The organism is Klebsiella variicola, from assembly GCF_000828055.2.
Taxonomy (GTDB): Bacteria; Pseudomonadota; Gammaproteobacteria; order Enterobacterales; family Enterobacteriaceae; genus Klebsiella; species Klebsiella variicola.
Window position 1 is genome coordinate 5,424,740 of the sequence record NZ_CP010523.2, and the last position, 57,671, is coordinate 5,482,410.

Sequence of the window (57,671 nt, forward strand, 5' to 3'; positions counted from 1 at the left end):
GTCATCCAGAGTATGGGCCACGATTAAAGCGTCGACGCGACGGCCCTGCACCATGCGCATATAGCCATGTTTATCCGCCTGTTCATCATCGGCGATCAGCAACAAATCAATGTCATGGCGCGCCAGCTCATGGCTGATCTCCCCAACCATCTCGAGAAAAACGTTATTGTTGAGCGGCGCGGGGCGGACAGGGAAGACAAGACCAACGGCATCAATGGTGCCCATTTTCAGACGGCGGGCGAAAGTGTTGGGGCGATAGCCCCGGCGCTGCGCTTCAGCCTCAACCCGGGCGCGGGTCTCCTGTGACACATCGTCATAGCCGTTCAACGCCCGGCTGACGGTCGTGACGGAGATCCCAAGTTGTTTGGCAATGGCTTTCAGCGACATAAAAATCCCTGTTTTCGCATAGGAAAGCTAGTTTCCCGCAATATGGCTATGACGTCCAGCAACAGAGACAAAGCGCCGTTCGGCGCTTTGTTCTGAGGAAAAACTACTGCGTCAGCGGTTTACGCACAAAGAAGCCATAGAGACAGGCGCCAAGGAACAGCAGGCAGCCGCCGAGAATAAAGACATTGGTGAACTGACCGGTAGCATCAAGGATAATCCCGGTGATCACCGGTGCCAGCGCGGCGCCCAGAAAACCGCCAAAGTTCTGGATCGCACCGAGAGAAGCGACCTGCTCTTTGGGCGCCATATCCGCCGCCAGCGCCCAAATAACCCCGGACGGCATTTGCGAGCAGAAATAACCCAGCGTCAGTAGCGTAATCGCGGTACCGCTGTTGCTGACAAACGGAATTGGCATCACAAAACAGGCCGCCATTGCCGCCCCCACCACAATAGGCACCTTCCGCGCCGTTACCGCATTAATCCCTCTGCGCACCAGACGGTCAGAGAGCATCCCGCCGCAAAGGACGCCAAGAATACCGGCAAAGAATGGAATCGAGGCAATAAAGCCCGTCTGCTTCAGGCTGAATCCCATCGATGTTTCCAGATAACCCGGCAACCACGTCAGATAAACCCAGATAGTAAACATGATGCAGAAGTTGCCGGAGATCATGAACCAGGTCGTTTTATTGCGAAACAGCTCGCCCCAGCTAACTTGTGGCTTATCGGCCTCAGCCATCACCACCTTACCAGTGTGGATCAGCATCGCTTCCCGCGCATCCGGATCGCGATAGAACTTCAGCCACGCCAGAATCAACGGTATACCCAGCAGACCCACGGCGATAAACATCCCGCGCCAGCCAACCCACAACAGCAGAAGCGTCAGCAGCGGCGGCGCGATGGCGTTAGCGATTTGCGAACCCGTATTGATAATCGATGTCGGCAGGCCGCGCTCTTTATCCGAAAACCAGCTTTGGGTGATCTTGATACCAGAGGTAAAGAACGGCGACTCAGCCACCCCCAGCAGCACCCGCAGGCCATAGAAGAAACTATAGGTATTCACAAATCCCATCAGAAAGGTCACGGCAGACCATAGCGTCAGCGCGCCGGTGAACATTTTCTTCGAGCCGAAACGGTCGACCAGCCAGCCGGCCGGCAGGTTCGCCAGCGCATAAGGCCAGAGAAACGCCGATAGCAGCAGACCCATTTCGGTTCCGGAGAAACCAAACTCCTTCGAAATGGTGGTATTAGCAATACTCAGGTTGGCGCGATCAAGGTAGTTCACCACCGCAGCCAGCAGCAGAATTAAAATGATCCCCCAGCGCCGGCGTGAGAGTTTCGGCGCCGCGATAGCCGCTGCAGTAGTGTGATTTAGCGAACTCATAAACCGTCCTCCAGCAAGGCGCGATCGATTTTCATCACCGCTTTCCGAAGATGTTTCTGTTCGCCCTCTCGCGGGTGGCAGCAGGGGCGGTGGATGTCCTGTGGAAAGAAAATGGCAAACATGCCGGGCGTCAGCCTTATTTGCGTTTCCTCGTCTTCGACCTGCCAGAACAGAATGTCCTGCTGCGGCGTCAGATCCTCGGTAACGTGATGGCAACGGCTTTCAGCACGGCTGACCCCCATGCGCTCCTCGCCGGAGATCAGATACTGAATATCAATAAACTGGCGGTGCGATTCAGGACGCGCCTGCGCAAAAGGCATGCTGTCCATCTCCTGCAACAGGCAGAAGAGTTTCCCCGGGATCAGGTCGATTTTACCCGGCGCAAAGTGCTGAAAATCCTGGCTGGCGATAAACGCCAGCGCCTGACGAATCACCGGATGAAACGCGGCCTGTTGTGCAGGCCACGCGTGCAGACTTGATACGATCATAATGACCCCTCCCTTAGCCTGCGATCCGCTGCTGCCACAGTTCAGTGCCCACGCGGATCTGATCGAGGATCACCGTCAGCCCCCAGAACTTGCTCAGTACATCGTCTTTGTTAACCCGGCAGGCAACACTGTCGAAGGTCCCCAGCCGCTGATGGTAAATTTTGGCGTTCTTCGGGTAGCCCAGTGTTTCGGTGACCGCTCCCAGCGACAGGAATACCGCCAGCTCGTCGGCCAGCGCCCGCTGGTTTTTGCCTTCTCGCCACATCCAGCTATACAGCTCCGGGTGGAAGTTGGTAAACACACCGCTAAAGCCCTCGGCACCCGCCAGCATCGCAGGCCAGGCGATAGCAGCATTGGCGTTGATCACTTTCAACGGGGTTCCCTGAGCCAGGCGCACGCGGCGCTCAACGGTCGGCAGATCACAGCTCACATCTTTCAAAACCACAAAGCGGCCGCTGTTGGCGCACCAGGCGAACTCGTCGTCGCTAAGCAGACGGCGATACGGCGCCGGACACTCATACAGCCCCAGCGGCATCGAAACCGGCAGCACCGCCAGCAGCGATTGCAGGGTAGCGAAAAAGAACTCACTGCCTTCATTGCGCGGATCGAGATGATTGGTAACCAGCACCAGCGCATCAATGCCGGTCTGCGACATTGCCAGCAGCTCTTCCTTTTGCGCCGCCAGATCGTCACTAATATGGCCCGAGGCAATCACGGGGATGCGCCCCGCCACGTGATGCACCACGAAACGCGCCAGCTCGACACGCTCCTGCAGACTGAGATATTGCATTTCACTGGACTGGCAGACGGCAAAAAGCGCATCCACGCCTTTTGCCAGGTACCAGTCGATCAGCTTCGCCAGAGCCGGATAATCAATCTGGTCGTCAGTGGTAAATGGGGTCAGCATGACGGGAACAACACCGTTAATCGTTTTCATCTTATTTTTCCTGGATTAGAGGGTACGGAGTCGAGCGTTTGCCTGTGCAAAGTCAGGCATGTTGGAAGCCCCCTCCAGCTCGACGGCCAGAGAGGCGAATGCGGAGGCCCAGGTCGCGGCCTGAACCAGGGTGTTGCCAGCAGCTAGCGAGGCGGCGAGCGCGCCATTAAAGGCATCGCCAGCGCCGGTGGTATCGACAGTGACCGCCGGGAAAGCGCGAATATGGCTAAACTGGCGATTATCCAGCAGCAGCGCGCCGCGCGATCCCATGGTAATAAGGACTTTCTTAGCCCCTAATTCAGCGATGCGCAGTGCAGCCTCTTTGGCGGTATCAACATCGTTAATCTCGATACCAGATAACAATGAAGCCTCGGTTTCATTCGGTGTAATCACATCAACATAAGGAATACTGGGAATGATTTCTGCTGAGTACGGAGCAGGGTTTAGAATGACGGTCTTTCCTAGCTCCCTGGCTATTTTTATTAACGCATGGGTAGCGTCAAAATTATTCTCAAGCTGAACTAATAAAACATCAGAAGAGGTGAGCTCAGGAATAATCGCCTCAATTTCATTATGCGTTATCGTCGTATTCGCGCCGGAGTAAATAGCGATCATATTTTCGCCATTTTCCTGCGAGACATAAATAATGGCATTGCCGGTTGGTTCGCTCTCAGATTGATAAAGCGTAAAGGAGTGTATGTCAGAACGGGTCAGATGATCGGCCGCTAAATGGCTAAACTGATCTTTGCCAACCTTAGCGACAAAATGTACCTGCGCACCGGCTTTACTGGCAGCCGTTGCCTGATTTGCCCCCTTTCCACCGGGCCCAAGGCTGCTGGCGAGCGCCAGTAGCGATTCGCCACCGCGCGGAAAACGTTCCACTCGGGCCACAATATCCACATTAAATGAGCCGAATACACACACTTTGCCGTTCATCGATTTTCCTTTCTGCTGACCACTCACCGTAGGTTTTCTGTGATTAATAGGCTGCAACAGCACCCCGAAACTATCACCGGTTTCAGAAATAAGCTCAGCCTGTAAATTGCGCCGTGAAATAATCGCCCCGCCATAACAACGTTGCACGACACCCATTTCTGAAAGAGTATTTAAATCACTACGAATGGTTTCTTTTGAAACACCAAAATAGGCAGCAAAATAATTAACAAAACCACGTTCATGATCGTTTAAATATTTCAGGATATGCCGTCTGCGTTCTTCTAAAAACATAATAAACCCCAATGTCACGAATTAAGTATACGAACCCCTTCCGGCAGGAAGAGTGACATCAATCCCATGTTTTTAGGCAAAACGGAAGGAAACAAAAATGGAAAAACGATGAAGATATTGAGCAGATAAATAGCTCACTCAATCATTAATGAGAAATGAAAGAATCTTCTGCGCATCAAAATAAAATGCGCAGATTATGACTAATTTTGCTCAGCGATCAGCAGAGCCTGCGTATCCGGCTCCAGCGCCTGAAAAACATGCTCCTGATCCGCCGGGTAGCAGATATAGTCGCCCTCGCCGAGCTCTTCCGGCGCCGACGTCAGCCCTACCCGCGCCCGCCCCTGGGTGACGATAATATGTTCCACCGAGCCTGGCGGATGCGGATGCGAAATACGATCGGCGCCGGGCTGGGTTAACAGTAAATAGATGTCCCGACGCGCGCCTGGCGGACAAGCGGCCAGCAAAATGGCCTGATAGTTCGCCTGCTCCGCCACCACCTTTGTCCCCTCTCCGCGGCGGATCACCTGCGTTTTGTTCACCTGCGGCTCAAGCAGGCGGGCAAACGGGATATCCAGCGCCACGCAGAGCGACCACAGCGTTTCCAGACTCGGATTGCCGTTGCCGGACTCCAGTTGCGATAGCGTGGATTTTGCGATACCCGCCCGACGCGCGACTTCCGCCAGCGAGAGACCGGTCCGCGCCCGCTCCCGCACCAGGCTTTTGGCAATAACGCTGATTGGCTGTGTCATACCCGCCCCTTTGTTTTTTATATCGAACGATTCGTTCGTCTTGAAAAACGTTCATTATGTGTTCATTATAATGGGAAATCGTTCGATATGGCTAAGTGATATGAAACAAACTCTCTCCAGTCTCAGCGGAGACACGATAAAAGCGATCGTTTTGGTCTGCCTTGCCGTCGGGGTGGTGGGTATGTCCTATGGGTCGCTGGCGGTGGCTTACGGCTTCCCCTTATGGGTGCCGCTCTTGCTTTCGGTGTCCGTGCTGGCAGGCGCTTCTGAATTCATGTTTATCGGCATTATCGCCAGCGGCGGTAGCCCACTGGCCGCCGCTGCCGCTGGCCTGTTAGTCAACGCGCGCCATATCCCGTTCGGAGTGACCGTGCGCGAACTGGTTGGTCGGCGCGCCTTAAGCTTTATCGGGTGCCACATTATGAACGACGAGAGCGTGGTCTTTGGCTTGTCGCAGCCCACCCCTGCGCAGCGCAAAGCGGCCTACTGGCTGTGCGGCGCCGGCGTCGCGCTGATCTGGCCCCTCGGCACGCTAACCGGCGCGGCCGTCGGCAAACTGCTGCCAGCGCCGGAAACCATCGGGCTTGATGCGGTCTTCCCGGCGATCCTGCTGGCGCTGGTGATCCCGGCCTTTAAAAACCGCACTACGCTGATCCGCGCCGCCAGCGGCGCCGCACTGGCGCTTGCCGCCGTACCGTTTGTACCCACCGGGCTGCCGGTGCTGCTTTCGCTGTTTGGTTTACTGTCGAGGAAAAAATAATGGGCAATATGACGCTGTTTATCGCCGGTATCGCCATCCTGTCGCTGGGAACCTATCTGATGCGCCTCGGCGGCGCGAAGCTCGGCAATCGGCTGGCATTTTCCGAGCGCTCGCAGGCGCTGCTTTCCGATGCGGCGACGGTGCTGCTTTTTTCCGTCGCCCTGGCCACCACCTTCTATGAAGGGGCGCATTTCGCCGGCATGGCGCGCGTTCTGGGTGTGGCTGTCGCCGTGTTCCTCGCCTGGCGCAAGGTCCCGCTGATCGGCGTGATTATCGCCGCCGCCGTGGTGACCGCGCTGCTGCGCCTGGCGGGTATGCCTTAGGGCGGGTAAGCGTAATCCGCCAAACCGGCGTGCTTTCCAGCGATCGTGCCTTCAAGCCAGTGAATAATCGGTTTTATCTCCAGCGGATACCGCTGGTCTATCGTCAATACGGGCCCTAAAGACATGGGCTGCGCCCGCCCGGCCAGCTGGGCCAGCTCCGGCAGATACTCCTCGCCGGGGTGGCCCGGCGGCCGCGTCGCCAGCCGCGAGGCATAGCGTGCGACGGCCAGCTCCGGGGTAATATGGTTCCAGATCTCAATTACCTGCTCCACGCCCGCCTGCTGTAGCAGTCTCTGCAAGGTCTCCCGCGGCTGAAAACCGAACCAGGCGTCGATCAACCAAACCATGCTGGCAGGCGACGCGCCGACAATCGACCAAATCACCTCATACGCCGCACAGCCCAGCTGGCGATTCATCGGCCGGTCGACAGGGGCCAGGCGCGCCATAAACGGCTCTTTGATGCCGTCGATCGTCAACACTGGTAGACTAAAGGTCTCCGCCAGCAAACGGGTGATGGTGCTCTTCCCCGACGCCGGAATGCCGTTGATTAATATGGCCGTTTTGCAGCCTGGGGTCAGATGTCTGTTCATAGTAATGCGACGACCTCCTCCCGGCTGCGGGCCGTCCGCAGTTTGGCCATGGTGTCATTGTTATCCAGCAGCGCGACGATGGAACGGATGCCCTCCTCGATATGCGCATTGCTGTCCCGGGCACCAAACATAATAACAATGTCCGCCTTTTCACTGTCCGCAAACGGGATGGGCTTTTTCAGCACCACCAGGCTAAAGCAGTTGCGTCTGACGCCGCACTCGGGGCGGGCATGGGGGATGGCAATCCCTTCATCAAAAACGTAATAAGCGCCATGATTCAAGGTATTATCGATCACCGCCTGGCTATATTCCGCCGAAATAAAGCCTTTCGCCTCCAGCGGGCGGGCAGCCAACTTTATTACCCGCTGCCAGTCGGATTCCACAACGCCAACCTGAATGGCATCGGCCTCAATAAGCAGTTCTTTTATGGTCATTCTCTGTTCCTAGATATTGCGACGAATAATATTGCGTAAATTATCAATCTGCAGAAACAGCGCATCGATATCCTGCCGGTGGCTCTTACTCTTGGCATATACCGATAATGCCCGGTTGTAAGTCAACATCAATGTTTTTTGCGCGTCGCTATTATCGGGCTGGCGCTGTAATTCGCCTTCCAGTCTGGCGATCTCTTCCGCCAGCTGACGGGACTGTTGATCATAATCCTGCAGCGGGTTTTGCTCTTTTTTCCACAGCGTTTTCAATGATTCAAACATAGCAAGCTCCCTCCCTGGCGGAAGACAGGGCAACAAAAGATATGTGTCGGTAAAACGCTATTTAAATAGCGCCATTTTTTCCATTAATACGGCAGTCACTGCCTGGTTGGCGGGAATTAAAAATTTCCGTACGCTGTCATTTACTTTTCCTTTCTCGAACGTTGATTTACAGCGGTCGACCCACTGCACGTTCATTTCCGTTCCGACGTTCACTTTATTAATCCCTTCAGTGACGGCCAGCCGCATATCGTCGTCACTAACGCCTGTGCCGCCATGCAGCACCAGCGGCACGCCAGTCGCTTCGCTTATCGCCTTCAGCCGCGCATGCTGTATCTGCGCTTTACCGGTGTACAGGCCATGCACAGTGCCCACCGAGACGGCCAGCATATCGACCTGCGTCTCCTCCACAAAACGTTTCGCGTCGTCGACGGTAGTAAAACAGATATCTTCGGCAGCCACCGCTTTTCCATCCTCTGACCCGCCGATCGCCCCCAGCTCACCTTCTACCGTAATATTCCGCGGCCGGGCCATTTCCACCACAATCCGCGTGTTACCGATATTTTCCTCGAGGCTTAAGTGAGACCCGTCGTACATCACCGAAGAAAAGCCCGCATTCATTGCCGTCTCGATGGCTTTAATATCGGAGCAGTGATCGAGGTGCAGGCAGGTCGGGATATTTTCACTGTCTGCTAATGAACGCACGGCATCGACCAGTAACCGATACCCCAGATACTCTGCGGTACCGGTTGATATTTGGATCATTAATGGGCTGTGGCTGTTTTGCGCGGCTTTGAAAAAAGCCGGTAACATCTCAATACAGTGCAAGTTAAACGAGCCAATCGCTTTAAAATTTCTTTCCTGAGCGATGTTTAAAATCTCATTAAAATTATACAGACTCATGAACATTTTCCCCTTTCGGCTTAGCGGATTTACCGTTTACAAACCATGCCAGTGCGGCGACAAACACAATAAACAAGGCGACAAAGAGCCAGTTATTCTGGAAGGCGTGGCCTAATACCAGACCGGAGCTGATGACGTCAGAATCGCTGAAGGTGACGCCCGTAAAGCCGTAGCTCTCCAGCATGGGCACCAGAATAGCCGGCAGAAAAGTGATAAACAGACCGTGGATAACCCCGCCGATCATCGCCCCGCGACGTCCGCCCAGCGCATTACCAAATACCCCTGCCGTACCGCCGGCGAAAAAGTTGGTTAACAGCCCGGGGAGGATCATCGCCAGACCGAACATCGGGAAAACCAGCATGCCGATAATCGAGCCGACAGTCGTCGCCAGAAATCCGACAATCACCGCATTTGGCGCATAGGGAAACAGCACCGGGCAATCGAGAGCAGGCTTTGCATCCGGGACAATACGCATCGCGATACCGCGAAAAGCCGGCACCAGCTCATTGAGTAATAAACGCACACCGCTATAGAGGACAAAGACCCCGGCGACAAACTGAATGGACTGCATGAAGGCATACATCAGGTAATTAATGCCGCCGGAGAATTGCGCGATGTACTGCGGCCCCGCCGCAATAGCCGGGATGAGATACATCGGCACCATCACCACCGCCATGGCCAGATAGGTATCCTGCAGAAACTTAAAGTTATCAGGCAGTTCGAGATCTTCCGTGGAGCGAGAGCCTTTTCCGACAACTTTAGCGACCGCAGCCTGCACCAGATAGCCGATGGTACAGAAGTGCCCCAGGGCCACATCGTCAGACCCGGTAATGCGCCTGACCACCGGCTGCGCCAGGGCAGGCATTAAGACCGCCATCACACCGCCGAAGATACCCCCGGTTAAAATCAGCGGTACGCCAGTGAGCCCGGACTTATAGCCAATCACAGCCCCAATTGTCGCCATCCACAGTAGCGCCTGGCCGGTCAGGAAAATATATTTCAGCGGCGTCAGACGGGCGATAATAATATTGACGGCAAAGATCACCAGCAGCGTCAGCGCCACTTCCGAACCTAATTCCCGATTCGCTAACCCGGCGATGGCGGCCACATCGGTAATGTAGCCTTTCATGCCAAACCCCTGGGTGAAGATATCATTCAGGAAGGTCAGGGTGGCGACAATGATGTTTATCCCGGCCATCATAATTAAGAAACCGAGCAGCGTTTTAAATGTCCCTTCCGCGGTTTTGCCTGGCGATTTCTTTTGCAGGATCAGGCCAAGCATGGCAATAAAAGCAATAAGGATGGATGCCTGGCCGAGTAAATCCTTAACGATAAACGCAACGAAGCTATTCATAATCAGCCACCTTCAGATGACGTTCTTTTAAGAATGCGACGATCTTGGTTTCAATCTCCTCTTTATCAGTAAGTTTATTCAATACCACGACACGTTTAATTTCTTCTTCACTGGCATCGGCGGTTAAGATGTCGGCAAAGGTTTTTTGTGTCAGAATCATATCCGATTTAAAGGCCCCAGCTTCGGAAACGGTGGTGTGTTCAATATGAGCGGGAATTTCCAGCTTCTTTAAAACTGCCTTCGCCGTCATTTCAATGGCAAAGCTTGAACCGAGGCCGCAGCCACATACGCATAAAATTTTCAGCATGGAGGGTTTCCTCAAATAATATTGAGTTGCTTGGCAAGTTTATAATGATGTCCTTCAGTATCGACCAGACGTTTTTTCATACTGACTAGATCAATCGGAATAGGTTTGTTACTGGAATTAATTATTATGGCTTTATTTTTCATACCTGACTGAATACAGCGAACCACTTCACTGGCCATAATGGTACCCTGATAAATCTCTTCACAGGTTGGATCACCGCTGCGTAAACCATAGCCGACGATCGTTTTACGGATACGGACACCTATTTGTGGTTCCAGCTGTTTAATCATGGTATCAATCGCCCCCTGAAAGCCGGGAGAGTACTCTTTGGTATAGCCTTCTGAGCAGAGGATCACGACGCTATTTTGCATGCTCAGCTTCCGGGTAATCCGTTCCGCAAGCATGGTCAGCGGCATCTGTGCCTCCGGGATCAGGGCAATATCAGCATTACATTTAATGGCGGACTGTAACGTTAGTTCTCCACAATAGCCTCCTAATATCTCAACCATAAAAACCCGACCCGGCAGCGCTCTTCCGGTATTTCTTAAACGGGAGACTTCTTTAATAATTTGCTCACAGGCCGTGGAAAAACCAATCGTATAATCACTGCCATACACATCATTATCGATAGTCATCCCGACACCAAAGCAATTAATCTCAAATTCACTAAGGGTATTCAGAAACTGCAGGCTGCCATCCCCCCCGGCCATAATGAGCACATCAATACGCAGAGATTTAAGTTTTTTAGCAATGCTTTCATATTCACTGCGCTGCAGTTTGCGACTGGTTCGCCCCGAGGTAATGATCGGCACCGCGGTAATGGAGAAATCAACCAGATCGCGCCACGCCATATCCTGATGACTTTTCTCCAGTAGCCCTGGAATACCGCCATTAAACAGCGTGATCTCGGCATTAGCCTGCCTGGCTATCTGGAATATAAAATTATTCATTCCCGAAACATCCCCGCCGCTAATAACGATGCCAATTTTCATGACGCTTCCTCGCTCATTTGCCTGACAACATTTTTCCCTGAGTACAAGCCTTCTATTTGCAATAAAGATCACATAATGCGTATTAAATTACGTCAGTGAATGGTTGACAGTAGCAGTGACATGCTTATTTATGTGATAAACATCTCATTTAAAGAGGGTGATCGCCATCGCTTTCTGTTTTTAATATCTTTATATTTCATAGCGTTAAAATATCGAGATATTCAGGCGTGCAGACCTTTCCTTTGCCGTTAATATAGGGATTTAAGAAAAGAACGGAAACGTGATTACTGCCACATTTTTTTCGTAGCAGAGGGGAATATCGGGTAATTTCGCCGATGCGGGAAGCGAAACAAAAAAAGCGCCCTAAGGCGCTCTTTCGACAGTAACTTTATGCTTATTTGTTCAGTTCCGCAGTCATATGCACGCGGTTGCCGGTAAAGGCTTCGGTAATTTTGTAAGACGAAGCGCCAGCAGCCTGCGCCTGAGCAGCGATTTTCGCTTCCGCACCATCCATCGTGGCAGCGGTGGCGGTCACGGTTTCAGCAGCGAATGAACCAAAAGAAGCGGCCAGTGCGATTACTGCGACAAAAGTTTTGATGCTTTTCATGATATAAACCCTTTCATTTAGTTGTTTAGATAAGGCGCCGTGCCTTGATGTGTTAAATAGTAGCCCGCACATCGCTAAACAAAAAGCGGAAGGATTTGCTGTTATTGTTCAAATTTATTGATCGATATTTAACCCGCAATTAAACGCTGCGGATGGGTGTAAACTGTCGCCCTGCCCGGCTTGCAAAAGCCCACCAGCGTCAGATTGCAGCGCTCGGCCACTTCCACCGCTAAGGTGGTGGCCGCCGAGACCGCGAACAGGATCTCGACGCCCACATCGCGGCCTTCTGCACCATTTCATAGCTGGCGCGGCTGGAGACCAGCGCGGCGCCATGCTGCCAGTCCTCGCCAATTTCCGCGCGCTGGCCCAGCAGTTTATCCAGGGCGACATGCCGGCCAACGTCTTCAAAACCGCCCGCCAGCTCGCCAGTCGTCCTGACCCAGGCAGCCGCATGGGTACAGCCGGTGAGCCGGCCGACCGGTTGAAAGTCGTTAAGATGCGCCAGGGCGTGGTCGAGGTTGGCTAGATCGAACGTCTGAGTGAACGGTAGCGGCTGAACTGGCTTACCAATATCATTGAGCTGCTCGACGCCGCATACCCCGCAGCCGGTGCGCCCGGCCAGCGCGCGACGCCGGGCTTTGAGCCCCATAAAACGTCGGCTGGAGAGCTCAATCTGTACCTCAAGGCCATTGCACACCGATACCACGTCCATGCCGAAAATCTCCCGCCGATGCTCGATAATCCCTTCGGATAAGGAAAAGCCGACGGCGAATTGTTCCAGGTCTTTCGGCGTGGCCATCATCACCACATGGGAGATACCGTTGTAGACCAGCGCGACGGGAATTTCTTCGGCTAACTCGTCTGGCTGAGGGTGTTGCAGATCCTCGCGTTTCCAGAGGGAGACCTGGCGATATCCTGTGACATTCGTCACATTTTTGATTTGTTCGAGAGGCTTCTTGTTCACTTTGCTTTAACCGTATTGGAACAGGCATACACACAATGTGGTATTCTGTTTTTATCCCTTCAGGAATGAGGGAAATTAGCCCTAATTCTGAACCTTTGCGGCCTTCACCGCAAAGCAAATAACTACATGTGACAATGTCGAAACAAGGAGCGAACCATGCAGGTCAGCAGAAGGCAGTTCTTTAAGATCTGCGCTGGCGGTATGGCGGGAACCACGGCAGCAGCGCTGGGCTTTGCCCCGGCAACTGCGCTCGCGGAGACACGGCAGTACAAATTGCTGCGCACGCGAGAAACCCGTAACACCTGTACATACTGTTCTGTCGGCTGTGGGCTGTTGATGTATAGCCTCGGCGACGGCGCAAAAAACGCCAAAGCATCCATTTTCCATATCGAAGGCGATCCGGATCATCCGGTTAACCGTGGTGCGCTCTGCCCGAAAGGGGCCGGTCTGGTGGACTTTATCCATTCTGAAAGCCGCCTGAAATTCCCGGAATATCGCGCGCCAGGTTCCGATAAATGGCAGCAAATCAGCTGGGACGAAGCGTTTGATCGCATCGCCAAGCTGATGAAAGAGGACCGCGACGCCAACTTTATCGCGCAAAACGACGCCGGCACCACCGTCAACCGCTGGTTGACCACCGGGATGCTGTGCGCCTCCGCCTCCAGTAACGAAACCGGTTATTTAACGCAAAAATTCACCCGCGCCCTCGGGATGCTGGCGGTGGATAACCAGGCGCGTGTCTGACACGGACCAACGGTAGCAAGTCTTGCTCCAACATTTGGTCGCGGTGCGATGACCAACCACTGGGTGGATATTAAGAACGCCAACCTGATCGTGGTGATGGGCGGTAACGCCGCAGAAGCGCATCCGGTGGGGTTCCGCTGGGCGATGGAAGCCAAAATTCATAATGGCGCCAAGCTCATCGTTATCGATCCGCGCTTTACGCGTACGGCATCGGTGGCAGATTTCTATACCCCGATTCGTTCCGGTACCGACATTACCTTCCTGTCGGGTGTGATCCTGTACCTGCTGAATAACGAAAAATTCAACCGCGAATACACCGAAGCCTACACCAACGCCAGCCTGATCGTGCGTGAGGACTACAGCTTCGACGACGGGCTGTTCAGCGGCTATAACGCAGAAAAACGCCAGTACGACAAAACCAGCTGGAACTATGAGCTGGATGAGAACGGCTTCGCCAAACGCGATACCACGCTGCAACATCCGCGCTGCGTCTGGAACCTGCTGAAGCAGCACGTTTCTCGTTATACCCCGGATGTAGTCGAAAACATCTGCGGTACGCCGAAGGCCGACTTCCTTAAAGTTTGCGAATACATTGCCGAAACCAGCGCGCCGGATAAGACCGCGTCGTTCCTGTATGCTCTCGGCTGGACCCAGCACTCCATCGGCGCACAGAACATCCGCACCATGGCGATGATCCAGCTGCTGCTCGGCAACATGGGGATGGCCGGCGGCGGTGTCAACGCCCTGCGCGGTCACTCCAATATCCAGGGTCTGACCGACCTCGGCCTGCTCTCCACCAGCCTGCCGGGCTACATGTCGCTGCCGAATGAAAAACAGGCCGACCTGCAGACCTACCTGACGGCTAACACGCCGAAGCCGCTGCTGAAAGACCAGGTCAACTACTGGGGCAACTATCCGAAGTTCTTCGTCTCCATGATGAAAGCCTTCTTCGGCGACAAAGCTACGGCAGAAAACAGCTGGGGCTTTGACTGGCTGCCGAAGTGGGATAAGAGCTACGACGTTCTGCAGTATTTCGAGATGATGAATCAGGGCAAAGTGAATGGCTATATTTGCCAGGGCTTTAACCCGGTCGCCTCGTTCCCGAACAAAAACAAGGTGGTGGCTTCTCTGTCGAAGCTGAAGTTCCTTGTGACCATCGACCCGTTGAACACCGAAACGTCCACCTTCTGGCAAAACCACGGTGAGTCGAACGATGTTGACCCGTCGAAAATCCAGACCGAAGTATTCCGTCTGCCGTCCACCTGCTTCGCCGAAGAAAACGGTTCTATCGTCAACTCCGGCCGCTGGTTGCAGTGGCACTGGAAAGGCGCGGACGCCCCGGGGATCGCCGTGACCGATGGCGAAATCCTCGCCGGTATCTTCACTCGCCTGCGTAAGATGTATGCCGAAGAGGGCGGACCAGCTCCGGAGCCGGTGCTCAACATGACGTGGAACTACTCCACTCCGCACGAGCCGGCATCTGAAGAAGTGGCGATGGAAAGCAACGGTAAAGCGCTGGCGGATATCACCGACCCGGCGACCGGCGCGGTGATCGTTAAGAAAGGGCAGCAGTTGAGCTCCTTTGCCCAGCTGCGCGATGATGGCACCACCTCCAGCGGCTGCTGGATCTTCGCCGGTAGCTGGACGCCGGACGGCAACCAGATGGCGCGCCGCGATAACGCCGACCCGTCAGGCCTCGGCAACACGCTGGGCTGGGCCTGGGCCTGGCCGCTCAACCGCCGCATCCTGTATAACCGCGCCTCCGCGGACCCGCAGGGTAAACCGTGGGATGCGAAGCGTCAGTTGCTGAAATGGGATGGCGCGAAATGGGGCGGCGTGGATATTCCGGACTACAGCGCCGCCGCGCCTGGCAGCGACGTCGGTCCGTTTATCATGCAGCCGGAAGGGATGGGCCGTCTGTTCGCTATCGATAAGATGGCGGAAGGACCGTTCCCGGAACACTACGAGCCGTTTGAAACGCCGCTGGGGACTAACCCGCTGCATCCGAACGTGGTCTCTAACCCGGCCGCTCGCGTCTTCAAAGGCGATCTCGAGCAGATGGGCAAAGCGGACAAATTCCCGTACGTCGGCACCACTTACCGCCTGACCGAACACTTCCACTACTGGACCAAGCACGCGTTGCTTAACGCCATCGCGCAGCCGGAGCAGTTTGTGGAGATCGGTGAAAAACTGGCGAATAAGCTCGGCATCGGCCACGGCGATACCGTGAAAGTTTCCTCTAACCGCGGCTATATCAAAGCCAAGGCAGTGGTGACCAAGCGTATTCGCACGCTGAAAGTTGACGGTAAGGATATCGATACCATCGGCATTCCTATTCACTGGGGCTATGAGGGCGTAGCGAAAAAAGGCTTTATTGCTAATACCCTGACGCCGTTCGTCGGTGATGCAAATACGCAGACACCGGAGTTCAAAGCTTTCCTCGTGAACGTGGAAAAGGTGTAACGGAGACGACTTATGGCTTATCAATCGCAAGATATTATTCGTCGTTCCGCGACTAACGGTTTCACCCCCGCGCCTCAGGCGCGGGACCACCAGCAGGAGGTGGCGAAGCTTATCGACGTCACCACCTGTATCGGCTGCAAAGCCTGTCAGGTGGCCTGCTCCGAATGGAACGATATTCGTGATGAAGTCGGTCACAACGTCGGGGTGTATGACAACCCGGCGGACCTGACCGCCAAGTCATGGACGGTCATGCGCTTCTCGGAAGTGGAACAAAACGACAAGCTGGAATGGCTCATTCGCAAGGATGGCTGCATGCATTGCGCGGACCCGGGCTGCCTGAAGGCCTGCCCGTCAGAAGGCGCGATCATTCAGTACGCCAACGGTATCGTCGACTTCCAGTCCGAGCAGTGCATCGGCTGCGGCTACTGTATCGCCGGCTGTCCGTTCGATGTACCGCGTCTGAACCCGGAAGACAACCGCGTCTACAAATGTACCCTGTGCGTAGACCGCGTGACCGTCGGCCAGGAGCCTGCCTGCGTGAAAACCTGTCCGACCGGCGCAATCCACTTTGGCTCCAAAGAGGATATGAAAACGCTGGCCGGTGAACGCGTGGCTGAGCTGAAAACCCGCGGTTATGACAATGCGGGCCTGTACGATCCGGCCGGCGTCGGCGGCACCCACGTCATGTACGTGCTGCACCATGCCGACAAGCCGAATCTGTACCATGGCCTGCCGGAAAACCCGGAGATCAGCCAGACCGTGAAGTTCTGGAAAGGCATCTGGAAACCGCTGGCGGCCGTCGGCTTCGCCGCGACCTTCGCAGCCAGTATCTTCCACTACGTCGGCGTCGGTCCGAACCGCGCGGAAGAGGAAGAGGACAACCTGCATGAAGAGAAAGACGAGGTGCGCAAATGAAAAGACGTGACACCATCGTGCGCTACACGGCGCCGGAACGCATCAACCACTGGGTCACCGCCTTCTGCTTCGTCCTGGCGGCAGTGAGCGGGTTAGGCTTTTTCTTCCCGTCCTTTAACTGGCTGATGCATATTCTCGGTACGCCGCAGCTGGCGCGTATTCTCCACCCGTTCGTCGGGGTGGTAATGTTCGCGTCGTTTATCATCATGTTTTTCCGTTACTGGCACCACAACCTAATCAATCGGGATGATATCTTTTGGGCGAAGAATATTCGTAAGATCGTCGTCAACGAGGAGGTGGGCGATACCGGGCGCTATAACTTCGGCCAGAAATGCGTGTTCTGGGCGGCGATTATTTTGCTGGTACTGCTGCTGGTGAGCGGTGTGATCATCTGGCGTCCGTATTTTGCGCCGGCTTTCTCAATCCCGGTGATCCGATTTGCGCTGATGCTGCATTCATTTGCCGCAGTGGCGTTAATTGTGGTTATCATGGTGCATATCTACGCCGCCCTCTGGGTGAAAGGCACCATTACCGCGATGGTGGAAGGCTGGGTTACCAAAACGTGGGCGAAGAAACATCACCCGCGCTGGTACCGAGAGGTCCGCCAGAAACAGGAAAAGTCATCTGAATGAGTATTCGCATAATCCCGCAAGACGAGCTGGGTTCGAGCGAGAAACGCACGGCGGAAGCAATTCCGCCGCTACTGTTCCCCAGACTGAAGAATCTTTATAACCGCCGCGCGGAGCGCCTGCGTGAGCTGGCCGCCAACAACCCGCTGGGCGATTACCTGCGCTTTGCCGCGCTGATCGCCCATGCCCAGGAAGTGGTGCTGTACGACCATCCGCTGCAGATGGATCTGACGGCTCGCATTAAAGCGGCCAGCGAACAGGGTAAACCGCCGCTGGATATCCACGTTCTGCCGCGCGACAAGCACTGGCACAAGCTGTTGCACTCGCTGATTGCCGAGCTGAAGCCGGAAATGAGCGGCCCGGCGCTGGCGGTCATTGAGAATCTGGAAAAAGCCTCTGAGCAGGAGCTGGAGCAGATGGCCAGCGCGCTGTTTGTTTCCGACTTCGCCTCCGTCAGCAGTGATAAAGCGCCGTTCATCTGGGCCGCGTTGTCGCTCTACTGGGCGCAGATGGCCAGCCTGATCCCGGGGAAAGCGCGCGCCGAATACGGCGAACAGCGTCAGTTCTGCCCGGTATGCGGCTCAATGCCGGTCTCCAGCATCGTGCAGATCGGCACCACTCAGGGGCTGCGCTATCTGCACTGCAACCTGTGCGAAACCGAGTGGCACGTGGTGCGCGTCAAGTGCAGCAACTGTGAACAGAGCCGCGACCTGCACTACTGGTCGCTGGACAACGAGCAGGCAGCGGTGAAAGCCGAAAGCTGTGGCGACTGCGGAACCTACCTGAAGATTATGTATCAGGAGAAGGATCCGAAAGTCGAAGCCGTCGCCGACGATTTGGCGTCCCTGGTGCTCGACGCCCGTATGGAACAGGAAGGCTTCGCCAGGAGCTCAATTAACCCGTTCATGTTCCCCGGCGAAGGGGAGTAAGTTCTGCAGTGTGATTTCGGGCGGCTCTTGCCGCCCGCTTTCCTTCTTGCGATACGAGCGTAGTCAGGAATGACTCACCCGCGTCACTGACTGTCATCAGAGACCAGCCTTTGGCTCGACACACTCGTTTCAGACGAGTTTGTCGCTCCCTTGTCGTCCTCCTGCCACTCGAATTATTCAGGGTGTAGTTCGTACGGCGTGACTACGCCAGGAATACCGGCAAAATCCTTCGTATTCCGCGTAATCAGTTCCAGACGATGGAGTTGCGCCGTCGCCAGAATGATGGCATCCGGCAGCTTAAGCTTATACTCCTGCCGCAGCGCAACGCTTCGCTCTGCAATATCCTGTGAGATGTTAATGATATTAAAGGTGCTTAGCGCCATTCGCGTACGCTGCTCCTGGTGATATTTTTTAGCGCCAACCATCACCTCCATCCAGGTAATCAGACTGATCGCATTCTGCGGTGGCCAGGCCTCCAGCGCCTGTTTGGCTTCGCGACGCCCGCTAAATAAATCAATAAGAATATTGGTATCAAAAAGCGCAGATCCGGAGGTCATTACCACTCCTTGCGTAGCTGACGTTGATATTCCATGCCGTCTTCTTCGCAGTCTTGCCACAGACCCAGCGCACTGGAGATGGTATCTTTAGCTCGATCTTGTTTCTCCAGATATTGTTCAACCGCTTCACGTAACAGTTCCGCTCGCGGAATGTTACGCTGCACTTTGAGGTCATCGAGACGTTGAATGACATCGTCTGATAAATCGAGAAGAATTCTGCCCATATCCCTTTCAGCCATCATGCTCATATATACCTCAAGTATATCACCAGTGATGAAGTTATGAGCAATCTACAGCTTTTGAAATCGGAAACAAAAAGGATTTTGCCAGGTAAACGCTTTTTTGCGAGCCGCTTTCCATAATGCACAGGCGACCTCAACAGGCCTGTATTTTCGCCATAATCCAGGCTATAACACTGGATATTAAAACAGTACAAGGAACTTCATATGGCGCTGGAGAAAGGGATTGCTTCGCTGGTTGAGGCATTTATTGCGGCAGGTCGTCCGTCATCACGCGATCAACATATTGATGATCGGAGGGCCGGCTATATCGCCAGTGCGGTACTCGCCGGGGAGACGGAAACGCGAGTGCGGGTGGAGGATATCACCCTGGAGGGTATGCACTTCCGCGTCGTTTCACCGCCCACTGCCGACGGCCTGCTACCCGCGCTTATCTACTTCCACGGCGGCTGTTTTGTCAGCGGCGGCTTTGCCACGCACGATAACCAACTCCGTCAGTTAGCCATGTTCAGCGGTTGCCGGGTGATCGCTGTGCAGTACCGCCTTGCGCCGGAGCATACCTTTCCGGCGGCGCACGATGATGCAGAACGAGGTGCTACGATTATTCACCAGCACGCAAAGCAGCTTGGCATTGATGCCTCGCGTATCACGCTGGCCGGCGACAGCGCCGGAGGTCATCTCGCCCTGGTCACGGCTCTGCGCCTGAAAGCGAAAGCGGCGTGGCATCCTGCACAACTGATTCTGATTTATCCGATGCTTGACCCCACCGCCAGCATGGCGAGCTACCTCAGCAATGGCGATGACTATGTGATTACCCGGGACACGCTACTGAGCGGCTACGAAATGTACCTCGCCTCGACGCCGGCAAACCATCCGGATGCCAGTCCACTCTGGCGAGAAGATTTTAACGGGCTGCCACCGGTGCATATTCTGACAGCTGAGTTCGATCCTTTACGCGATGAGGGCGAAGTGCTGTACCGAAGGCTGACGGAGCAAGGGGTGGAGAGTTCCTGTCAGCGTTATCTGGGGGTGATCCACGGCTTCTTTCAGCTGGGGGGCGTCAGCCACGCCGCGCGTGATGCTATGCGGGATATCGCCTGGCGTGTGGCATCGCCAGGACGATAACGGCCAGAGGGCGCTTACTCTTCCTCGTTACCGCCCTCTTCGTACGAACCAAAAGGCTTCGCCGGCAGCACGATGTAGATCCCCTCGAAAACCGCACCCTGTTTATCATCGCCAAAAAGCTCCACCTGCATTTGCACGCGGGCTTTACGCCCACGCGCCAGGCGGTCGAGGTCGCCGCTCAGCGATCCCAGGTCGGCGATGGCGCTGGGGCGGCCGCTAATGGGCTGACTGTATCGAATATGCGCATCCGCCAAAATGATGGTGCCCCCCAGATGCCGCTCGCGCAGCATCAGCCAGATAAGTCCCCATCCGGTCAGGGTCGCTAACGAAAACAGGCTACCGGCAAACAGCGTATGGTGCGGATTCTGGTTCCCCGCTTCCGGCATGGTGGTTATAAATTTCTGCCCGGTGTACTGCTGAATGCGTACGCCCATTTTTTCACTCAGCGGGATATGCTGATACCACGCCTGCTGGAGCTGCGCGCACCAGTCGCCACGGTGCAAAATATCGTCCAGCGACGCGATCGGTTTAATCATCAGAAAATGACGGATCGGCGTGGTGGTCGGGGTAGTGATCTCCCCCTGATTGACAAAGCCAAGCTTGGCGAAAAACTCCACCGCATCTTCGCGGGCGCTACAGGTGACCCGCTTCACCCCTTCCTGACGCGCTACCGACTCCAGGGTCATCGCCATCAGCGTCCCCAGCCCTTTATCCTGTACGGAGGGATGAACGGCCATAAAGCGAATGGAGGCTTCATTTTCCGCATTGATATACAGTCGGCCGACGGCAACCAGATTGCCCTCTTCATCCACCACCATCTGATGATGCGCCATCGCATCCCAGGCGTCGCGTTCCGATCCTTTTGGCTGATGCAGCGGCTTACGCAGCATCTCCCAGCGGAACTGGTAGTAGCTCTCTAACTCTTCTGCTGTTTGCGGTACACGAAGGTGATACATAGTCGTACTCTCTTTTGTTACCCGCAGCCTGCCCGGAAGCTGGGTCATACCTGCAACCAAAAGGTCACGGGACCATCATTGACCAAAGAAACCTGCATATCCGCAGCGAATCTTCCGGTCTGGGTGTTCATTTCCTGCTGACGACAGCGGGCGACGAAATACTCATACAGTGCCTCGGCACGGTCCGGTGCTGCACCTTTCGAGAAACTCGGACGCATCCCCCGCTCGGTATCGGCCGCCAGCGTAAATTGCGAAACCACCAGCACGCTGCCGCCCGCCTGCTGGACATTCAGGTTCATTTTCCCGTCAGCATCGCTGAAGATGCGGTAGCCCAGCACCCGTTCACAAAGGCGATTCGCCTTTTGTTCATCATCGTCTTTCTCGACGCCCAGCAGCACCAGAAGCCCCGGACCAATTTCGCCCGTCACTTCATCCTCCACGGTAACGCTTGCACGGGATACGCGTTGAATTAATGCAATCATGGTTGTTCTGTTTCTTCTGTTTTAAGTTTGCGGTATTCACCGAGAGTGACAGTAATTTCAGCGCCAAGCAAGACGATACACCAGGTCCAGTACACCCAGACGAACAAAATCGGCACCACCGAAATCACGCCATAAATTAACTGATAGGACGGAAAGGTGGTGATATAGAGGGCAAACGCTTTTTTACCTGCCTCGAACAGCAGCGCCGCCACCAGCGCCCCGATCACTGCATCGCGGTTACGCACCTGGGTGGTCGGTACAATACTGTAGAGCAGCCAGAATGCCGCCCATGAAAGGATCAGCGGGAAGAGGCGGAGTAGATTATCAATCACGCCGTCCAGATCGCTCGCCCAGCGCAGCGACAGCAGATACGAACTGATCGCCAGGCTGGCGCCTGCCAGCAACGGGCCAAGAGTCAGGATCATCCAGTAAACGGCAAAGGAGTAAACTTTGGGACGGCTGCGCGTGCTGCGCCAGATGGTGTTTAGCGCGCTGTCGATCGAGTACATCAGCAGCAGCGAGGTGACGATCAGGCCAAACGCGCCTACGGCGGTCATACGGCTGGAGTTAGCCACGAACTGTTCGATATACCCCTGAATCACATCCCCGGTCGCCGGAATAAAATTGGCGAAGATAAAATGGCGAATCTGCACGCTGACTTCGGAAAACATGGGAAAGGCCGCAAACAGCGCGAACACGACGGCTATCAGCGGCACCAGGGAAAGTAATGACACATAGGCGAGGTTCCCCGCCAGGGTCGTCATATGGTCTTCATCAATGCGCCGCCACAGCAGCTTAAGCCACGCCAGCAGCGGCCGGGTATGGTGGTGTAATTTTTGCTGAACGGTTTTTAGCATAACTGATTCGCGAAATAGTCAGGGATGGTCTTCTTCCCGGTCACCAGAATACTGGTGATCCCTAACCGGTTGGCCCCTGCTATATTATCGACGTTATCATCAAAAAAGACCGTATCTGCGGCGGAAAATCCCTCTTCTTCCAGTACTCGCAGATAAATTTCCGCTTCAGGCTTACGCAATCCCATCTCCTGTGACAGATAAATGCGATCGGCGGCAGCGCGCACTTCCGGGTATTCATCGGGCCAGAATGTGGTGTGAAGACGATTGGTATTGGAGAGCACTACCACCCGATGCCCCTGGGCACGAAGTTTATGCATGATGGTAATTACCTCCGGGCGCAGCGCGACAAATACCGCCTGCCAGCCGTGAGCAAACTGCTCATAGCTGAGGGACATATTCATTTCATGACACATGGCGGCGGCAAAGTCTTCATCGCTAATCTCGCCACGCTCATGCTGGTGGAAAGCCTCTCCCATGGTGAAATGCTGCTTCAGCGTCGCCAGCGGGATGCGGGTTAAATCACTCCAGGCTCCCAATACCCGGTTGAAGTCAATGTCGACAATCACATTACCTAAATCAAAGATATAGAGCATTTTTGTCTCCTTCCGCGCCGTGGAAAATTAACTTTAGCGGGAAAGGCAGGATTTGACTATTGGCGTATGATGCAGGAATGAAAAAAAGAAACCCCGCCGGAGAGGCGGGGTTTAGCGAACAACAAGAAGAAAAATTACTCTTCTTTTGCACCGCGCATTGCGCGTTTACGGTCGTTCTCAGTCAGGTGACGTTTACGGATACGGATAGACGTAGGGGTCACTTCTACCAGTTCGTCGTCATCGATGAACTCCAGAGCCTGCTCCAGGGTCATCTTAATCGGCGGAACCAGAACCGTTGCTTCGTCAGTACCGGACGCACGCATGTTGGTCAGTTTCTTACCGGTCAGGCAGTTTACCGTCAGGTCGTTAGAGCGACTGTGAATACCGATGATCTGGCCTTCGTAAACTTCAGCGCCGTGGCCGAGGAACAGCTTACCGCGATCCTGCAGACCGAACAGGGCGAACGCAACCGCTTTACCCTGACCGTTAGAGATCAGTACGCCGTTGTTACGCTGACCCACTTCGCCCGGACGAACGTCGTCGTAGTGGCTGAAGGTGGAGTACAGCAGACCGGTACCAGAAGTCATGGTCATGAACTCTGAACGGAAGCCGATCAGACCACGGCTTGGGATCACGTAGTCGAGACGTACGCGACCTTTACCGTCTGGATTCATGTTTTTCAGGTCGCCTTTACGCTCGCCCAGCGCCTGCATGACAGAACCCTGGTGCTGCTCTTCGACGTCCAGCGTCACGTTTTCGAACGGCTCTTGTTTACGGCCATCGATTTCGCGGAAGATAACTTTCGGACGGGAAACCGCCATCTCGAAACCTTCACGGCGCATGTTTTCAATCAGAACGGACAGGTGCAGTTCACCACGGCCGGAAACGCGGAACGCATCAGCGTCTTCGGTTTCTTCAACGCGCAGCGCCACGTTGTGCACCAGCTCTTTGTTCAGACGGTCCAGGATCTGGCGAGAGGTAACGAACTTACCTTCTTTACCGCAGAACGGCGAGGTGTTGACGTTGAAGAACATGGTTACGGTCGGCTCATCAACGGACAGTGCCGGCAGCGCTTCGACATTCTGCGGATCGCAGATGGTGTCGGAGATGTTCAGCTCGCCCAGACCGGTGATCGCGATGATGTCGCCAGCTTCGGCTACGTCACTCTCGATACGCTCCAGACCCAGGTGAGTCAGCACTTTACCGACTTTACCGTTACGGGTTTTGCCTTCGCTATCGATGATAGTGACCTGCTGGTTCGGCTTCACTTTACCGCGTTTGATGCGGCCGATACCGATGACGCCAACGTAGTTGTTGTAGTCCAGCTGGGAGATCTGCATCTGCAGCGGACCGTCAAGGTCAACGTCCGGCGCCGGCACGCGATCAACAATCGCCTGGTACAGCGGGGTCATGTCGTCAGCCATGTCTTCGTGGTCCAGGCCCGCGATACCGTTCAGCGCGGACGCGTAAACGATCGGGAAGTCCAGCTGTTCGTCGGTCGCATCAAGGTTAACGAACAGGTCGAAGACCTGATCGACAACCCAGTCCGGACGGGCGCCCGGGCGGTCAACTTTGTTGATGACCACGATCGGCTTCAGGCCGTGGGCAAAAGCTTTTTTGGTCACGAAGCGCGTTTGCGGCATCGGGCCATCAAAGGCATCGACCACCAGCAGCACAGAGTCAACCATGGACATAACACGCTCAACCTCACCTCCGAAGTCGGCGTGCCCTGGGGTATCAACGATGTTGATACGGTAATCATTCCATTTGATTGCGGTGTTTTTCGCGAGGATGGTAATCCCACGCTCTTTCTCCAAATCGTTGGAGTCCATCACACGTTCTTGTGCTTCAGTACGTGCGTCGAACGTACCGGATTGCTGTAGCAGCTTGTCAACCAGGGTAGTTTTACCATGGTCAACGTGCGCGATGATGGCGATATTACGCAGATTTTCGATCACAACTTTGCCTCAGGCATTAGAAATAGCGCGTTATTGTACACGTATTAAGCGAAGGACTGAACAGGATCACAAACATCCTCCGCAAACAAGTATTGCAGAGTTTCTTTGTGACCGCTTTCACGGAGCGATAAAAGGGCACCGTAACAAAAATTGCACCAAAATGGTGCTCAATGTTCACACTGAGGCACTACTTTGGTGCATTATCTCCATCATGGTGCAGTCCTTTTGCACTATGGTGCGCATGATACAGCGTTTTATAGGGCATTTAAAAGTTGGCACAGATTTCGCTTTATATTTTTTAAGGCAACAACGCCACTTTTAAGCAGTATGAAGTTTTCGTTACCACGACGACAATGACCAATCCGGGAGAGTTTAAGTATGTCCGCTGAACACGTTTTGACGATGCTGAACGAGCACGAAGTGAAGTTTGTCGATCTGCGCTTCACCGATACCAAAGGTAAAGAACAGCACGTCACGATTCCGTCTCATCAGGTAAATGCCGAATTCTTCGAAGAAGGCAAAATGTTTGATGGCTCCTCGATCGGTGGCTGGAAAGGTATCAACGAATCTGACATGGTCCTGATGCCGGACGCTTCCACCGCGGTCATTGACCCGTTCTACGAAGAACCGACCCTGATCATCCGCTGCGATATCCTCGAGCCAGGCACCCTGCAGGGCTATGACCGTGACCCGCGCTCCATCGCGAAACGCGCTGAAGAGTACCTGCGCGCCACCGGCATCGCTGACACCGTCCTGTTCGGGCCAGAACCAGAATTCTTCCTGTTCGACGACATCCGTTTTGGCGCCTCTATCTCCGGCTCCCATGTCGCGATCGATGACATCGAAGGTGCGTGGAACTCCTCCACCAAATACGAAGGCGGTAACAAAGGTCACCGTCCGGGCGTGAAAGGGGGTTACTTCCCGGTTCCGCCAGTAGACTCTTCTCAGGATATCCGTTCCACCATGTGTATGATCATGGAAGAGATGGGCCTGGTTGTTGAAGCTCACCACCACGAAGTGGCTACCGCAGGTCAGAACGAAGTGGCAACCCGCTTCAACACCATGACCAAAAAAGCGGACGAAATTCAGATTTACAAATACGTTGTTCACAACGTCGCTCACCGCTTCGGTAAAACCGCGACCTTTATGCCGAAACCAATGTTCGGCGATAACGGCTCCGGCATGCACTGCCATATGTCTCTGGCGAAAAACGGGACTAACCTGTTCTCCGGCGACAAATACGCAGGTCTGTCTGAGCAGGCGCTGTTCTACATCGGCGGCGTAATCAAACACGCTAAAGCTATCAACGCCCTGGCGAACCCGACCACCAACTCCTACAAGCGTCTGGTCCCGGGTTACGAAGCGCCGGTTATGCTGGCTTACTCTGCGCGTAACCGCTCTGCCTCCATCCGTATTCCGGTGGTGACCTCTCCGAAAGCGCGTCGTATCGAAGTGCGCTTCCCGGACCCGGCTGCCAACCCGTACCTGTGCTTTGCGGCGCTGCTGATGGCTGGCCTTGATGGTATCAAGAACAAAATCCATCCGGGCGAAGCAATGGACAAAAACCTGTATGACCTGCCGCCGGAAGAAGCGAAAGAGATCCCGCAGGTTGCAGGCTCTCTGGAAGAAGCCCTGCAGGCCCTGGATGCTGACCGCGAGTTCCTGACGGCTGGCGGCGTGTTCACCAATGACGCTATCGATGCTTACATCGCCCTGCGTCTGGAAGAGAACGACCGCGTACGCATGACTCCGCATCCGGTTGAGTTCGAACTGTACTACAGCGTCTAATTTTGCTGTAAATCCAGGGTATGTCGTGTTGTGGCGCGGGATGCCCGGGATATTTTGTTGCCGTGGAAACTTTCAGCCCATCTCAGGATGGGCTTTTTTCTCCACCAACACGCTGATCTCGCGAGCTTTTTACCGATAAAAAGCTATACTGCACTAAATTGGTGCACTCTTTTTCAGGAGACTGTCGAATGGCAACAGGCACACTGCCCGATGCTGGGCAGATCCTCAACTCTCTTATCAACAGTATCTTACTGGTCGATGATGACCTGGCGGTGCACTTTGCCAATCCTGCGGCGCAGCAGCTGCTGGCGCAAAGTTCACGCAAGCTGTTTGGCACCCCGTTACCTGAGCTGTTGAGCTATTTTTCGTTGAATATCGGGCTGATGCAGGAGAGCCTGCAGGCGGGCCAGGGGTTTACCGATAACGAAGTCACGCTGGTTATTGATGGCCGCTCGCACATCCTGTCGCTGACCGCCCAGCGGCTGCCGGAAGGCTTTATTCTGCTGGAAATGGCGCCGATGGATAACCAGCGCCGCCTGAGCCAGGAGCAGCTGCAGCACGCGCAGCAGGTCGCCGCCCGCGATCTGGTCCGCGGCCTGGCACATGAGATAAAAAATCCGTTAGGCGGCCTGCGCGGCGCGGCACAGCTGCTCAGCAAAGCCCTGCCCGACCCGGCGCTAACGGAATATACCAAAGTGATCATCGAGCAGGCTGACCGGCTGAGAAATCTGGTCGATCGCCTGCTTGGGCCACAGCATCCGGGCATGCACGTTACTGAAAGTATCCATAAAGTCGCCGAGCGGGTAGTGAAACTGGTCTCCATGGAGTTACCGGACAACGTGAAGTTAATCCGTGATTACGACCCCAGCCTACCAGAGCTGCCCCACGACCCGGATCAAATTGAACAGGTGTTGCTGAACATCGTCCGTAATGCGCTGCAGGCGCTGGGGCCGGAAGGGGGCGAAATTGTTCTCCGCACCCGCACCGCTTTCCAGCTGACGCTGCACGGGGTGCGTTATCGCCTCGCCGCACGTATTGACGTTGAAGATAATGGCCCGGGTATTCCGCCCCATCTCCAGGATACGCTGTTTTATCCGATGGTCAGCGGCCGCGAAGGCGGTACCGGCCTGGGCTTATCTATCGCCCGCAGCCTTATCGATCAGCACTCCGGCAAAATTGAATTCACCAGCTGGCCGGGTCATACCGAATTTTCGGTATACCTGCCTATTCGGAAGTAGAGGTGTTTATGCAACGAGGGATAGCCTGGATCGTTGATGACGATAGCTCCATCCGCTGGGTGCTTGAACGCGCGCTCACCGGAGCCGGCTTGAGCTGCACAACGTTCGAAAGCGGCAATGAGGTGCTAGATGCCCTCACCACCAAAACCCCGGATGTACTGCTGTCAGATATCCGTATGCCGGGAATGGATGGTCTGGCGCTGCTCAAACAGATTAAGCAGCGTCATCCAATGCTTCCGGTCATCATAATGACCGCACATTCCGATCTGGACGCCGCGGTCAGCGCTTATCAGCAAGGCGCGTTTGATTATCTGCCCAAACCTTTTGATATTGATGAAGCCGTCGCCCTGGTCGACCGGGCGATAAGCCACTACCAGGAGCAGCAACAGCCGCGAAATGCGCCAATAAGCAGCCCAACTGCCGACATCATCGGCGAAGCGCCGGCAATGCAGGATGTCTTTCGCATTATTGGCCGTTTGTCGCGATCATCCATCAGCGTGCTGATTAATGGCGAATCCGGTACCGGTAAAGAGCTCGTCGCTCACGCCCTGCATCGTCATAGTCCACGTTCAAAAGCGCCGTTTATCGCACTGAATATGGCGGCAATACCCAAAGACCTGATTGAGTCCGAGCTGTTCGGGCATGAAAAAGGGGCCTTTACCGGCGCCAATACCGTCCGCCAGGGACGCTTCGAACAGGCTGACGGCGGCACGCTATTCCTGGATGAAATTGGCGATATGCCGCTTGATGTCCAGACTCGTCTGCTGCGCGTGCTGGCGGATGGCCAGTTTTATCGCGTGGGCGGTTACGCGCCGGTGAAGGTCGATGTGCGGATCATCGCCGCCACCCACCAGAACCTGGAACAGCGCGTGCAGGAGGGGAAATTCCGTGAAGATTTGTTCCACCGCCTGAACGTGATCCGGGTACATTTACCGCCGCTGCGCGAGCGCCGGGAAGATATTCCACGCCTGGCCCGCCATTTTCTGCAGATAGCCGCCCGCGAGCTCGGTGTTGAAGCCAAACAGCTGCATCCGGAAACGGAGACAGCGCTGACACGCCTGGCGTGGCCTGGCAACGTCCGTCAGCTGGAAAACACCTGTCGCTGGCTCACCGTCATGGCCGCCGGCCAGGAGGTACTGACGCAGGATCTGCCGAGCGAACTGTTTGAGACCACGGTTCCGGACAGCCCGACGCAGATGCAGCCCGACAGCTGGGCGACGCTGCTGGGTCAGTGGGCCGATCGGGCGTTGCGATCCGGTCATCAAAACCTGCTCTCAGAAGCGCAACCCGAAATGGAGCGCACGCTGCTGACGACCGCCCTGCGCCATACCCAGGGGCACAAGCAGGAGGCTGCGCGTCTGCTGGGATGGGGTCGTAATACCCTGACGCGTAAGCTAAAAGAGCTGGGAATGGAGTAGTGATTAACGGCATGATGAAAATTAGCCGTTCAGCGCAAAGTGCTGCTATTTTGTACTTTACTGTTCCGATGAGTTGAGTATGATCGTGCCCGGCATTAGGGGAGAGCATCATGTTTGAATCACTGGTGAGTATGATATCGAGCGGCGCCGCAGCCAGTCACACGCCACAAACGGCAGTCGCTGCCGTGCTGTGCGCTGCGCTGGTCGGGCTGTTCAGCTAATGGTTCCCCTCTCCTGCGGCCGCGGGAGAGGGGAAAACATTAAATGACCCGGGAGAACTGTTGCATCCGAGCTTTTTGCCGTAGATAGGCATCAAAGCACATGCAGATATTGCGGATCAGCAGTCGGCCTTTCGCCGTCACCTGAATGGCCTTATCATCCACAGCCACCAGCCCGTCATGCGCCAGCGGCGCCAGCAGCTTCAGGTCTTCGGCAAAATAAGACTGAAAATCCACATCCCACTGCGCCTCTACAGCCTCAATATCCAGACGGAAATTACAGATCAACGCCTTAATCACGTCGCGACGTAAACAGTCATCGCGGGTTAACGCGATCCCGCGCCATAGAGCGTCCCCTTGCTCTGCCACCTGCTGGTAGTACAGCTTCAGCTCTTTTTGGTTCTGGGCGTAGCTGTCACCAATCATGCTGATCGCGGACACGCCCATCCCCAGCAGATCGGTATCCCCCTGGGTGGTGTAACCCTGGAAATTGCGGTGCAGTATGCCATGACGTTGCGCGACCGCTAATTCATCGTCTGGGCGAGCAAAGTGGTCCATGCCGATAAACTGATAGCCTGCCGCCGTCAGCGAGCCGATGGTCTCCTGGAGGATCTCCAGCTTCTGTTCAGCGGTGGGCAGATCGGCATCTTTAATTTTGCGCTGTGCGGCAAAGAGCGTGGGCAGATGCGCATAGTTAAACACGCTCAGGCGGTCAGGATTGAGCTCGGCGACCTTTTGCAGGGTAAAGGCGAAGCTCTCCGGCGTTTGCTTCGGCAGGCCGTAGATGAGGTCGATATTGGTCGAGGTAAAACCAATCTCCCGCGCATGGTGGAGCAAATCAAAGATGAACGCTTCGTCCTGCTCACGGTTAACCAGGCGCTGAACCTCTTTATTGAAGTCCTGCACGCCCATACTCAGGCGGTTGAACCCCTCGGTGCGTAAATGATCGAGGACATCCAGCTCGATCTCACGTGGATCGACCTCAATGGAGATCTCGGCTTCCGCGCTGAAATGGAAGTGGCTGCGCAACAGATCCATCAGGCGACTGATTTGCGCCTTATTGAGATAGGTTGGCGTACCGCCACCCCAGTGCAGTTGCTTAACCTGGCGACTGGCAAACAGCGGCGCGCGGTGGATGATCTCCTGTTCAAGGACATCGAGATATTGATCGGCCTTATGCTGCTGACGGGTAACTATCTTATTGCAGCCGCAGAAATAACACAGCTTATGGCAAAACGGGATATGCACGTACAGCGACAGGGGACGCTGTGGGTAACGGGCCACAGCGGCATCGAATTCCGCCGCGCCAAATTGCGGTGAAAACTCCAGCGCGGTGGGATACGAGGTATAGCGCGGCCCGGAATAGTTATATTTCTGGATCAGGGCCAGATCCCAGTCGATTATCTGCTCAGACATGCTCACTCCTTCCGATGGTGCCGCCGACGGGTACGCCGTCCCGGCCCCACCGCACCGCGGGTCATGAGCCGGTTGCGCAGCCATTTCTGACGCCGCGACAACCGTCGTAGTTTAACGAATAACCACAGCAGATAACATATAACCAGAAGGGTTATAAGCAGTACCGGGAATCCGATGGGATGCAAATGTTAGTTTCCACCCTTCAGCAGACGCATCATATCTTCCTGACGCTCTTCCTCTTCTTCATCTTCGTCATCGTAAGAGAGGCCGAGCTGCTGCATCAGCTCATCAATGCGATCCAGTTTGGCGTCCACCCAGCTCTGCTCTTCAGCATTCAGGGTGCCCCCCTCTTCCAGACGTTCCAGCAGCGCGTCCAGGCGCTCATCATTCTCCAGCAACTCCAGCTCAGCCTGCGGTGAAAGCATAGGTTTCTCGCTCTTTGGTTTATGCTGCTTGGGGGCTGGGGTGCTGCTTTCGCTCACGCCCAGCGGGATCGGTTTTTTACTGCCGACGCGCGGGTCTTGCGTCTGGCTCTGTTTTTTGCCCGCTGAAGCCGCATCGCCGCCGTTCGCGCGACTGCCTGCCGCGTGGCCACGATGTTTCTTCTGCCGTTTGCGATCGCGAGCTTCCTGATTTAACTCTTCACGCGACTTGCGGCCGGATTTGCCACGGGTGGCGGATGTCGGTTTTTTCATGGTGTGTAATCTTCAGACAGTATTATTCAGTATAGAATTGAGGCGGAATCTAGCAGAAAGCAAGCAAAGAAAAAAGGCGACAGATTACTCTGTCGCCTTTTTCCTCACTGACCACCCTTAACGGGCTTCTTCTTTCCCTGTTCGCTAACGACTTACCCTGTCTTTCCCTTAGCGTCCAACGGTCCCTGTTTCTTCCTTTTCCCTTTGAAACGTCTCCAAGACGCGCGTCATCCTGACTATCCTGTGGTCTTCGCCTCCTGGCGCTTCCTGACCCCTCGTCCTGAGTCTTAATCCTTTCAGCATCCCCGCCGTTGTGTATTACTTTACCCTGTTGACAAAAATCGACAACCAGCCAGGCCGTTAAAAAAACATTTTCAGATTTCTCTATTTTTATAACTTGTTTTTTTTCAGTTAATTACATCTGTATCGTCTTATTTTTCTCAGGTATGTCCTATACGAAGAATAGTCAATGTCTCACAAACCATATGGTTTTTACTTACAGGAACGGCGTGCGGTAAAAACAGCCTTTTTCTGCTGTTCAGGTATAATCCCTGCCATAGCCTGTTTTAACGGAGACGACCGTCTTGACCAACTGGAATTATCAACTGACGCACTTTGTCACTAGCGCGCCAGATATCCGCCATCTTCCTGCCGATACCGGCATTGAAGTGGCGTTCGCCGGCCGCTCCAACGCGGGAAAATCCAGCGCGCTAAATACGCTGACCAACCAGAAGAGCCTGGCGCGTACCTCCAAGACTCCTGGACGTACGCAGCTGATTAACCTGTTCGAAGTCGCCGAGGGCAAACGCCTGGTTGACCTGCCCGGCTATGGTTATGCGCAAGTACCTGAAGAGATGAAGATCAAGTGGCAGCGCGCGCTGGGAGAGTACCTGGAAAAACGTCTGTGCCTGAAGGGCCTGGTGGTGCTAATGGATATTCGCCACCCGCTTAAAGATCTCGATCAGCAAATGATCGAGTGGGCGGTAGAAAGCGATATTCAGGTGCTGGTGCTGTTGACCAAAGCCGATAAGCTCGCCAGCGGCGCGCGTAAAGCGCAAGTGAATATGGTGCGTGAAGCGGTACTGGCCTTCAATGGCGATATTCAGGTTGAACCTTTCTCTTCGCTGAAAAAATCTGGCGTGGATAAGCTGCGACAGAAGCTGGATAGCTGGTTTAAAGAAATCCCGCCGCAAGAAGCCGTTGAAGACGCCGAGTAACCCCCGCTTTTTCCGGATAACGGCGCGTAGCGCCCTATCCGGACGTTCATATTACGCGCTTTTAACTGCATCAAACTTTTCTTTCGCGCAATAAAAAACGCCCCGGTCATAAATGACCGGGGCGGCTAAAATATTCAGCCAAATCCGATTACGTGAAGTAAAAGGTCTGAAAGATAGAACATCTTACCTCTGTACCCTACGCGATTAACTCTACTCTTCTTTCGCTCACGGATAAAGCATTTTTTGTAGTTTTTTTTCACTATTTACATAGCAAATTCAAATGATCCTCACAAAACGCTATAAGTTATGTTGCTTACTTACAGAAAATCGCTTTGCGCTTTGTATACTTAGTGCGCTTGATCCCAGTTTTCGCCACTACCGACTTCCACCAGCAGCGGCACCGCCAGCGTAGTGCTGTTCTCCATCAGTTCATGGATTTTTTTCGACACGGCATCGAGCTCATCTTTATGCACTTCAAAGACCAGTTCATCGTGAACCTGCATGATCATCCGCACGCGAGGTTGCTCCTTCCGCAGCCATTCATCAACAGCAATCATCGCCCGCTTGATAATGTCTGCCGCTGTCCCCTGCATCGGGGCGTTGATCGCCGCACGTTCCGCGCCGGCGCGACGGGCACCATTGCTGGATTTAATATCCGGCAGATAGAGTCGACGGCCATCCAGCGTTTCAACGTACCCTTGCTCTTTCGCCTGAGCGCGGGTGCGCTCCATATACTCCAGGACGCCCGGGTAACGCTCGAAATAAAGATCCATATACTTCTGTGCTTCTTTACGCGGGATGTTCAGCTGGCGGGCCAGGCCGAAGGCGCTCATGCCATAGATGAGACCGAAGTTGATGGCTTTCGCACTGCGGCGTTGTTCGCTGCTGACGCTGTCCAGTGGTAAGCCAAACACTTCAGCCGCCGTCGCCCGGTGAATATCCTTCCCTTCTGCGAAAGCGGTCAGCAGGCCTTTATCCCGCGACAGGTGCGCCATAATACGCAGTTCGATTTGCGAGTAGTCCGCTGAGACAATGACGTAATCTTCCGGCGCGATAAACGCCTGGCGAATGCGCCGTCCTTCTTCGTTACGCACTGGAATATTTTGCAGGTTTGGATCGGTAGACGACAAACGGCCTGTGGCAGTAACCGCCTGATGATAGGAGGTATGCACGCGCCCCGTTTTAGGGTTAATCATCAGCGGCAGTTTATCGGTATAGGTCGACTTCAGTTTCGCCAGCCCGCGATACTCCAGAATCACTTTTGGCAACGGATAATCCAGCGCCAGCTCCTCCAGGACCTCTTCAGACGTGGATGGCGCGCCACCCGGCGTTTTCTTCAGCGGCTTGATACCCTGTTTCTCAAACAGGATCGTTTGCAGCTGTTTAGTGGAGGAGAGATTAAACGCTTCCCCGGCAATCTCATGTGCGCGCTGCTCCAGCTCAACCAGACGCTGGGCGATCTCCTGGGAATGCGCATGCAGCACGGCAGGGTCGATTTTCACGCCATTGCGCTCAACCCGAGACAGCACCGGCACCAGCGGCATTTCGATATGCTTAAAGATATTCAGCGGACCTTCATGCTGCTGCAGCTTCGGCCACATCTTCAGATGCAGCTGGAGCGTGACGTCGGCATCTTCCGCCGCGTAGCGGCCAGCCTCCTCCAGTGCAATCTGGTTAAAGGTGAGCTGGTTCTTACCTTTACCAGCGATCTCTTCAAAGGTAATGGTTTTATGCTTCAGCCAGCGGTCGGAAAGACTGTCCATATCGTGGCGGCCCGCCACGCTGTCGAGAATGTAGGATTCCAGCATGGTATCGAACGCAATCCCGCGCAGCTCAATGTCATAGTTGGCCAAAATACCGCGATCGTATTTGAGATTTTGCCCGACCTTGAGCAGCTTCTCATCCTCCAGCAGCGGTTTAAGTAACGCCAGTACGCGCTCGCGGGGGATCTGATCCGGCGCATCAAGATAATCATGCGCCACAGGGACATAGGCGGCCACGCCAGGCTCAACAGCGAATGAAAGACCGACCATATTGGCAGAGATATTATCCAGGCTGTCGGTTTCCGTATCAAAGGCAAAGAGCGGCGCTTGCTTCAGCTTATCGATCCAGGTGACCAGCGTGGCCTCATCAAGGATAGTGACGTAGTGCTCTGCTGAAAGGGCGGAGGCCGGTTCATCCTCTGCTTCTGCCTGTGCCGCTGCCGCAGGCTCTGCAGGTTTAGCGGCCGGTTTGCCGCCCTTCGCTTGCAGCCATTTCCCGGCCTCGACGTCGGTTGTCCAGCGCTTAAACTCATACTGCCTGAACAGCGCCAGCAGATCGTCAGCCGCCGGAGGCTGCACCTCCAGCTCTTCGCACGTGAGCTCCAGCTCGACGTCGGTTTTAATGGTCGCCAGCTGATAAGAGAGATAAGCCACGTCCTTGTTCTGCTCCAGCTTCGCCGCCATCGTTTTCGCGCCGCGGAAGCTCAGTGCAGCAATTTTCTCCGGTTCCGCATACAGCGTATCAAGGCCGCCAAGGCCTTGCAGCAGCGCCTGGGCGGTCTTCTCGCCCACGCCCGGCACGCCAGGAATGTTATCCGAAGAGTCGCCCATCAGTGCCAGGAAATCGATAATCAGCTCCGGCGGGACGCCATACTTGGAGACCACCTCATCCGGTCCAAGGATGGTGTTAGTCATGGTATTGATTAGGGTGATCCCCGGCGTCACCAGCTGAGCCATGTCTTTATCACCGGTGCTGATCAGCACCGGACGACCCGCCCTTTCCGCTTCCCGCGCCAGGGTGCCAATCACATCGTCGGCTTCAACACCCGGAACCGCCATTAGCGGCAGCCCCATCGCTTTCACCATCTTATGCAACGGCTCAATCTGCGCGCGCAGATCGTCCGGCATCGGCGGGCGGTGGGACTTGTAATGTTCGAACAATTCATCACGGAAGGTTTTCCCTTTCGCATCAAAGACCACGACGGCGTGAGTCGGTTGATACTGCAGGATCAAACTGCGCAGCATATTCAGTACGCCGTACATAGCCCCGGTCGGCTCCCCTGCGCTGTTAGTCAGCGGCGGAAACGCATGATACGCCCGATAAAGATAGGATGAGCCGTCAACGAGGATGAGAGGGTTTTCTGGGATCTGAACCATAATTTCCGTGCCTGTTTATCAGATTATGGGTAAAGGATGCCACAGACGGGCATGAAATCCTGAATTTTTCCCGCATTTCGCGGAAAAGATTCAACGATCGTCGCGATCGCATAAGAACTTTGCTTGTGGATAACTTTGTGTATAGTTTTACAGCGTCAGCTTTACCGCCCCTGAAAATAAATGAACAAATACTATTACTCTTTATATATCAGTTAATTAAAAACAGATCGACGATCCTGGCATCAATTTGATGACCCAATGTTCCATGTGGATAGAAGATCCTTGTTTTTTTCTGTTCTCGTAAGACCCGTCATTTGCCGCGTTTTCTGGTAAAATCAGCCCCTTGCGCAGCTTAAAGGCGCTCTTTGTCAGCCTAACTTTCTGAATAAACTAACTATGTCGAGATTACTCGCTGCGATAACACTTCCGCTGAGTATCGCCTTAACCATCTTAGTCACCATTATCTGCTCTGTACCGATCATCGTCGCCGGGCTGATTAAACTGCTGGTCCCCATTCCAGCGGTATGGCGCTCTATATCTGTTTTTTGCAATTTTATGATGTATTGCTGGTGCGAAGGGCTGGCGCTGCTGTTGCATCTCAATCCCTGGCTTAAATGGGACGTCGAGGGTCTGGAAGGCTTAAATAAAAAGAACTGGTATCTGCTGATCAGTAACCACCATAGCTGGGCAGATATCGTGGTGCTGTGCGTGCTGTTCCGCAAGCATATTCCGATGAATAAGTACTTCCTTAAACAACAGCTGGCGTGGGTACCCTTCATCGGCCTCGCCTGCTGGGCGTTGGATATGCCCTTTATGCGCCGCTATTCACGCAGTTACCTTATTAGACACCCGGAACGCCGCGGTAAAGATGTCGAAACCACCCGCCGTTCATGTGAAAAATTTCGCGCGCATCCGACGACTATCGTCAATTTTGTGGAAGGCTCGCGTTTTACCGAAGCCAAAAAGCACGAGACGCGCTCGCCTTACGATAACCTGCTACCGCCTAAAGCGGCAGGTATCGCCATGGCGTTAAACGTGCTCGGTTCGCAGTTCGATAAACTACTGAATGTCACGCTGTGCTACCCGGAGAATAATACAAAGCCGTTTTACGATATGTTAAGCGGCCGCCTGACGCGCATTGTAGTACGTATCAATCTGGTTCCTATTGGTGAAGAGCTGCACGGCGATTACGTTAACGATAAGAACTTTAAGCGCGGCTTCCAGCGCTGGCTCAATGGGCTATGGGAAGAGAAAGACCGTCAGTTGACTGACATCATGCGGGACAAAGAAAGGTAGTCACTGCCAGAATAGCTAAGGTAACGCCGGTCAGTGACCGGCGTTTTTTTTATTTCTTCTCTACCAGTTGCTTCACGGTATCCGCATACTGAGCGACGAAGACATCCATATTGCTGGTGTCCATCCCCTGCGGGTTCAGCTGGTATTTACCATTAACATACATAGCCGGTACCCCCTGCAGCTGCAGATCGGCTGCCGCTTTCTCTTGCTGAGCGACCAGAGATTTCACCACGAAGCTATTCCATGCGGCATCGTAGTCTTCCCCTTTCACGCCAGCGTCGACAAACACTTTACGAATGTCAGCCACGCTCTGCACGGTCTGGGTTTTCTGCACGGCTTCGAACATCGGCGCAGTAATTTTATCTTCAACACCCAGCGCGATGGCCACCGCCCACGCCCGCGTCAGATCCTTGCCCAGAGGGCCCAGGAACTCAACGTGGTATTTGGTCATTTTGGTGCCTTCCGGCAGTTTCTGACGCACATTGTCAGAAACATGCAGCACTTCTTCAAACTGGTAGCAGTGCGGGCAGTAGAATGAGAAGAACTCGAGCACCTGCGGCTCGCCAGCAATCGGCTTATCAAGGGTAATGTACTGCTTGCCATCGGTGATCTGGGCAGCGGATGCACTAAAAGCCAGAATCATACCAGCCAGCGCCAGCCAAACTTTTTTCATGATTTACTCTCTCCTGGATATATCACATTAATACATTGGCGTTAACTGAAGCGGGGGTTCCTGTAGAACCTTCACCTGCTCAAGAAAAGTCGACGTCTGCCCCCGCCAGTAATCCTCCCCGGTTAACCAGGGGAAATTGACCGGGAAAGCGGGATCGTCCCAGCGTCTGAGCAACCACGCCAGATAATAAACCAGTCGCATAGCGCGTAAAGGTTCAATTAGCGCGATTTCATCGCTGTTAAAGGGGCTGAATTCCTCATAGGCCTCGACAATGGTCTCCAGCTGCATACGCTGTTCAGCCTTATCACCGTTGAGCAGCATCCACAGATCCTGAATCGCCGGGCCGGTTCGCGCATCGTCTAAGTCGACAAACAGTGGCCCGTCGCGCCAGAGGATATTACCCGCATGGCAGTCACCGTGCAGGCGTAACGTGTTCCCGCGGCCGTGCCATTGCTCCATGACGGCAGCAATGAGTTTATCGGTCGCCTTCAGGAAATCGGCCTTCAGGCCAGAGGGGATCAGCGTCGCCTGTTCAAATACCTGGCGCGGTTCCAGCAGGTACTCCTGGACGCCAATTTCCGGGCGGGCAGTAAAGCGCTGTTTGCGGCCCGTCTGGTGCAGGCGCCCCAGATAGCGGCCAACCCATTCCATCTGATCAAGGTTATCCGCTTCAAACTGACGACCGCCAAGGCTTGGGAAAACGGCAAAGTAGAATCCCTGATGCTGATGAAGCGTGCTGTCGTTAAAGAAGAGCGGCGCAGCAACGGGCACTTCATCTTCTACAAGCTGAAGTGCAAACTGGTGTTCTTCAAGGATCTGTTCTGCGGACCAGCGCTCAGGACGATAGAACTTTACCACATAGCGATGGCGCTCTTCGTCCTGGAACTGATAAACGCGGTTCTCATAGCTGTTTAGCGGGGTGAGACCGGAGTCCACCCGCATACCCAGATCGAATAACCCATCGATAATGGTATCCGGGCGAAGCGTCTGAAAAGTAAAAGCCTTATCGTGCATCCTGACATCCGATAATCGTACGAATAGTTCAGGATATCATCTCATTGCACTTTACGCGGCAGCGCTTACAACCTTTTACTCTTTTATTACCCCGCGGGCGCGCAGCAGCGCGGTTTTAAAGTCCTCTTCATAATCCTTCTGAATACCAGGAATGACGGCATCTTTAGAAGAGTCACGCATCTTCAGGTGATAGATCAGAATATCGTCGGAAAGATCGCTCAGTTCGCCATCATAGCCAGCCTCTTTCGCCAGTTTCTGCAAAAATTGCATCAGATTCAGTTCAGGCTCTTTCTGCCAGGCAGGCTGGAGGAGTTCAATTACTTCATTCAGACGTTTACATTTCATGGTCATGCTCCTTACTCTTGATAGGGACAAGTTAACAGGGTCAATCCCACAATGAAAGAGGCGATATTCAGATGCAAAGCGAGGCGATAACCGGCGTCGTGCTGGCAGGCGGCAAAGCCACGCGAATGGGCGGCATTGATAAAGGATTACAGGCGCTAAATGGTCGCCCTCTCTGGCGTCACGTCGCGGAGACATTAGCCCCGCAGGTAGATGAGTTAGTCATTAGCGCCAATCGTCATCTTGAACAGTGGCGTGCCAGCGGATATCCGGTCTTTCGAGACATACAGGAGGGTTATCAGGGGCCGCTGGCCGGAATGCTTGCTGTGATGCAGCAGGTCGCGAGCCCATGGTTTGTTTTTTGCCCCTGCGACACGCCGTTCATTCCATCCTTTTTGGTGGAGCGCTTTATCCAGCAGAAAGGGGCCGCACCGGTCGTTTGGGCCCATGACGGCGAACGGGATCATCCCGCCGTTGCATTAGTTCATCGTCAAATCATTCCGGAACTGGAGGCTTATCTGGCTCATGGAGAGCGCAGGGTGATGGTCTTTATGCGACAAGTGGGTGGGCGCCCGGTGAATTTCAGCGATGTGAAATCAGCGTTCATCAATGTAAATACGCTTGAAGATTTGCAGCAGATGCAGGAGCCATCATGACCCCATTACTGGCGATCGCCGCATGGAGCGGTACCGGAAAAACAACATTATTAAAGCGTCTTATCCCTGAGCTTTGCGTCAGAGGTCTGCGTCCCGGGCTGATAAAACATACCCATCATGATATGGACGTCGATAAGCCCGGCAAAGATAGCTATGAATTACGTAAGGCGGGCGCTGCGCAGACTATTGTCGCCAGCGAACAGCGCTGGGCGTTGATGACGGAGACGCCAGAGACGCCGGGATTAGATCTCACGTGGCTTGTCAGTCGAATGGATGTCAGCAAACTGGACCTGGTTTTAGTGGAGGGGTTCAAACATGAACCCGTGCCGAAGATCCTACTTTTTCGGCAAAACAGCGGCCATCGTGTAGAAGAGCTGATAATTGATGAACATACCATCGCCGTGGCCAGCGATATGCCCATCGCGACCTCGCTTCCGCAGTTGGATTTAAATGATATTCAACAGATCGCGACATTTATTGCGAATTGGTTAGAGAGGCATTAGCAGTTTATCGGTAGGGTTGCTTCTTAACACAGACGTTAATGAATGGCATCGGCAGACAGGGGCCTCCCCGAAGGCGGTGCTGCGCACCTTGTCCGGGCTACAGGTCGTGCAGGGCGGGTGCGAATCCGTAGCCCCGGTAAGCGCAGCGCCACCGGGGAGACATACCCACACAGCAAAAAACCCCGCACCTTTCGGGACGGGGTTCTTGTTAAAACGCAAAAACAAAAAGCTCAGTCTTTCGGCTGAGCTTTCTGCTTTATTTGATGCCTGGCAGTTCCCTACTCTCACATGGGGAGACCCCACACTACCATCGGCGCTACGGCGTTTCACTTCTGAGTTCGGCATGGGGTCAGGTGGGACCACCGCGCTGTCGCCGCCAGGCAAATTCTGTTTTCAACACGTCTCACGGACGCATCGAGTAATCTGTATCAGAGCTGAAAATCTTCTCTCAAATCGCCAAAACAGCTTCGGCGTTGTAAGGTTAAGCCTCACGGTTCATTAGTACCGGTTAGCTCAACGCATCGCTGCGCTTACACACCCGGCCTATCAACGTCGTCGTCTTCAACGTTCCTTCAGGAGACTTAAAGTCTCAGGGAGAACTCATCTCGGGGCAAGTTTCGTGCTTAGATGCTTTCAGCACTTATCTCTTCCGCATTTAGCTACCGGGCAGTGCCATTGGCATGACAACCCGAACACCAGTGATGCGTCCACTCCGGTCCTCTCGTACTAGGAGCAGCCCCCCTCAATTCTCCAGCGCCCACGGCAGATAGGGACCGAACTGTCTCACGACGTTCTAAACCCAGCTCGCGTACCACTTTAAATGGCGAACAGCCATACCCTTGGGACCTACTTCAGCCCCAGGATGTGATGAGCCGACATCGAGGTGCCAAACACCGCCGTCGATATGAACTCTTGGGCGGTATCAGCCTGTTATCCCCGGAGTACCTTTTATCCGTTGAGCGATGGCCCTTCCATTCAGAACCACCGGATCACTATGACCTGCTTTCGCACCTGCTCGCGCCGTCACGCTCGCAGTCAAGCTAGCTTATGCCATTGCACTAACCTCCTGATGTCCGACCAGGATTAGCTAACCTTCGTGCTCCTCCGTTACTCTTTGGGAGGAGACCGCCCCAGTCAAACTACCCACCAGACACTGTCCGCAACCCCGATAAGGGGCCTACGTTAGAACATCAAACATTAAAGGGTGGTATTTCAAGGTTGGCTCCACGCAGACTGGCGTCCACGCTTCAAAGCCTCCCACCTATCCTACACATCAAGGCTCAATGTTCAGTGTCAAGCTATAGTAAAGGTTCACGGGGTCTTTCCGTCTTGCCGCGGGTACACTGCATCTTCACAGCGAGTTCAATTTCACTGAGTCTCGGGTGGAGACAGCCTGGCCATCATTACGCCATTCGTGCAGGTCGGAACTTACCCGACAAGGAATTTCGCTACCTTAGGACCGTTATAGTTACGGCCGCCGTTTACCGGGGCTTCGATCAAGAGCTTCTCCTTACGGATAACCCCATCAATTAACCTTCCGGCACCGGGCAGGCGTCACACCGTATACGTCCACTTTCGTGTTTGCACAGTGCTGTGTTTTTAATAAACAGTTGCAGCCAGCTGGTATCTTCGACTGGTCTCAGCTCCATCCGCAGGGACTTCACCTACACACCAGCGTGCCTTCTCCCGAAGTTACGGCACCATTTTGCCTAGTTCCTTCACCCGAGTTCTCTCAAGCGCCTTGGTATTCTCTACCTGACCACCTGTGTCGGTTTGGGGTACGATTCAATGTTACCTGATGCTTAGAGGCTTTTCCTGGAAGCAGGGCATTTGTTACTTCAGCACCGTAGTGCCTCGTCATCACACCTCAGCGTTAAAAGGTACCGGATTTACCTGGAACCTCCGCCTACATGCTTAAACCGGGACAACCGTCGCCCGGCTAACATAGCCTTCTCCGTCCCCCCTTCGCAGTAACACCAAGTACAGGAATATTAACCTGTTTCCCATCGACTACGCCTTTCGGCCTCGCCTTAGGGGTCGACTCACCCTGCCCCGATTAACGTTGGACAGGAACCCTTGGTCTTCCGGCGAGCGGGCTTTTCACCCGCTTTATCGTTACTTATGTCAGCATTCGCACTTCTGATACCTCCAGCAACCCTCACAGGTCACCTTCGCAGGCTTACAGAACGCTCCCCTACCCAACAACACATAGTGTCGCTGCCGCAGCTTCGGTGCATGGTTTAGCCCCGTTACATCTTCCGCGCAGGCCGACTCGACCAGTGAGCTATTACGCTTTCTTTAAATGATGGCTGCTTCTAAGCCAACATCCTGGCTGTCTGTGCCTTCCCACATCGTTTCCCACTTAACCATGACTTTGGGACCTTAGCTGGCGGTCTGGGTTGTTTCCCTCTTCACGACGGACGTTAGCACCCGCCGTGTGTCTCCCGTGATAACATTCTTCGGTATTCGTAGTTTGCATCGGGTTGGTAAGTCGGGATGACCCCCTAGCCGAAACAGTGCTCTACCCCCGAAGATGAATTCACGAGGCGCTACCTAAATAGCTTTCGGGGAGAACCAGCTATCTCCCGGTTTGATTGGCCTTTCACCCCCAGCCACAAGTCATCCGCTAATTTTTCAACATTAGTCGGTTCGGTCCTCCAGTTAGTGTTACCCAACCTTCAACCTGCCCATGGCTAGATCACCGGGTTTCGGGTCTATACCCTGCAACTTAACGCCCAGTTAAGACTCGGTTTCCCTGCGGCTCCCCTATACGGTTAACCTTGCTACAGAATATAAGTCGCTGACCCATTATACAAAAGGTACGCAGTCACACCCGAAGGTGCTCCCACTGCTTGTACGTACACGGTTTCAGGTTCTTTTTCACTCCCCTCGCCGGGGTTCTTTTCGCCTTTCCCTCACGGTACTGGTTCACTATCGGTCAGTCAGGAGTATTTAGCCTTGGAGGATGGTCCCCCCATATTCAGACAGGATACCACGTGTCCCGCCCTACTCTTCGAGTTCACAACCTGTGCATTTTGGTGTACGGGACTATCACCCTGTACCGTCGGACTTTCCAGACCGTTCCACTAACACACAAGCTGATTCAGACTCTGGGCTGCTCCCCGTTCGCTCGCCGCTACTGGGGGAATCTCGGTTGATTTCTTTTCCTCGGGGTACTTAGATGTTTCAGTTCCCCCGGTTCGCCTCGTTAACCTATGTATTCAGTTAACGATAGTGCAACGAATTGCACTGGGTTTCCCCATTCGGACATCGCCGGCTATAACGGTTCATATCACCTTACCGACGCTTTTCGCAGATTAGCACGTCCTTCATCGCCTCTGACTGCCAGGGCATCCACCGTGTACGCTTAGTCGCTTAACCTCACAACCCGAAGATGTTTCGTAAAACATCATCGTGTCGCGAAAATTTGAGAGACTCGAACACACATTAACTGTGTGTCGTTTCAATTTTCAGCTTGATCCAGATTTTTAAAGAGCAAATATCTCAAACATCACCCGAAGATGAGTTTTGAGATACATCGGCACGCGTCTTTCACTCACGAACCAGCAAGTGGCGTCCCCTAGGGGATTCGAACCCCTGTTACCGCCGTGAAAGGGCGGTGTCCTGGGCCTCTAGACGAAGGGGACACTGAAGTCTCAATCGCAAGACGCCTTGCTTCTTTACTTTCATCAGACAATCTGTGTGGACACTACAAAGGCAGGTTCTTTAAGGTAAGGAGGTGATCCAACCGCAGGTTCCCCTACGGTTACCTTGTTACGACTTCACCCCAGTCATGAATCACAAAGTGGTAAGCGCCCTCCCGAAGGTTAAGCTACCTACTTCTTTTGCAACCCACTCCCATGGTGTGACGGGCGGTGTGTACAAGGCCCGGGAACGTATTCACCGTAGCATTCTGATCTACGATTACTAGCGATTCCGACTTCATGGAGTCGAGTTGCAGACTCCAATCCGGACTACGACATACTTTATGAGGTCCGCTTGCTCTCGCGAGGTCGCTTCTCTTTGTATATGCCATTGTAGCACGTGTGTAGCCCTGGTCGTAAGGGCCATGATGACTTGACGTCATCCCCACCTTCCTCCAGTTTATCACTGGCAGTCTCCTTTGAGTTCCCGGCCTAACCGCTGGCAACAAAGGATAAGGGTTGCGCTCGTTGCGGGACTTAACCCAACATTTCACAACACGAGCTGACGACAGCCATGCAGCACCTGTCTCACAGTTCCCGAAGGCACCAATCCATCTCTGGAAAGTTCTGTGGATGTCAAGACCAGGTAAGGTTCTTCGCGTTGCATCGAATTAAACCACATGCTCCACCGCTTGTGCGGGCCCCCGTCAATTCATTTGAGTTTTAACCTTGCGGCCGTACTCCCCAGGCGGTCGATTTAACGCGTTAGCTCCGGAAGCCACGCCTCAAGGGCACAACCTCCAAATCGACATCGTTTACAGCGTGGACTACCAGGGTATCTAATCCTGTTTGCTCCCCACGCTTTCGCACCTGAGCGTCAGTCTTTGTCCAGGGGGCCGCCTTCGCCACCGGTATTCCTCCAGATCTCTACGCATTTCACCGCTACACCTGGAATTCTACCCCCCTCTACAAGACTCTAGCCTGCCAGTTTCGAATGCAGTTCCCAGGTTGAGCCCGGGGATTTCACATCCGACTTGACAGACCGCCTGCGTGCGCTTTACGCCCAGTAATTCCGATTAACGCTTGCACCCTCCGTATTACCGCGGCTGCTGGCACGGAGTTAGCCGGTGCTTCTTCTGCGGGTAACGTCAATCGACAAGGTTATTAACCTTATCGCCTTCCTCCCCGCTGAAAGTGCTTTACAACCCGAAGGCCTTCTTCACACACGCGGCATGGCTGCATCAGGCTTGCGCCCATTGTGCAATATTCCCCACTGCTGCCTCCCGTAGGAGTCTGGACCGTGTCTCAGTTCCAGTGTGGCTGGTCATCCTCTCAGACCAGCTAGGGATCGTCGCCTAGGTGAGCCGTTACCCCACCTACTAGCTAATCCCATCTGGGCACATCTGATGGCATGAGGCCCGAAGGTCCCCCACTTTGGTCTTGCGACGTTATGCGGTATTAGCTACCGTTTCCAGTAGTTATCCCCCTCCATCAGGCAGTTTCCCAGACATTACTCACCCGTCCGCCGCTCGTCACCCGAGAGCAAGCTCTCTGTGCTACCGCTCGACTTGCATGTGTTAGGCCTGCCGCCAGCGTTCAATCTGAGCCATGATCAAACTCTTCAATTTAAGTTTGATGCTCGTGAATTAAACTTCGTAATGAATTACGCATGTTCACTCAGAGACTTGGTATTCATTTTTCGTCCGAGGACGTTAAGAATCCATGTCACTTTGAGTGCCCACACAGATTGTCTGATAAATTGTTAAAGAGCAGTGCCGCTTCGTTTTTCGCTGCGGCGCGGGGTGTGCATATTACGCTTTCCCGCTTCAGAGTCAAGCATTTATTTTTGCTTTTCTCTGCGAGGTTCTCACCGGAACCCCGCTGACCCGGCGGCTTGCTTGCCGTTGTTCCGTGTCAGTGGAGGCGCATTATAGGGAGTAATTCTGAGGTGACAAGGGGAAATTCAAAAAAACTTTTCAACCGTCTCTTTTTTCAACAATGCGGCGAGGAATGTCGCAAAAAACCGCCGTTTTGCTGTTTTAACCGACGAAACGGGACGCCTGGTGGCATACTGTTAGAGTAAAGAAAAGAAAGGAACGGCATTTATGTCTTTAAGCGCACAGCAACTGGCGGCACAAAAGAACATCTCCTGGGTACTGGCCGAGAAGCTCGCCCAAAAAATACTGACTGGCGAATATCAGCCTGAAAGCATTCTTCCCGGCGAGATGGAGTTGGGGGAGCAGTTCGGTGTGAGCCGTACCGCCGTCCGTGAAGCGGTGAAGACGCTAACGGCAAAAGGCATGTTGCTGCCCCGCCCTCGCATTGGCACCCGGGTGATGCCGCGCAGCAGTTGGAACTTCCTGGATAAGGAACTCCTGTCCTGGTGGCTAACAGAAGATAACTTCGAAGAAGTGGTGAGCCACTTTCTCGTCATGCGCAGCAGCCTGGAGCCCCAGGCCTGTTTTCTCGCTGCCGCTAACGGCACCGCAGAACAAAAAGCGCAGCTCAATACTTTAATGGAAGAGATGATTGCCTTGAAACGTCATTTTCAGCGCGATCGCTGGATAGAGGTCGATATGGCCTGGCATGAACATATCTATGAAATGAGCGGTAATCCTTTCCTCAGCTCATTCGCTTCTTTATTTCATTCCGTCTACCACACCTACTTCACGTCGATTACGCAAAATGAAGTAGTGAAGCTGGATCTCCACCAGGCGATTGTCGATGCCATTCTCAACAGTGATGCGCCAGGTGCCTTGCTCGCCTGCCAGGCGTTGTTGAACGCCCCTCACCCCGTAAATCAATAACAAGGAATTGGCATGAGCGGAAAAAAAGGGCGCAGTATGGCTGGCCTGCCGTGGATCGCGGCGATGGCCTTCTTTATGCAGGCGCTGGATGCCACCATTCTTAACACCGCCCTCCCGGCTATTGCCCACAGTCTTAATCGTTCTCCCTTAGCGATGCAGTCGGCCATTATCAGCTATACGCTGACGGTAGCGATGCTGATCCCGGTCAGCGGCTGGCTGGCCGATCGCTTCGGCACGCGCCGGGTCTTTATCATCGCTGTTAGCTTGTTCACTTTGGGGTCTCTCGCCTGCGCGCTCTCCAGCTCATTAATGGAGCTGGTCATTTTTCGGGTGATTCAGGGGATCGGCGGGGCGATGATGATGCCGGTGGCGAGGCTGGCGCTGCTGCGCGCCTATCCCCGCAGCGAGCTGCTTCCGGTACTGAACTTTGTGACCATGCCAGGTCTGGTGGGGCCGATACTGGGCCCGGTGCTCGGCGGGGTGTTTGTCACCTGGGCCAGCTGGCATTGGATTTTCCTGATAAACATTCCCATCGGGGTGATTGGCATTCTGTATGCCCGCAAATTCATGCCAAATTTCACGACGCCGCGCAGGCGCTTCGATATAACCGGTTTTCTGTTATTTGGCTTAAGCCTGGTACTGTTTTCCAGCGGTATTGAACTGTTTGGAGAAAAAATCGTGGCGACATGGCTGGCGCTGGCCGTGATTGCCGTCAGTCTGTTACTGCTCGTGGCCTATGTTCGCCACGCGCGCCGCCATCCGGCGCCGCTTATCTCGCTCTCTTTATTTAAGACGCATACTTTCTCAGTCGGCATTGCTGGCAACCTTGCCACGCGTTTGGGTACCGGCTGTGTGCCATTTCTGATGCCGCTGATGCTGCAGGTTGGCTTCGGCTATCCGGCCATTATCGCCGGCTGTATGATTGCCCCTACCGCTATCGGCTCCATTATTGCGAAATCTACCGTTACCCAGGTGCTGCGCTGGTTTGGCTATCGTAAGACCCTGGTGGGGATCACGGTATTTATTGGCCTCATGATTGCCCAGTTCTCGCTGCAGTCGCCAGAGATGCCGCTGTGGATGCTTCTTCTGCCACTGTTTGTGCTGGGGATGGCGATGTCCACGCAGTTCACCTCGATGAATACCATTACGCTGGCCGATCTGACGGATGACAATGCCAGCAGCGGTAACAGCCTGCTGGCGGTGACCCAGCAGCTTTCAATCAGTCTCGGGGTGGCCATCAGCGCTGCGGTGCTGCGCTTCTATGAAGGTTTTGACAATGCCAGCACGGTACAGCAGTTTCACTACACCTTTATAACCATGGGCGTGATCACCATCGTGTCGGCGCTGATGTTTATGCTGTTAAGAGCGAAAGATGGCCGTAATCTGATTAGCGAGCGGCACAAACGCTAAGCGGAGCCACGAACCACCAGCTCCGGCGTTAACTGAACGCGTTGCTGCTTTTGCTGCGGATCGGCCATTCGATGGATCAGCACATCGATGGCCAGTTCTCCCAGCTCATCTTTTGGCTGGTGAATGGTGGTCAACGGCGGTGTCATATAGCGTGCGAGCTCAATATCATCGTAGCCCACCAGCGCCATGTCCTGCGGAATGTGCAAACCGGCCTGGTACAACGCCTGATAAGCGCCAACCGCCATGGCATCGTTGCCGACAAATACCGCCTGCGGCCGCTGCGGCAAAGCCAGCAGCTGCTGCATCGCGCTAAACCCGCCGCCAAACTCAAAATCACTGGTCACCACGTATCCGTCGGCAACCGGCAGGCCGCAGCGCGCCATCGCAGCATGGTAACCTTCAAGGCGCAGACGCGCCGGGGTTTTATCCAGCGGGCCGGCAATACAGGCAATGCGCGAATGCCCCTGGTCAATCAGATACTGGGTCGCCATATCGCCGCCAAGCAGCGAGTTATCCTGAATCAGATCGCTATCGCCATCAAAGGGAGCCCAGTCCATCATGACCGTCGGTACCGATGGATAGCGCTGCATAATTTCCGGAGAGGGCTGATGGGTCTCCGTGCACAGCAGCAGTAGTCCATCGACGCGTTTTTGCATTAGCGTCTCCAGATTACGATTCATTCGCTGCTCATCACCTTCCGTATTACAGAGTACGAGGCTATAACCCCGCTCAAAACAGCTGCGCTCCACGCCCCGCACCAGCTCCGAATAAAACGGATTGGTACTGGCAGTGATGAGCATGCCGATGGTACGGGTTTGATTAAGCTTAAGGCTACGCGCCAGCGCAGAGGGGGCGTAGTTGAGGCTTTTGATCGCAGCGTCTACTTTGGCGGTAATCGCCTCACTGACAAAGCGGTCCTTATTGATGACGTGTGACACCGTCGATGTGGAAACGCCCGCGACGCGGGCCACATCTTTCATCGTAGCCAAGCATTACCCCTGTTGCGCTAAAAATTCATCAATCTCTGTGCGCCACGGCACGGATGGCTGCGCGCCTTTGCGGGTCACGGCGATCGCCGCCGCGGCATGCGCAAAACGGATCGCTTCCGGCAGGGAAGTCCCTTCCAGCAACGCGGTTACCAGCGCGCCGTTAAAGGTATCGCCGGCAGCGATAGTATCAATGGCCTGCACACGAAAACCCGGGATCCGACGACTTTCGCCTTCGGCACTGAGCCAGACGCCGCGGCTGCCGAGGGTGATCATCACCGTACCAATGCCTTTGGCATGCAGCACGTCGGCGGCTTTTGCCGCATCCTCGTCGCTCTCAACGCGAATACCGGTCAGCTTTTCCGCTTCGGTTTCGTTGGGGGTAATGATATCCACCAGCGCCAGCAGTTCATCGGACAGTTCACGCGCTGGCGCGGGATTAAGCACCACGGTGGTCTGATGGCGATGGGCGATTTTCGCCGCCGCCAACACGCTCTCCAGCGGCGACTCCAGCTGCATTAACAGCGCCTGTGCGCTGGCGATACGTTCCTTTTCCGCCTCAACCTGGGAGACGGAAAGCGCCGCATTGGCGCCGGCATGAATACCGATGACATTCTCACCTTCGGCGTTAACGAAGATTAACGCCACGCCGGTCGCTTCCCCGGCGACTGCGCGCACAGGCGCCACGTCGATTTTATCGCTCGCCAGCTGGCGGCGGATGCGTTCTCCGATGTCGTCATCGCCGGTGCAGGCGATAAACGCGATATCCGCTCCGCTGCGCCCGGCGGCGACCGCCTGGTTGGCCCCTTTACCACCGAAAGCCACCTGATAATGGTTGCCGGTGACGGTTTCGCCCGGCGTCGGGAAAGCGTCAAGGTTAAGAATGTGATCGGCATTGATACTGCCAAGGACGACAAGTTTGCCTGCAGTTTTCATCATTTCTGTTCCCGGGAAAGCGCGCCACCGGGATCCGGTGGCGCATGCCCTGCTTTTCTTTTTTTATATTGTCCCTCGGACCGTTGCCAGTCCGAATCGCATTTTACTGCTTAACGACCAGCTTCAGCTCAACCGGGTAGTTAGCTTCCACTTTTTCGCCCTTCAGTACCTTATCAGCCGTCTCAACGCCTTTCGCGCCGATCTGCTCCGGCAACTGTGCGACGGTCGCCGCCAGTTTGCCACTGTTTACTGCTTTTTCGCCATCCGGAGTGCCGTCAAATCCAACCACCATCACATCGGACTTGCCTGCGGTCTGCAGCGCGCGCAGGGCGCCCAGCGCCATTTCATCATTTTGCGCGAATACCGCCTGCACGTCAGGATGTGCGGTCAACAGGTTCTGCATCACGTTCAGCCCTTTGGTACGGTCGAAATCGGCCGGCTGGCTGGCCAGGACGTTAAACTTGTGCGCCGCCACGGCCTGTTTAAAGCCTTCGCCGCGCTCGCGCGCCGCAGAAGTCCCGGCAATGCCCTGCAGCTCAATGACTTTCGCACTTTCACCCACTTTTTTCGCGATGTAATCGCCAGCCATTTTTCCGCCCTGCACGTTGTCAGACGCAATGTGGCTCACGACATCGCCTTTTGTGGCCTGACGGTCAAGGGTGATGACCGGGATTTTCGCCTGGTTTGCCATCTTCACGGCGTTGCCGACGGCATCAGAGTCGGTGGGGTTGATCAGCAGCAGCCTGGCGCCGCGCACCGTCAAATCCTGGACGTTCGCCAGCTCTTTCGCCGGGTTGTTCTGGGAGTCCAGCACCACCAGGTTGTAGCCCAGCTTGTCAGCTTCTTTTTGCGCGCCGTCTTTCAGCGACACGAAGAACGGGTTATTCAGGGTAGAGATAACCAGAGCGATGGTGTCTTTGGCCATCGCGTTTGCGCTGACGGTCGCACTTAGCGCAACAGCAGAGACCAGGGTCGCCAGTTTTTTCATATTCATAGTTAAGATGTCCTGTAGAGTTCTCAGTTACTGCTTTTTGTTATCTACCAGTACCGCCAGCAAAATCACCACCGCTTTAACGATCATCTGGTAATAGGAAGAAACGCCTAAAAGATTAAGACCATTATTCAGGAAGCCAAGGATCAGCGCGCCAATCAGCGTGCCGACAATGCGTCCTTTGCCGCCCGCGAGGCTGGTGCCACCGAGCACCACCGCCGCAATGGCATCCAGCTCATAGCCCGTCCCCGCCGTCGGCTGCGCGGAGGAGAGACGCGCCACTTCGATGATCCCGGCCAGCGACGCCAGCATCCCGCACAAGGCGTAGACGATAATTTTGACTTTATTGACGCTAATCCCGGACAGACGCGTCGCCGCTTCATTACCGCCCAGCGCGTAAATATAACGGCCCAGGCGAGTATGGTGCAGCATGTACCAGGCCGCCAGGAAGACAATCGCCATGATCCATACCGGCGTCGGGATCCCCAGCGGACGCCCGATGCCAAACCAGCCAAACAGATCGGCGTTATCGCTAAAGCCGGTGTTGATCGGACTGCCGTTGGTGTACACCATGGTCACGCCGCGCAGCAGCAGCATCATCACCAGGGTAGCGATGAAGGCCTGCACGCGGCCTTTCGCCACAATCACCCCGGTGACTGCGCCGATCGCGGCACCCAATGCGAGGGCAGCAGCGACCGCCACCAGCGCATTAACCTCAATGCCGACAATCGACGCCGCCACCGCACCGGTGAGCGCCAACAGGGAGCCGACGGACAGGTCGATCCCCGAGGTCAGTATGACCAGCGTCATCCCTACCGCCATGATGGCGTTAACGGAGGTCTGTTGCAGGATATTGAACAGGTTATTGACGGTAAAAAAGTTGGGGCTCATGGTCGATACCACCGCGATCAGCACCAGCAGGGCAATCAGCGATTTTTGCTCCATCAGCCACGCTTTCGTGAAATAACGGCGACCAGTAACAGCCTGGGTTGTCATCTTTCTTACTCCTGATTCACACGGTTAAGCTTGCCCACAGCGGCAGCCATCAATACTTCCTGGGTGGCCTGCTCGCGTGTGAATTCACCGCCGAGATGCCCTTCATGCATCACAATGATGCGATCGCTCATGCCCAACACCTCCGGCATCTCAGAGGAGACCAGAATGATGCTCAGGCCATCGGCTTTGAACTGATTGATGAGCTGGTAGATCTCTTTCTTCGCCCCGACGTCGACGCCGCGGGTCGGTTCATCAAGGATCAGCACCTTTGGCCGGGTCATCAGCCCGCGGGCAATGGCGACCTTTTGCTGGTTGCCGCCGGAAAGCAGGCCGATTGCCTGCTCCATGGACGGCGTTTTGACGTTAAACAGCCGAATGAAATCACTGACCGCCTGCTGTTCATCTTTATGCTTAAGGCTGCCGCCCGCCCGGCTGAAGTAGCGTAGCGCCGTCAGGGACATATTTTCTTTTACCGACATCCCGAGAACCAGGCCATCGCGCTTACGATCTTCGGAGATATAGACAATGCCGTTCGCCAGACCGTCCTGCGGCGAGCGGGTCACCACTTCATGGCCATCCAGCGTCACGGAGCCGCTGCTGCGCGGCAGCGCGCCGTACAGCACTTTCATCAGTTCGGTCCGTCCGGCGCCCATCAGCCCGGCGACACCCAGGATTTCCCCCTGGCGCAAGGTAAAGGTCACGTTTTCCACGCCCGGGCCGCAGAGATTATCGACCTTCAGGCGCACCGCGCCCGGCGCCTTATCGAGATGTGGATATTGATCTTCCAGCTTACGGCCGACCATCATCTCGATCAGTCGGTCCTCATCCAGCGAAGCCACTTCGCGCTCGGCGATAAACTGCCCGTCACGAAAGACGGTCACGTCGTCGCAAATCTCGAAGATCTCTTTCATACGGTGGGAGATATAGACGATGCCGCGCCCCTGCGACTTCAGTTCGCGGATGACGCGGAACAGCGATTCGGTTTCGGTATCGGTCAGCGCATCGGTCGGTTCATCCATAATGATGACTTTCGATTCAAAGCTCAGCACTTTGGCGATCTCCACCATTTGCTGATCGCCAATCGACAGATCGCCCACCAGCTTCTGGCTGTTAAAGCGGAGATTCAGCTTTGCCAGCAGCTTGTCGGCTTCGGCATACATCTGCTTCCAGTCGATTTTGCCAAAACGGTTAACAAATTCGCGACCAAGGAAGATGTTCTCGGCAATCGTCAATTGCGGGATCAGGTTCAGTTCCTGGTGGATGATACCGATCCCGGCTTCCTGGGAGGATTTGGGGCCGTTAAAGGTCGTCTCTTTGCCTAACCACAGCAAAGAGCCGGCATCACGGGTGTAGATCCCGGTCAGCACCTTCATCATGGTGGATTTGCCGGCGCCATTTTCCCCTACCAGCGCCATCACCCGACCGGCATAGACATTCAGCGCCGCGCCGGAGAGCGCCTTGACGCCAGGGAACGCTTTATCGATCCCTTTTAGTTGCAATAAGGCTTCCATGGCGGCGACCTCAGAACGTGACGCCGGCACAGAGAATGATATTCGCAAACGGGGAACACTCCCCGCTGCGAATTACCGCCTGACTGTCTGCGGTTTGTTTTTTGAACTGCTCATGGCTGGTGTAACGAATTTCAATGGTATTTCCCTGGTGCTGCTGCAGCTGCTCGAGGTGAGTGAGCAACGTCGCGTGGAGCTGCGGATTATGGGTTTTAATCTCTTCCGCGATAACAGCCGCTTCAACCTGCATTTCCGTCGTCACCACTTCCAGCACCTGCATAAAGGAAGGTACGCCCTGAGTCAGCGCCATATCAATGCGCGTGCTGCTGCGGGGAACCGGTAATCCGGCATCGCAGACCACCAGCGTATCGGTGTGGCCCAGGCGGGAAATGACCGCGGAAATATCAGCGTTAAGTACGGTGCCTTTTTTCATTTTTCTCTTTTGCTCCACTAGCGAAACGTTTCGCTAAAATAATTATTATCAATGTGTGAGCAGAAAACCATCACCAGAAGAGAGAAATGTGATCGCCATCGAAACGTTTCGCAAGACAGCGACAGGAGATGACAGCCGGAGTGAGAAACAAAAAGCCCTTCGCAATGGAAGGGCTTTTTTGACATCAGATTTCGACCTGGGTACCGAGCTCGATAACCCGGTTTGGCGGGATTTCAAATTGATCCGGCGCCCGCAGGGCGTTACGCTGCAGCAGCAGATAAAGCTTGCCGCGCAGGCGCAGATACCACGGTCGTTTGCCGATAATCAGCGACTCATGCGACATGAAGAACGAGGTCTCCATCATTCGGCAACTGAGTCCTTCCAGGCCACAGCGATGGAACACCTCTTCAACGTTCGGCGTTTCCCGCCAACCGTAGCTGGCCACCACCCGCCAGAACGACGGCGACAGCTGCTCAATCTGCACCCGGCGAACGTTATGCACGTAAGGCGCGTCTTCGGTGCGCAGAGTCAGAAGGATTACTCGCTCATGCAGCACCTTGTTGTGCTTCAGGTTATGCAGCAGGGCAAACGGGATCACGTTCAGGGCGCGGGACATATACACCGCGGTACCCGGCACACGCACCGGCGGTGACTTCTCCAGCGAAGAGATCATCGCTTCCAGCGAATTGCCATGCTCGTGCATTCGGCGCAGCAGGCGGAAACGTTCGCTCTTCCAGGTGGTCATCACCGTGAACATCACCAGCCCCAGGGACAACGGCAGCCAACCGCCGGAGACAATCTTATCGAGGTTCGCCGAAAACAGCGGAATATCGATACACAGGAAGGCCACCAGCATCAGGCCGACAAACAGCTTATTCCAGTGCCAGTTTTTGCGCGCCACCGTTGCCGACAGAATGGAGGTCAGCACCATGGTGCCCGTGACCGCGATACCATACGCCGCCGCCAGATTAGACGAATGCTCAAAGCTGACAATAACGATGACCACAGAAACGTACAGCAGCCAGTTAATGAACGGGATGTAAATCTGTCCGGACTCCATTTCCGAGGTGTGGATAATGCGCATCGGCGACAGATAGCCCAGACGCACTGCCTGACGGGTCAGGGAGAAGACCCCGGAGATCACCGCCTGCGAGGCGATAACCGTCGCCAGCGTGGCGATAATCAGCATCGGGATCAGCGCCCACTCCGGCGCCAGCAGGAAGAACGGGTTTTTAATCGCTTCCGGGTGCTTCAGCAGTAGCGCGCCCTGGCCAAAATAGTTCAGCACCAGCGAGGGCAGCACGACGGAGAACCAGGCCACGCGGATCGGCAGTTTGCCGAAGTGACCCATATCGGCGTACAGCGCTTCCACCCCGGTAATCGACAGCACCACCGCGCCGAGCGCAATAAAGGAAACCGTTTTGTACTGCAGGAAGAAATGCACCGCCCAGTAGGGGTTTAGCGCCTGAAGAACTTCCGGGTTAGCGTAAATGCTTCGCGCGCCGAGCACCGCCAGCAACAGGAACCAGATCAGCATAATCGGCGCAAACAGCTTACCGACCATGCCGGTCCCGTGCTTCTGGATCACAAACAACAGGGTCAGCACGATAATGGAGATAGGGACAATCCAGGTATCAAGCTGCGGGGCGATAATTTCTAACCCCTCTATCGCCGACATAACGGAAATCGCCGGCGTAATCACCACTTCGCCATAGAAGAAGCTACCGCCGATCAGGCCGAGGATCACCAGTACGGAGGTCATTCGGGCCGAGGTATTACGTCCGGCCAGCGACATCAGCGTTAAGATCCCGCCTTCCCCGGCGTTATCCGCCCGCATCACGAACGTGATGTATTTAATCGATACGGTAAAGATTAACAGCCAGAAAATCAGCGACAAAAAGCCAAACACGGCGTCGCGCTCAACGCCAAAGCCAAACTGACCTGACAGGCATTCGCGCAAGGTATACAGTGGACTGGTACCGATATCGCCGTACACCACGCCGATGGCCGCCAACGTTAATGCCGGCAACGATTGTTTATTATCAGTGCTCATAGACTAGTCTTTTCGTTTATAAAACAAATGTGTGCCTAGTCCCTTGGCCCACAAAAAGCGCACAGTATGCACGATTATTTGCGAAATCGTACCCCTAACAGACACCATATTAACCTGGCTCAAAAAAAATAAATCGATTCTTCAGGCTATTACCGCCCCTGCTCTAACATCTATACTCGACCCAATAACGATACATGACAAAGCACGCAACTCAATTATGGCTCAAACACATTTACTGGCTGAAAGAATTTCCCGGCTCAGCGCGGCACTCGAAAAAGGACTCTTTGAACGCAGCCACGCGATACGCCTCTGCCTGCTGGCGGCGCTCAGCGGCGAGAGCGTTTTTTTGCTCGGCCCACCGGGGATCGCCAAAAGCCTGATTGCCCGCCGCCTCAAATTCGCCTTCCAGCAGGCGCGCGCTTTTGAATACCTGATGACCCGCTTCTCCACCCCGGAAGAAGTTTTTGGGCCACTGTCCATTCAGGCACTGAAGGATGAAGGCCGTTACGAACGTTTAACCGCCGGCTACCTGCCGGAAGCCGAAATCGTCTTTCTCGATGAAATATGGAAAGCGGGTCCGGCGATCCTCAACACCCTGCTGACGGCGATTAACGAACGTCACTTCCGCAATGGGGCGCACGAAGAGAAAATCCCGATGCGCCTGCTGGTGGCCGCGTCGAACGAACTCCCCGAAGCCGACAGCAGTCTGGAAGCGCTGTATGACCGAATGCTGATCCGTCTGTGGCTTGATAAAGTGCAGGATAAAGGTAATTTCCGTTCAATGCTGGTCAGCCAGCAGGATGAAAACATCAATCCAGTGCCCAGCGCGCTGCAGGTTAGCGACGAAGAGTTTACCCAATGGCAGCAGCAGATCGGCAATATCAAACTGCCAGACGCGGTGTTTGAGCTGATATTCCAGCTCCGCCAGCAGCTGGATGCCCTGCCAAATGCGCCGTACGTCTCGGATCGCCGCTGGAAAAAGGCCATTCGCCTGCTGCAGGCCAGCGCCTTCTTCAGCGGGCGCGACAGCATCGCGCCGATAGATCTGATCCTGCTGAAAGATTGTCTGTGGCACAACGTCGAGAGCATGAACCTGATGTCGCAGCAGCTGGAAACGCTCATGACCTGTCACGCCTGGCAACAGCAGGCAATGCTGACGCGGCTGGG

At 54.6% G+C, this 57,671-nt stretch carries 53 protein-coding genes, 1 tRNA gene, 3 rRNA genes and 1 pseudogene (2 of these 58 running past the window's edge); 18 read left to right on the forward strand and 40 right to left on the reverse strand.

The genetic code is table 11. From position 1 onward, the window contains the following. The 6 genes from SP68_RS25315 to SP68_RS25340 form a co-directional block, all read right to left on the reverse strand. Nucleotides 1-387 carry the 5' portion of a substrate-binding domain-containing protein gene (locus SP68_RS25315; RefSeq protein ID WP_022064608.1) on the reverse strand. It extends 609 nt beyond the left edge of the window, so 387 of the gene's 996 nt are visible here — the first part of the coding sequence; it begins with the start codon at nt 385-387; its stop codon lies beyond the left edge, outside the window. Nucleotides 388-490: 103 nt separating this feature from the next. Further along, nucleotides 491-1,768: an MFS transporter gene (locus tag SP68_RS25320; protein ID WP_022064607.1), complete on the reverse strand. Its 1,278-nt coding sequence runs from the start codon at nt 1,766-1,768 to the stop codon at nt 491-493. Next, nucleotides 1,765-2,256 carry a NanQ anomerase/TabA/YiaL family protein gene (locus tag SP68_RS25325; protein ID WP_022064606.1) on the reverse strand — a complete coding sequence of 164 codons (492 nt, stop codon included), beginning with the start codon at nt 2,254-2,256 and terminating at the stop codon, nt 1,765-1,767. Before SP68_RS25325 ends, SP68_RS25320 begins: the two co-directional genes overlap by 4 nt. A 13-nt stretch (nt 2,257-2,269) precedes the next feature. After that, nucleotides 2,270-3,193, reverse strand: a complete 924-nt coding sequence (locus SP68_RS25330) for a dihydrodipicolinate synthase family protein (protein ID WP_022064605.1) — start codon at nt 3,191-3,193, stop codon at nt 2,270-2,272. Between the two features lie 15 nt (nt 3,194-3,208). After that, a complete protein-coding gene (locus tag SP68_RS25335) occupies nt 3,209-4,420 on the reverse strand; it encodes a PfkB family carbohydrate kinase (protein ID WP_040970674.1) in 1,212 nt (403 codons plus the stop codon). Between the two features lie 200 nt (nt 4,421-4,620). Beyond that, complete coding sequence (locus SP68_RS25340) at nt 4,621-5,169, reverse strand: helix-turn-helix domain-containing protein (protein ID WP_002882865.1); 549 nt, start codon at nt 5,167-5,169, stop codon at nt 4,621-4,623. A gap of 100 nt (nt 5,170-5,269) precedes the next feature. Here SP68_RS25340 and SP68_RS25345 point away from each other — a divergent pair, with 100 nt between their 5' ends. Continuing rightward, nucleotides 5,270-5,929, forward strand: coding sequence for an AzlC family ABC transporter permease (locus SP68_RS25345; RefSeq protein WP_008807892.1), 660 nt, complete (start codon nt 5,270-5,272; stop codon nt 5,927-5,929). Continuing rightward, nucleotides 5,929-6,252, forward strand: a complete 324-nt coding sequence (locus tag SP68_RS25350) for an AzlD domain-containing protein (RefSeq protein WP_008807893.1) — start codon at nt 5,929-5,931, stop codon at nt 6,250-6,252. Before SP68_RS25345 ends, SP68_RS25350 begins: the two co-directional genes overlap by 1 nt. On the opposite strand, the gene SP68_RS25355 is transcribed toward SP68_RS25350, so the two are convergent. From SP68_RS25355 to fdhD, 9 genes and pseudogenes are all read right to left on the reverse strand, one after another. Next, the gene (locus SP68_RS25355; RefSeq protein ID WP_008807894.1) at nt 6,249-6,842 is read right to left on the reverse strand and encodes a P-loop nucleotide/nucleoside kinase family protein; all 594 of its coding nucleotides are present in this window, start codon (nt 6,840-6,842) and stop codon (nt 6,249-6,251) included. The two genes, SP68_RS25350 and SP68_RS25355, sit on opposite strands and share 4 nt — an antisense overlap. Next, nucleotides 6,839-7,276, reverse strand: coding sequence for a PTS sugar transporter subunit IIA (locus SP68_RS25360; RefSeq protein WP_008807895.1), 438 nt, complete (start codon nt 7,274-7,276; stop codon nt 6,839-6,841). Before SP68_RS25360 ends, SP68_RS25355 begins: the two co-directional genes overlap by 4 nt. 9 nt (nt 7,277-7,285) lie before the next feature. After that, complete coding sequence (locus SP68_RS25365) at nt 7,286-7,555, reverse strand: hypothetical protein (RefSeq protein WP_022064602.1); 270 nt, start codon at nt 7,553-7,555, stop codon at nt 7,286-7,288. 57 nt (nt 7,556-7,612) lie between these two features. Next, nucleotides 7,613-8,455 (reverse strand): class II fructose-bisphosphate aldolase, encoded by an 843-nt coding sequence (locus tag SP68_RS25370; protein ID WP_008807896.1) that lies wholly within the window; start codon nt 8,453-8,455, stop codon nt 7,613-7,615. Next, nucleotides 8,442-9,809 carry a PTS sugar transporter subunit IIC gene (locus tag SP68_RS25375; protein ID WP_004203642.1) on the reverse strand — a complete coding sequence of 456 codons (1,368 nt, stop codon included), beginning with the start codon at nt 9,807-9,809 and terminating at the stop codon, nt 8,442-8,444. Before SP68_RS25375 ends, SP68_RS25370 begins: the two co-directional genes overlap by 14 nt. After that, nucleotides 9,802-10,116, reverse strand: coding sequence for a PTS sugar transporter subunit IIB (locus SP68_RS25380; protein ID WP_004151864.1), 315 nt, complete (start codon nt 10,114-10,116; stop codon nt 9,802-9,804). Before SP68_RS25380 ends, SP68_RS25375 begins: the two co-directional genes overlap by 8 nt. A gap of 11 nt (nt 10,117-10,127) precedes the next feature. Further along, entirely contained in the window at nt 10,128-11,108 is a 981-nt protein-coding gene (locus tag SP68_RS25385) for a 6-phosphofructokinase (RefSeq protein ID WP_040970664.1), read from the reverse strand. Between the two features lie 394 nt (nt 11,109-11,502). Then, nucleotides 11,503-11,715: a YdgH/BhsA/McbA-like domain containing protein gene (locus SP68_RS25390; RefSeq protein WP_004127125.1), complete on the reverse strand. Its 213-nt coding sequence runs from the start codon at nt 11,713-11,715 to the stop codon at nt 11,503-11,505. Nucleotides 11,716-11,843: 128 nt separating this feature from the next. Continuing rightward, nucleotides 11,844-12,679 (reverse strand): annotated as a pseudogene (gene fdhD / locus SP68_RS25395) (formate dehydrogenase accessory sulfurtransferase FdhD). Nucleotides 12,680-12,835: 156 nt separating this feature from the next. Here fdhD and fdnG point away from each other — a divergent pair. The 4 genes from fdnG to fdhE are packed head-to-tail and all read left to right on the forward strand — an operon-like array spanning nt 12,836 to nt 18,359. Beyond that, nucleotides 12,836-15,886, forward strand: a complete 3,051-nt coding sequence (gene fdnG, locus SP68_RS25405; protein WP_094030659.1) for a formate dehydrogenase-N subunit alpha — start codon at nt 12,836-12,838, stop codon at nt 15,884-15,886. A gap of 12 nt (nt 15,887-15,898) precedes the next feature. Then, nucleotides 15,899-16,801 carry a formate dehydrogenase subunit beta gene (gene fdxH / locus SP68_RS25410; protein ID WP_002882822.1) on the forward strand — a complete coding sequence of 301 codons (903 nt, stop codon included), beginning with the start codon at nt 15,899-15,901 and terminating at the stop codon, nt 16,799-16,801. After that, nucleotides 16,798-17,433 (forward strand): formate dehydrogenase cytochrome b556 subunit, encoded by a 636-nt coding sequence (gene fdoI / locus SP68_RS25415; protein WP_008807902.1) that lies wholly within the window; start codon nt 16,798-16,800, stop codon nt 17,431-17,433. Before fdxH ends, fdoI begins: the two co-directional genes overlap by 4 nt. After that, nucleotides 17,430-18,359 (forward strand): formate dehydrogenase accessory protein FdhE, encoded by a 930-nt coding sequence (gene fdhE / locus SP68_RS25420; protein ID WP_004150358.1) that lies wholly within the window; start codon nt 17,430-17,432, stop codon nt 18,357-18,359. Before fdoI ends, fdhE begins: the two co-directional genes overlap by 4 nt. Nucleotides 18,360-18,532: 173 nt before the next feature. Here fdhE and SP68_RS25425 read toward each other — a convergent pair whose 3' ends face one another. Beyond that, complete coding sequence (locus SP68_RS25425) at nt 18,533-18,916, reverse strand: type II toxin-antitoxin system VapC family toxin (RefSeq protein WP_008807903.1); 384 nt, start codon at nt 18,914-18,916, stop codon at nt 18,533-18,535. After that, nucleotides 18,916-19,158 (reverse strand): ribbon-helix-helix domain-containing protein, encoded by a 243-nt coding sequence (locus SP68_RS25430; protein WP_004150355.1) that lies wholly within the window; start codon nt 19,156-19,158, stop codon nt 18,916-18,918. The genes SP68_RS25425 and SP68_RS25430 overlap by 1 nt, the downstream gene beginning before the upstream one ends. Before the next feature lie 204 nt (nt 19,159-19,362). Here SP68_RS25430 and SP68_RS25435 point away from each other — a divergent pair, with 204 nt between their 5' ends. After that, complete coding sequence (locus SP68_RS25435) at nt 19,363-20,280, forward strand: alpha/beta hydrolase (protein WP_023340866.1); 918 nt, start codon at nt 19,363-19,365, stop codon at nt 20,278-20,280. 14 nt (nt 20,281-20,294) lie between these two features. Here SP68_RS25435 and fabY read toward each other — a convergent pair whose 3' ends face one another. The 5 genes from fabY to typA form a co-directional block, all read right to left on the reverse strand. Further along, nucleotides 20,295-21,236 (reverse strand): fatty acid biosynthesis protein FabY, encoded by a 942-nt coding sequence (gene fabY / locus SP68_RS25440; protein ID WP_012543287.1) that lies wholly within the window; start codon nt 21,234-21,236, stop codon nt 20,295-20,297. A 44-nt stretch (nt 21,237-21,280) separates the two neighbouring features. Further along, entirely contained in the window at nt 21,281-21,718 is a 438-nt protein-coding gene (gene dtd, locus SP68_RS25445; protein WP_008807906.1) for a D-aminoacyl-tRNA deacylase, read from the reverse strand. After that, nucleotides 21,715-22,575, reverse strand: a complete 861-nt coding sequence (locus SP68_RS25450) for a virulence factor BrkB family protein (protein ID WP_008807907.1) — start codon at nt 22,573-22,575, stop codon at nt 21,715-21,717. The genes dtd and SP68_RS25450 overlap by 4 nt, the downstream gene beginning before the upstream one ends. Continuing rightward, on the reverse strand, nt 22,569-23,168 hold the full coding sequence (gene yihX, locus SP68_RS25455) for a glucose-1-phosphatase (protein ID WP_008807908.1): 600 nt from the start codon (nt 23,166-23,168) through the stop codon (nt 22,569-22,571). The genes SP68_RS25450 and yihX overlap by 7 nt, the downstream gene beginning before the upstream one ends. A 134-nt stretch (nt 23,169-23,302) precedes the next feature. Then, the gene (gene typA, locus SP68_RS25460) at nt 23,303-25,126 is read right to left on the reverse strand and encodes a ribosome-dependent GTPase TypA (protein WP_008807909.1); all 1,824 of its coding nucleotides are present in this window, start codon (nt 25,124-25,126) and stop codon (nt 23,303-23,305) included. A 378-nt stretch (nt 25,127-25,504) separates the two neighbouring features. On the opposite strand from typA, the gene glnA reads away from it, so the two are divergent. From glnA to SP68_RS28010, 4 genes are all read left to right on the forward strand, one after another. Beyond that, nucleotides 25,505-26,914: a glutamate--ammonia ligase gene (gene glnA / locus SP68_RS25465; protein WP_004203622.1), complete on the forward strand. Its 1,410-nt coding sequence runs from the start codon at nt 25,505-25,507 to the stop codon at nt 26,912-26,914. A 188-nt stretch (nt 26,915-27,102) separates the two neighbouring features. Further along, nucleotides 27,103-28,152, forward strand: coding sequence for a nitrogen regulation protein NR(II) (glnL, locus tag SP68_RS25470; protein WP_008807910.1), 1,050 nt, complete (start codon nt 27,103-27,105; stop codon nt 28,150-28,152). Between the two features lie 8 nt (nt 28,153-28,160). Further along, a complete protein-coding gene (glnG, locus tag SP68_RS25475) occupies nt 28,161-29,570 on the forward strand; it encodes a nitrogen regulation protein NR(I) (protein ID WP_008807911.1) in 1,410 nt (469 codons plus the stop codon). A 110-nt stretch (nt 29,571-29,680) separates the two neighbouring features. Continuing rightward, a complete protein-coding gene (locus SP68_RS28010; RefSeq protein WP_004152951.1) occupies nt 29,681-29,791 on the forward strand; it encodes a YshB family small membrane protein in 111 nt (36 codons plus the stop codon). Nucleotides 29,792-29,830: 39 nt separating this feature from the next. Here the strand turns inward: SP68_RS28010 and hemN are convergent, their stop codons facing one another. Both hemN and yihI read right to left on the reverse strand, forming a co-directional pair. Next, complete coding sequence (hemN, locus tag SP68_RS25480) at nt 29,831-31,204, reverse strand: oxygen-independent coproporphyrinogen III oxidase (protein WP_040970646.1); 1,374 nt, start codon at nt 31,202-31,204, stop codon at nt 29,831-29,833. Between the two features lie 188 nt (nt 31,205-31,392). Continuing rightward, nucleotides 31,393-31,899, reverse strand: coding sequence for a Der GTPase-activating protein YihI (gene yihI, locus SP68_RS25485; RefSeq protein ID WP_008807913.1), 507 nt, complete (start codon nt 31,897-31,899; stop codon nt 31,393-31,395). Between the two features lie 584 nt (nt 31,900-32,483). On the opposite strand from yihI, the gene yihA reads away from it, so the two are divergent. Next, the gene (gene yihA, locus SP68_RS25490; protein ID WP_040970644.1) at nt 32,484-33,116 is read left to right on the forward strand and encodes a ribosome biogenesis GTP-binding protein YihA/YsxC; all 633 of its coding nucleotides are present in this window, start codon (nt 32,484-32,486) and stop codon (nt 33,114-33,116) included. Nucleotides 33,117-33,250: 134 nt separating this feature from the next. Here yihA and spfP read toward each other — a convergent pair whose 3' ends face one another. Both spfP and polA read right to left on the reverse strand, forming a co-directional pair. Further along, a complete protein-coding gene (gene spfP, locus SP68_RS29230) occupies nt 33,251-33,298 on the reverse strand; it encodes a small protein SpfP (RefSeq protein ID WP_071892919.1) in 48 nt (15 codons plus the stop codon). Between the two features lie 165 nt (nt 33,299-33,463). Then, the gene (gene polA, locus SP68_RS25495) at nt 33,464-36,256 is read right to left on the reverse strand and encodes a DNA polymerase I (protein WP_012543290.1); all 2,793 of its coding nucleotides are present in this window, start codon (nt 36,254-36,256) and stop codon (nt 33,464-33,466) included. 396 nt (nt 36,257-36,652) lie between these two features. On the opposite strand from polA, the gene SP68_RS25500 reads away from it, so the two are divergent. Next, nucleotides 36,653-37,552, forward strand: a complete 900-nt coding sequence (locus SP68_RS25500; RefSeq protein WP_008807916.1) for an acyltransferase — start codon at nt 36,653-36,655, stop codon at nt 37,550-37,552. A gap of 49 nt (nt 37,553-37,601) precedes the next feature. On the opposite strand, the gene dsbA is transcribed toward SP68_RS25500, so the two are convergent. From dsbA to SP68_RS25515, 3 genes are all read right to left on the reverse strand, one after another. Next, a complete protein-coding gene (gene dsbA, locus SP68_RS25505; protein WP_040970641.1) occupies nt 37,602-38,225 on the reverse strand; it encodes a thiol:disulfide interchange protein DsbA in 624 nt (207 codons plus the stop codon). A gap of 27 nt (nt 38,226-38,252) precedes the next feature. After that, entirely contained in the window at nt 38,253-39,239 is a 987-nt protein-coding gene (locus tag SP68_RS25510) for a serine/threonine protein kinase (protein ID WP_008807918.1), read from the reverse strand. 75 nt (nt 39,240-39,314) lie between these two features. Next, a complete protein-coding gene (locus SP68_RS25515; protein ID WP_002882612.1) occupies nt 39,315-39,584 on the reverse strand; it encodes a YihD family protein in 270 nt (89 codons plus the stop codon). A 71-nt stretch (nt 39,585-39,655) separates the two neighbouring features. On the opposite strand from SP68_RS25515, the gene mobA reads away from it, so the two are divergent. After that, nucleotides 39,656-40,237 (forward strand): molybdenum cofactor guanylyltransferase MobA, encoded by a 582-nt coding sequence (gene mobA, locus SP68_RS25520; RefSeq protein ID WP_016162032.1) that lies wholly within the window; start codon nt 39,656-39,658, stop codon nt 40,235-40,237. Then, nucleotides 40,234-40,740, forward strand: a complete 507-nt coding sequence (mobB, locus tag SP68_RS25525; RefSeq protein ID WP_016162031.1) for a molybdopterin-guanine dinucleotide biosynthesis protein MobB — start codon at nt 40,234-40,236, stop codon at nt 40,738-40,740. Before mobA ends, mobB begins: the two co-directional genes overlap by 4 nt. Nucleotides 40,741-41,005: 265 nt before the next feature. Here mobB and rrf read toward each other — a convergent pair. From rrf to SP68_RS25550, 4 genes are all read right to left on the reverse strand, one after another. Further along, nucleotides 41,006-41,121, reverse strand: a 5S ribosomal RNA gene (gene rrf, locus SP68_RS25535). A gap of 96 nt (nt 41,122-41,217) precedes the next feature. Further along, a 23S ribosomal RNA gene (locus tag SP68_RS25540) occupies nt 41,218-44,121 on the reverse strand. A 190-nt stretch (nt 44,122-44,311) separates the two neighbouring features. Continuing rightward, a tRNA-Glu gene (locus tag SP68_RS25545) sits at nt 44,312-44,387 on the reverse strand. Nucleotides 44,388-44,472: 85 nt separating this feature from the next. Next, nucleotides 44,473-46,012 (reverse strand): 16S ribosomal RNA (locus SP68_RS25550). The 16S, 23S and 5S rRNA genes sit together here with 1 tRNA gene alongside, the layout of an rRNA operon. A gap of 477 nt (nt 46,013-46,489) precedes the next feature. Between SP68_RS25550 and SP68_RS25560 the strand changes: the two genes are divergently transcribed. After that, entirely contained in the window at nt 46,490-47,191 is a 702-nt protein-coding gene (locus SP68_RS25560; RefSeq protein WP_008806704.1) for a FadR/GntR family transcriptional regulator, read from the forward strand. Nucleotides 47,192-47,203: 12 nt separating this feature from the next. Further along, nucleotides 47,204-48,601, forward strand: a complete 1,398-nt coding sequence (gene mdtD / locus SP68_RS25565) for a multidrug transporter subunit MdtD (protein ID WP_023298394.1) — start codon at nt 47,204-47,206, stop codon at nt 48,599-48,601. Here the strand turns inward: mdtD and rbsR are convergent. From rbsR to kup, 7 genes are all read right to left on the reverse strand, one after another. Continuing rightward, the gene (rbsR, locus tag SP68_RS25570; RefSeq protein WP_012543295.1) at nt 48,598-49,590 is read right to left on the reverse strand and encodes a ribose operon transcriptional repressor RbsR; all 993 of its coding nucleotides are present in this window, start codon (nt 49,588-49,590) and stop codon (nt 48,598-48,600) included. The two genes, mdtD and rbsR, sit on opposite strands and share 4 nt — an antisense overlap. Before the next feature lie 3 nt (nt 49,591-49,593). Further along, complete coding sequence (rbsK, locus tag SP68_RS25575; RefSeq protein ID WP_008806707.1) at nt 49,594-50,526, reverse strand: ribokinase; 933 nt, start codon at nt 50,524-50,526, stop codon at nt 49,594-49,596. 100 nt (nt 50,527-50,626) lie between these two features. Then, complete coding sequence (gene rbsB / locus SP68_RS25580) at nt 50,627-51,517, reverse strand: ribose ABC transporter substrate-binding protein RbsB (protein ID WP_008806708.1); 891 nt, start codon at nt 51,515-51,517, stop codon at nt 50,627-50,629. A 27-nt stretch (nt 51,518-51,544) separates the two neighbouring features. Continuing rightward, entirely contained in the window at nt 51,545-52,510 is a 966-nt protein-coding gene (rbsC, locus tag SP68_RS25585; RefSeq protein WP_008806709.1) for a ribose ABC transporter permease, read from the reverse strand. A 5-nt stretch (nt 52,511-52,515) separates the two neighbouring features. Further along, a complete protein-coding gene (gene rbsA, locus SP68_RS25590) occupies nt 52,516-54,021 on the reverse strand; it encodes a ribose ABC transporter ATP-binding protein RbsA (RefSeq protein ID WP_012543297.1) in 1,506 nt (501 codons plus the stop codon). 10 nt (nt 54,022-54,031) lie between these two features. Then, complete coding sequence (gene rbsD, locus SP68_RS25595) at nt 54,032-54,451, reverse strand: D-ribose pyranase (protein WP_002882527.1); 420 nt, start codon at nt 54,449-54,451, stop codon at nt 54,032-54,034. A 184-nt stretch (nt 54,452-54,635) separates the two neighbouring features. Continuing rightward, nucleotides 54,636-56,504: a low affinity potassium transporter Kup gene (gene kup / locus SP68_RS25600; RefSeq protein ID WP_008806712.1), complete on the reverse strand. Its 1,869-nt coding sequence runs from the start codon at nt 56,502-56,504 to the stop codon at nt 54,636-54,638. 217 nt (nt 56,505-56,721) lie between these two features. Between kup and ravA the strand changes: the two genes are divergently transcribed. Beyond that, nucleotides 56,722-57,671, forward strand: the 5' portion of a protein-coding gene (gene ravA / locus SP68_RS25605) for an ATPase RavA (RefSeq protein ID WP_032731532.1). It continues 550 nt past the right edge of the window; 950 of the gene's 1,500 nt are visible here — the first part of the coding sequence; the start codon lies at nt 56,722-56,724; the stop codon falls past the right edge of the window.

Excerpts from the sequence above, each read along its gene's own strand:
- SP68_RS25450 (WP_008807907.1), bottom strand. The coding sequence starts at position 22,575 with ATGCTAAAAACCGTTCAGCAAAAATTACACCACCATACCCGGCCGCTG.
- fdxH (WP_002882822.1), top strand. The coding sequence starts at position 15,899 with ATGGCTTATCAATCGCAAGATATTATTCGTCGTTCCGCGACTAACGGT.
- SP68_RS25390 (WP_004127125.1), bottom strand. The coding sequence starts at position 11,715 with ATGAAAAGCATCAAAACTTTTGTCGCAGTAATCGCACTGGCCGCTTCT.
- SP68_RS25515 (WP_002882612.1), bottom strand. The coding sequence starts at position 39,584 with ATGAAATGTAAACGTCTGAATGAAGTAATTGAACTCCTCCAGCCTGCC.
- SP68_RS25325 (WP_022064606.1), bottom strand. The coding sequence starts at position 2,256 with ATGATCGTATCAAGTCTGCACGCGTGGCCTGCACAACAGGCCGCGTTT.
- SP68_RS25425 (WP_008807903.1), bottom strand. The coding sequence starts at position 18,916 with ATGACCTCCGGATCTGCGCTTTTTGATACCAATATTCTTATTGATTTA.
- SP68_RS25365 (WP_022064602.1), bottom strand. The coding sequence starts at position 7,555 with ATGTTTGAATCATTGAAAACGCTGTGGAAAAAAGAGCAAAACCCGCTG.
- SP68_RS25380 (WP_004151864.1), bottom strand. The coding sequence starts at position 10,116 with ATGCTGAAAATTTTATGCGTATGTGGCTGCGGCCTCGGTTCAAGCTTT.
- hemN (WP_040970646.1), bottom strand. The coding sequence starts at position 31,204 with ATGTCTGAGCAGATAATCGACTGGGATCTGGCCCTGATCCAGAAATAT.
- SP68_RS25510 (WP_008807918.1), bottom strand. The coding sequence starts at position 39,239 with ATGCACGATAAGGCTTTTACTTTTCAGACGCTTCGCCCGGATACCATT.
- SP68_RS25345 (WP_008807892.1), top strand. The coding sequence starts at position 5,270 with ATGAAACAAACTCTCTCCAGTCTCAGCGGAGACACGATAAAAGCGATC.
- SP68_RS25335 (WP_040970674.1), bottom strand. The coding sequence starts at position 4,420 with ATGTTTTTAGAAGAACGCAGACGGCATATCCTGAAATATTTAAACGAT.
- rbsC (WP_008806709.1), bottom strand. The coding sequence starts at position 52,510 with ATGACAACCCAGGCTGTTACTGGTCGCCGTTATTTCACGAAAGCGTGG.
- yihX (WP_008807908.1), bottom strand. The coding sequence starts at position 23,168 with ATGCTCTATATCTTTGATTTAGGTAATGTGATTGTCGACATTGACTTC.
- SP68_RS25560 (WP_008806704.1), top strand. The coding sequence starts at position 46,490 with ATGTCTTTAAGCGCACAGCAACTGGCGGCACAAAAGAACATCTCCTGG.
- glnA (WP_004203622.1), top strand. The coding sequence starts at position 25,505 with ATGTCCGCTGAACACGTTTTGACGATGCTGAACGAGCACGAAGTGAAG.
- dsbA (WP_040970641.1), bottom strand. The coding sequence starts at position 38,225 with ATGAAAAAAGTTTGGCTGGCGCTGGCTGGTATGATTCTGGCTTTTAGT.
- SP68_RS25340 (WP_002882865.1), bottom strand. The coding sequence starts at position 5,169 with ATGACACAGCCAATCAGCGTTATTGCCAAAAGCCTGGTGCGGGAGCGG.
- yihI (WP_008807913.1), bottom strand. The coding sequence starts at position 31,899 with ATGAAAAAACCGACATCCGCCACCCGTGGCAAATCCGGCCGCAAGTCG.
- kup (WP_008806712.1), bottom strand. The coding sequence starts at position 56,504 with ATGAGCACTGATAATAAACAATCGTTGCCGGCATTAACGTTGGCGGCC.
- fdoI (WP_008807902.1), top strand. The coding sequence starts at position 16,798 with ATGAAAAGACGTGACACCATCGTGCGCTACACGGCGCCGGAACGCATC.
- SP68_RS25375 (WP_004203642.1), bottom strand. The coding sequence starts at position 9,809 with ATGAATAGCTTCGTTGCGTTTATCGTTAAGGATTTACTCGGCCAGGCA.
- SP68_RS25430 (WP_004150355.1), bottom strand. The coding sequence starts at position 19,158 with ATGATGGCTGAAAGGGATATGGGCAGAATTCTTCTCGATTTATCAGAC.
- SP68_RS25370 (WP_008807896.1), bottom strand. The coding sequence starts at position 8,455 with ATGAGTCTGTATAATTTTAATGAGATTTTAAACATCGCTCAGGAAAGA.
- glnG (WP_008807911.1), top strand. The coding sequence starts at position 28,161 with ATGCAACGAGGGATAGCCTGGATCGTTGATGACGATAGCTCCATCCGC.
- SP68_RS25320 (WP_022064607.1), bottom strand. The coding sequence starts at position 1,768 with ATGAGTTCGCTAAATCACACTACTGCAGCGGCTATCGCGGCGCCGAAA.
- rbsK (WP_008806707.1), bottom strand. The coding sequence starts at position 50,526 with ATGATGAAAACTGCAGGCAAACTTGTCGTCCTTGGCAGTATCAATGCC.
- SP68_RS25435 (WP_023340866.1), top strand. The coding sequence starts at position 19,363 with ATGGCGCTGGAGAAAGGGATTGCTTCGCTGGTTGAGGCATTTATTGCG.
- SP68_RS25330 (WP_022064605.1), bottom strand. The coding sequence starts at position 3,193 with ATGAAAACGATTAACGGTGTTGTTCCCGTCATGCTGACCCCATTTACC.
- dtd (WP_008807906.1), bottom strand. The coding sequence starts at position 21,718 with ATGATTGCATTAATTCAACGCGTATCCCGTGCAAGCGTTACCGTGGAG.
- mobB (WP_016162031.1), top strand. The coding sequence starts at position 40,234 with ATGACCCCATTACTGGCGATCGCCGCATGGAGCGGTACCGGAAAAACA.
- SP68_RS25385 (WP_040970664.1), bottom strand. The coding sequence starts at position 11,108 with ATGAAAATTGGCATCGTTATTAGCGGCGGGGATGTTTCGGGAATGAAT.
- mdtD (WP_023298394.1), top strand. The coding sequence starts at position 47,204 with ATGAGCGGAAAAAAAGGGCGCAGTATGGCTGGCCTGCCGTGGATCGCG.
- rbsD (WP_002882527.1), bottom strand. The coding sequence starts at position 54,451 with ATGAAAAAAGGCACCGTACTTAACGCTGATATTTCCGCGGTCATTTCC.
- rbsB (WP_008806708.1), bottom strand. The coding sequence starts at position 51,517 with ATGAATATGAAAAAACTGGCGACCCTGGTCTCTGCTGTTGCGCTAAGT.
- glnL (WP_008807910.1), top strand. The coding sequence starts at position 27,103 with ATGGCAACAGGCACACTGCCCGATGCTGGGCAGATCCTCAACTCTCTT.
- rbsA (WP_012543297.1), bottom strand. The coding sequence starts at position 54,021 with ATGGAAGCCTTATTGCAACTAAAAGGGATCGATAAAGCGTTCCCTGGC.
- SP68_RS28010 (WP_004152951.1), top strand. The coding sequence starts at position 29,681 with ATGTTTGAATCACTGGTGAGTATGATATCGAGCGGCGCCGCAGCCAGT.
- SP68_RS25355 (WP_008807894.1), bottom strand. The coding sequence starts at position 6,842 with ATGAACAGACATCTGACCCCAGGCTGCAAAACGGCCATATTAATCAAC.
- SP68_RS25500 (WP_008807916.1), top strand. The coding sequence starts at position 36,653 with ATGTCGAGATTACTCGCTGCGATAACACTTCCGCTGAGTATCGCCTTA.
- fabY (WP_012543287.1), bottom strand. The coding sequence starts at position 21,236 with ATGTATCACCTTCGTGTACCGCAAACAGCAGAAGAGTTAGAGAGCTAC.
- fdhE (WP_004150358.1), top strand. The coding sequence starts at position 17,430 with ATGAGTATTCGCATAATCCCGCAAGACGAGCTGGGTTCGAGCGAGAAA.
- polA (WP_012543290.1), bottom strand. The coding sequence starts at position 36,256 with ATGGTTCAGATCCCAGAAAACCCTCTCATCCTCGTTGACGGCTCATCC.
- SP68_RS25360 (WP_008807895.1), bottom strand. The coding sequence starts at position 7,276 with ATGACCATAAAAGAACTGCTTATTGAGGCCGATGCCATTCAGGTTGGC.
- SP68_RS25350 (WP_008807893.1), top strand. The coding sequence starts at position 5,929 with ATGGGCAATATGACGCTGTTTATCGCCGGTATCGCCATCCTGTCGCTG.
- mobA (WP_016162032.1), top strand. The coding sequence starts at position 39,656 with ATGCAAAGCGAGGCGATAACCGGCGTCGTGCTGGCAGGCGGCAAAGCC.